Source organism: Fusibacter sp. QWL-12 (assembly GCF_058683495.1).
In genome coordinates, this window is the sequence record NZ_CM178745.1 from 1,957,061 (window position 1) to 2,014,731 (window position 57,671).

The 57,671-nt window shown below is 38.2% G+C and carries 56 protein-coding genes, 1 riboswitch and 1 other annotated feature (2 of these 58 running past the window's edge); of the genes, 43 read left to right on the top strand and 13 right to left on the bottom strand.

What is annotated here, in order from left to right:
- The 13 genes from AC4PID_RS09525 to AC4PID_RS09585 form a co-directional block, all read left to right on the top strand.
- Positions 1-875, top strand: the 3' portion of a protein-coding gene (locus AC4PID_RS09525) for a hypothetical protein (protein WP_492135340.1). 454 nt of this gene lie to the left of the window's left edge; 875 of the gene's 1,329 nt are visible here — the last part of the coding sequence; its start codon lies off the left edge, out of view; its stop codon occupies positions 873-875.
- A gap of 10 nt (positions 876-885) precedes the next feature.
- Entirely contained in the window at positions 886-1,254 is a 369-nt protein-coding gene (locus AC4PID_RS09530; protein WP_492135341.1) for a VOC family protein, read from the top strand.
- 142 nt (positions 1,255-1,396) lie between these two features.
- Positions 1,397-1,903, top strand: coding sequence for an HD domain-containing protein (locus tag AC4PID_RS09535; RefSeq protein WP_492135342.1), 507 nt, complete (start codon positions 1,397-1,399; stop codon positions 1,901-1,903).
- A gap of 119 nt (positions 1,904-2,022) precedes the next feature.
- Positions 2,023-3,276, top strand: a complete 1,254-nt coding sequence (locus AC4PID_RS09540; protein WP_492135343.1) for an MFS transporter — start codon at positions 2,023-2,025, stop codon at positions 3,274-3,276.
- Between the two features lie 573 nt (positions 3,277-3,849).
- Complete coding sequence (gene sufC, locus AC4PID_RS09545; protein WP_492131780.1) at positions 3,850-4,611, top strand: Fe-S cluster assembly ATPase SufC; 762 nt, start codon at positions 3,850-3,852, stop codon at positions 4,609-4,611.
- A gap of 9 nt (positions 4,612-4,620) precedes the next feature.
- Positions 4,621-6,024: a Fe-S cluster assembly protein SufB gene (gene sufB / locus AC4PID_RS09550; RefSeq protein WP_492131781.1), complete on the top strand. Its 1,404-nt coding sequence runs from the start codon at positions 4,621-4,623 to the stop codon at positions 6,022-6,024.
- A 9-nt stretch (positions 6,025-6,033) separates the two neighbouring features.
- The gene (locus AC4PID_RS09555) at positions 6,034-7,164 is read left to right on the top strand and encodes a SufB/SufD family protein (protein ID WP_492131782.1); all 1,131 of its coding nucleotides are present in this window, start codon (positions 6,034-6,036) and stop codon (positions 7,162-7,164) included.
- Positions 7,165-8,406, top strand: coding sequence for a SufS family cysteine desulfurase (locus tag AC4PID_RS09560; RefSeq protein ID WP_492131783.1), 1,242 nt, complete (start codon positions 7,165-7,167; stop codon positions 8,404-8,406).
- Positions 8,393-8,818 (top strand): Fe-S cluster assembly sulfur transfer protein SufU, encoded by a 426-nt coding sequence (gene sufU, locus AC4PID_RS09565; RefSeq protein WP_492131784.1) that lies wholly within the window; start codon positions 8,393-8,395, stop codon positions 8,816-8,818. The genes AC4PID_RS09560 and sufU overlap by 14 nt, the downstream gene beginning before the upstream one ends.
- 114 nt (positions 8,819-8,932) lie before the next feature.
- Positions 8,933-9,391 (top strand): hypothetical protein, encoded by a 459-nt coding sequence (locus tag AC4PID_RS09570; RefSeq protein ID WP_492131785.1) that lies wholly within the window; start codon positions 8,933-8,935, stop codon positions 9,389-9,391.
- A gap of 139 nt (positions 9,392-9,530) precedes the next feature.
- Positions 9,531-10,196, top strand: coding sequence for a hypothetical protein (locus AC4PID_RS09575; RefSeq protein WP_492131786.1), 666 nt, complete (start codon positions 9,531-9,533; stop codon positions 10,194-10,196).
- Between the two features lie 133 nt (positions 10,197-10,329).
- Positions 10,330-10,911 (top strand): hypothetical protein, encoded by a 582-nt coding sequence (locus tag AC4PID_RS09580; RefSeq protein WP_492131787.1) that lies wholly within the window; start codon positions 10,330-10,332, stop codon positions 10,909-10,911.
- A 97-nt stretch (positions 10,912-11,008) separates the two neighbouring features.
- Entirely contained in the window at positions 11,009-11,884 is an 876-nt protein-coding gene (locus AC4PID_RS09585; RefSeq protein ID WP_492131788.1) for a helix-turn-helix domain-containing protein, read from the top strand.
- 82 nt (positions 11,885-11,966) lie between these two features.
- Here AC4PID_RS09585 and hydE read toward each other — a convergent pair whose 3' ends face one another.
- The gene (gene hydE / locus AC4PID_RS09590) at positions 11,967-13,064 is read right to left on the bottom strand and encodes a [FeFe] hydrogenase H-cluster radical SAM maturase HydE (RefSeq protein ID WP_492135374.1); all 1,098 of its coding nucleotides are present in this window, start codon (positions 13,062-13,064) and stop codon (positions 11,967-11,969) included.
- 287 nt (positions 13,065-13,351) lie between these two features.
- Between hydE and AC4PID_RS09595 the strand changes: the two genes are divergently transcribed.
- From AC4PID_RS09595 to AC4PID_RS09605, 3 genes are all read left to right on the top strand, one after another.
- Positions 13,352-14,143 (top strand): inositol monophosphatase family protein, encoded by a 792-nt coding sequence (locus tag AC4PID_RS09595; protein ID WP_492131789.1) that lies wholly within the window; start codon positions 13,352-13,354, stop codon positions 14,141-14,143.
- 61 nt (positions 14,144-14,204) lie between these two features.
- On the top strand, positions 14,205-16,151 hold the full coding sequence (locus tag AC4PID_RS09600; RefSeq protein ID WP_492131790.1) for an amylo-alpha-1,6-glucosidase: 1,947 nt from the start codon (positions 14,205-14,207) through the stop codon (positions 16,149-16,151).
- A gap of 104 nt (positions 16,152-16,255) precedes the next feature.
- The gene (locus tag AC4PID_RS09605; protein WP_492131791.1) at positions 16,256-17,065 is read left to right on the top strand and encodes a sensor domain-containing diguanylate cyclase; all 810 of its coding nucleotides are present in this window, start codon (positions 16,256-16,258) and stop codon (positions 17,063-17,065) included.
- Positions 17,066-17,168: 103 nt separating this feature from the next.
- Here the strand turns inward: AC4PID_RS09605 and AC4PID_RS09610 are convergent, their stop codons facing one another.
- Positions 17,169-18,698: an alpha-amylase family glycosyl hydrolase gene (locus AC4PID_RS09610; RefSeq protein WP_492131792.1), complete on the bottom strand. Its 1,530-nt coding sequence runs from the start codon at positions 18,696-18,698 to the stop codon at positions 17,169-17,171.
- A gap of 263 nt (positions 18,699-18,961) precedes the next feature.
- Between AC4PID_RS09610 and malQ the strand changes: the two genes are divergently transcribed.
- Positions 18,962-20,443: a 4-alpha-glucanotransferase gene (malQ, locus tag AC4PID_RS09615; RefSeq protein ID WP_492131793.1), complete on the top strand. Its 1,482-nt coding sequence runs from the start codon at positions 18,962-18,964 to the stop codon at positions 20,441-20,443.
- A gap of 215 nt (positions 20,444-20,658) precedes the next feature.
- The gene (locus tag AC4PID_RS09620; RefSeq protein ID WP_492131794.1) at positions 20,659-21,870 is read left to right on the top strand and encodes a helix-turn-helix domain-containing protein; all 1,212 of its coding nucleotides are present in this window, start codon (positions 20,659-20,661) and stop codon (positions 21,868-21,870) included.
- On the opposite strand, the gene AC4PID_RS09625 is transcribed toward AC4PID_RS09620, so the two are convergent.
- Together AC4PID_RS09625 and AC4PID_RS09630 are read right to left on the bottom strand one after the other, a co-directional pair.
- Entirely contained in the window at positions 21,871-22,311 is a 441-nt protein-coding gene (locus AC4PID_RS09625) for a hypothetical protein (RefSeq protein WP_492131795.1), read from the bottom strand.
- A 2-nt stretch (positions 22,312-22,313) separates the two neighbouring features.
- Complete coding sequence (locus AC4PID_RS09630; protein WP_492135375.1) at positions 22,314-22,517, bottom strand: helix-turn-helix transcriptional regulator; 204 nt, start codon at positions 22,515-22,517, stop codon at positions 22,314-22,316.
- Positions 22,518-22,914: 397 nt separating this feature from the next.
- Here AC4PID_RS09630 and AC4PID_RS09635 point away from each other — a divergent pair, with 397 nt between their 5' ends.
- The 4 genes from AC4PID_RS09635 (at position 22,915) to AC4PID_RS09650 (ending at position 27,845) form a co-directional block, all read left to right on the top strand.
- Positions 22,915-24,762, top strand: a complete 1,848-nt coding sequence (locus tag AC4PID_RS09635) for a glycoside hydrolase family 13 protein (RefSeq protein ID WP_492131796.1) — start codon at positions 22,915-22,917, stop codon at positions 24,760-24,762.
- 109 nt (positions 24,763-24,871) lie between these two features.
- Positions 24,872-26,323, top strand: a complete 1,452-nt coding sequence (locus AC4PID_RS09640; RefSeq protein WP_492131797.1) for an aminoacyl-histidine dipeptidase — start codon at positions 24,872-24,874, stop codon at positions 26,321-26,323.
- Between the two features lie 249 nt (positions 26,324-26,572).
- Positions 26,573-27,016 carry a helix-turn-helix domain-containing protein gene (locus AC4PID_RS09645; protein WP_492131798.1) on the top strand — a complete coding sequence of 148 codons (444 nt, stop codon included), beginning with the start codon at positions 26,573-26,575 and terminating at the stop codon, positions 27,014-27,016.
- 4 nt (positions 27,017-27,020) lie between these two features.
- Positions 27,021-27,845 (top strand): alpha/beta fold hydrolase, encoded by an 825-nt coding sequence (locus tag AC4PID_RS09650; protein ID WP_492131799.1) that lies wholly within the window; start codon positions 27,021-27,023, stop codon positions 27,843-27,845.
- A 255-nt stretch (positions 27,846-28,100) separates the two neighbouring features.
- On the opposite strand, the gene thrC is transcribed toward AC4PID_RS09650, so the two are convergent.
- Positions 28,101-29,576: a threonine synthase gene (gene thrC / locus AC4PID_RS09655; RefSeq protein WP_492135376.1), complete on the bottom strand. Its 1,476-nt coding sequence runs from the start codon at positions 29,574-29,576 to the stop codon at positions 28,101-28,103.
- 193 nt (positions 29,577-29,769) lie between these two features.
- Here thrC and AC4PID_RS09660 point away from each other — a divergent pair, with 193 nt between their 5' ends.
- The 5 genes from AC4PID_RS09660 (at position 29,770) to AC4PID_RS09680 (ending at position 33,223) form a co-directional block, all read left to right on the top strand.
- Positions 29,770-30,282, top strand: coding sequence for a hypothetical protein (locus tag AC4PID_RS09660; protein WP_492131800.1), 513 nt, complete (start codon positions 29,770-29,772; stop codon positions 30,280-30,282).
- 16 nt (positions 30,283-30,298) lie between these two features.
- Positions 30,299-30,898 carry an accessory gene regulator B family protein gene (locus tag AC4PID_RS09665; RefSeq protein ID WP_492131801.1) on the top strand — a complete coding sequence of 200 codons (600 nt, stop codon included), beginning with the start codon at positions 30,299-30,301 and terminating at the stop codon, positions 30,896-30,898.
- A complete protein-coding gene (locus tag AC4PID_RS09670) occupies positions 30,873-31,031 on the top strand; it encodes a hypothetical protein (RefSeq protein ID WP_492131802.1) in 159 nt (52 codons plus the stop codon). The genes AC4PID_RS09665 and AC4PID_RS09670 overlap by 26 nt, the downstream gene beginning before the upstream one ends.
- 113 nt (positions 31,032-31,144) lie before the next feature.
- Positions 31,145-32,461, top strand: a complete 1,317-nt coding sequence (locus AC4PID_RS09675; protein WP_492131803.1) for a sensor histidine kinase — start codon at positions 31,145-31,147, stop codon at positions 32,459-32,461.
- A 9-nt stretch (positions 32,462-32,470) separates the two neighbouring features.
- Entirely contained in the window at positions 32,471-33,223 is a 753-nt protein-coding gene (locus AC4PID_RS09680; protein WP_492131804.1) for a LytR/AlgR family response regulator transcription factor, read from the top strand.
- Here AC4PID_RS09680 and AC4PID_RS09685 read toward each other — a convergent pair.
- Positions 33,198-34,397, bottom strand: coding sequence for a cation:proton antiporter (locus tag AC4PID_RS09685; RefSeq protein WP_492131805.1), 1,200 nt, complete (start codon positions 34,395-34,397; stop codon positions 33,198-33,200). The two genes, AC4PID_RS09680 and AC4PID_RS09685, sit on opposite strands and share 26 nt — an antisense overlap.
- Before the next feature lie 96 nt (positions 34,398-34,493).
- Positions 34,494-34,569, bottom strand: a riboswitch (Fluoride riboswitch).
- 65 nt (positions 34,570-34,634) lie between these two features.
- Positions 34,635-34,833 (top strand) — a binding site (T-box leader).
- A gap of 102 nt (positions 34,834-34,935) precedes the next feature.
- Here AC4PID_RS09685 and proS point away from each other — a divergent pair.
- Positions 34,936-36,384 carry a proline--tRNA ligase gene (gene proS / locus AC4PID_RS09690; protein ID WP_492131806.1) on the top strand — a complete coding sequence of 483 codons (1,449 nt, stop codon included), beginning with the start codon at positions 34,936-34,938 and terminating at the stop codon, positions 36,382-36,384.
- 116 nt (positions 36,385-36,500) lie between these two features.
- Here proS and AC4PID_RS09695 read toward each other — a convergent pair whose 3' ends face one another.
- Both AC4PID_RS09695 and AC4PID_RS09700 read right to left on the bottom strand, forming a co-directional pair.
- Complete coding sequence (locus tag AC4PID_RS09695) at positions 36,501-38,240, bottom strand: methyl-accepting chemotaxis protein (protein WP_492131807.1); 1,740 nt, start codon at positions 38,238-38,240, stop codon at positions 36,501-36,503.
- 139 nt (positions 38,241-38,379) lie between these two features.
- Positions 38,380-40,515 carry a diguanylate cyclase domain-containing protein gene (locus AC4PID_RS09700; protein WP_492131808.1) on the bottom strand — a complete coding sequence of 712 codons (2,136 nt, stop codon included), beginning with the start codon at positions 40,513-40,515 and terminating at the stop codon, positions 38,380-38,382.
- 192 nt (positions 40,516-40,707) lie between these two features.
- Here AC4PID_RS09700 and AC4PID_RS09705 point away from each other — a divergent pair, with 192 nt between their 5' ends.
- Positions 40,708-41,487 (top strand): response regulator transcription factor, encoded by a 780-nt coding sequence (locus AC4PID_RS09705; protein WP_492131809.1) that lies wholly within the window; start codon positions 40,708-40,710, stop codon positions 41,485-41,487.
- On the opposite strand, the gene mnmA is transcribed toward AC4PID_RS09705, so the two are convergent.
- The 3 genes from mnmA to pgsA are packed head-to-tail and all read right to left on the bottom strand — an operon-like array spanning position 41,464 to position 43,922.
- Positions 41,464-42,549: a tRNA 2-thiouridine(34) synthase MnmA gene (gene mnmA / locus AC4PID_RS09710; RefSeq protein WP_492131810.1), complete on the bottom strand. Its 1,086-nt coding sequence runs from the start codon at positions 42,547-42,549 to the stop codon at positions 41,464-41,466. The two genes, AC4PID_RS09705 and mnmA, sit on opposite strands and share 24 nt — an antisense overlap.
- Positions 42,549-43,352, bottom strand: coding sequence for a DegV family protein (locus AC4PID_RS09715; RefSeq protein WP_492131811.1), 804 nt, complete (start codon positions 43,350-43,352; stop codon positions 42,549-42,551). The genes mnmA and AC4PID_RS09715 overlap by 1 nt, the downstream gene beginning before the upstream one ends.
- 36 nt (positions 43,353-43,388) lie before the next feature.
- Complete coding sequence (gene pgsA / locus AC4PID_RS09720) at positions 43,389-43,922, bottom strand: CDP-diacylglycerol--glycerol-3-phosphate 3-phosphatidyltransferase (RefSeq protein ID WP_492131812.1); 534 nt, start codon at positions 43,920-43,922, stop codon at positions 43,389-43,391.
- A 156-nt stretch (positions 43,923-44,078) separates the two neighbouring features.
- On the opposite strand from pgsA, the gene AC4PID_RS09725 reads away from it, so the two are divergent.
- From AC4PID_RS09725 to pdo, 6 genes are all read left to right on the top strand, one after another.
- The gene (locus AC4PID_RS09725) at positions 44,079-44,864 is read left to right on the top strand and encodes a transporter substrate-binding domain-containing protein (protein WP_492131813.1); all 786 of its coding nucleotides are present in this window, start codon (positions 44,079-44,081) and stop codon (positions 44,862-44,864) included.
- A 218-nt stretch (positions 44,865-45,082) separates the two neighbouring features.
- A complete protein-coding gene (locus AC4PID_RS09730) occupies positions 45,083-45,838 on the top strand; it encodes an amino acid ABC transporter permease (RefSeq protein WP_492131814.1) in 756 nt (251 codons plus the stop codon).
- A complete protein-coding gene (locus AC4PID_RS09735) occupies positions 45,822-46,556 on the top strand; it encodes an amino acid ABC transporter ATP-binding protein (RefSeq protein ID WP_492131815.1) in 735 nt (244 codons plus the stop codon). The genes AC4PID_RS09730 and AC4PID_RS09735 overlap by 17 nt, the downstream gene beginning before the upstream one ends.
- 50 nt (positions 46,557-46,606) lie before the next feature.
- Positions 46,607-47,278 carry a transposase gene (locus AC4PID_RS09740; RefSeq protein WP_492131816.1) on the top strand — a complete coding sequence of 224 codons (672 nt, stop codon included), beginning with the start codon at positions 46,607-46,609 and terminating at the stop codon, positions 47,276-47,278.
- Between the two features lie 112 nt (positions 47,279-47,390).
- Positions 47,391-48,365, top strand: a complete 975-nt coding sequence (locus AC4PID_RS09745; RefSeq protein ID WP_492131817.1) for an FAD-dependent oxidoreductase — start codon at positions 47,391-47,393, stop codon at positions 48,363-48,365.
- A 52-nt stretch (positions 48,366-48,417) separates the two neighbouring features.
- Positions 48,418-49,068: a protein disulfide oxidoreductase gene (pdo, locus tag AC4PID_RS09750; protein ID WP_492131818.1), complete on the top strand. Its 651-nt coding sequence runs from the start codon at positions 48,418-48,420 to the stop codon at positions 49,066-49,068.
- A gap of 126 nt (positions 49,069-49,194) precedes the next feature.
- Here the strand turns inward: pdo and AC4PID_RS09755 are convergent, their stop codons facing one another.
- The gene (locus AC4PID_RS09755; RefSeq protein WP_492131819.1) at positions 49,195-49,773 is read right to left on the bottom strand and encodes a hypothetical protein; all 579 of its coding nucleotides are present in this window, start codon (positions 49,771-49,773) and stop codon (positions 49,195-49,197) included.
- 127 nt (positions 49,774-49,900) lie between these two features.
- Here AC4PID_RS09755 and AC4PID_RS09760 point away from each other — a divergent pair, with 127 nt between their 5' ends.
- From AC4PID_RS09760 to msrA, 8 genes are all read left to right on the top strand, one after another.
- Positions 49,901-50,797, top strand: coding sequence for a GGDEF domain-containing protein (locus AC4PID_RS09760; protein WP_492131820.1), 897 nt, complete (start codon positions 49,901-49,903; stop codon positions 50,795-50,797).
- Between the two features lie 9 nt (positions 50,798-50,806).
- Complete coding sequence (mutY, locus tag AC4PID_RS09765; protein ID WP_492131821.1) at positions 50,807-51,859, top strand: A/G-specific adenine glycosylase; 1,053 nt, start codon at positions 50,807-50,809, stop codon at positions 51,857-51,859.
- A gap of 37 nt (positions 51,860-51,896) precedes the next feature.
- A complete protein-coding gene (locus tag AC4PID_RS09770; RefSeq protein WP_492131822.1) occupies positions 51,897-52,679 on the top strand; it encodes a GNAT family N-acetyltransferase in 783 nt (260 codons plus the stop codon).
- Between the two features lie 11 nt (positions 52,680-52,690).
- Entirely contained in the window at positions 52,691-53,578 is an 888-nt protein-coding gene (locus AC4PID_RS09775) for a YegS/Rv2252/BmrU family lipid kinase (protein ID WP_492131823.1), read from the top strand.
- 106 nt (positions 53,579-53,684) lie between these two features.
- Positions 53,685-54,584, top strand: a complete 900-nt coding sequence (gene gnd / locus AC4PID_RS09780; RefSeq protein WP_492131824.1) for a phosphogluconate dehydrogenase (NAD(+)-dependent, decarboxylating) — start codon at positions 53,685-53,687, stop codon at positions 54,582-54,584.
- A gap of 8 nt (positions 54,585-54,592) precedes the next feature.
- Entirely contained in the window at positions 54,593-55,945 is a 1,353-nt protein-coding gene (gene zwf, locus AC4PID_RS09785; protein WP_492131825.1) for a glucose-6-phosphate dehydrogenase, read from the top strand.
- Complete coding sequence (locus AC4PID_RS09790; RefSeq protein ID WP_492131826.1) at positions 55,945-56,574, top strand: cyclase family protein; 630 nt, start codon at positions 55,945-55,947, stop codon at positions 56,572-56,574. Before zwf ends, AC4PID_RS09790 begins: the two co-directional genes overlap by 1 nt.
- A 76-nt stretch (positions 56,575-56,650) precedes the next feature.
- Positions 56,651-57,124: a peptide-methionine (S)-S-oxide reductase MsrA gene (msrA, locus tag AC4PID_RS09795; protein ID WP_492131827.1), complete on the top strand. Its 474-nt coding sequence runs from the start codon at positions 56,651-56,653 to the stop codon at positions 57,122-57,124.
- A gap of 109 nt (positions 57,125-57,233) precedes the next feature.
- On the opposite strand, the gene sdaAA is transcribed toward msrA, so the two are convergent.
- Positions 57,234-57,671 carry the 3' end of an L-serine ammonia-lyase, iron-sulfur-dependent, subunit alpha gene (gene sdaAA, locus AC4PID_RS09800; RefSeq protein ID WP_492131828.1) on the bottom strand. 438 nt of this gene lie beyond the right edge of the window, so 438 of the gene's 876 nt are visible here — the last part of the coding sequence; its start codon lies off the right edge, out of view — the gene reads right to left on this strand; its stop codon occupies positions 57,234-57,236.

Consider the following 57,671-nt stretch of genomic DNA (forward strand, 5'->3'; position numbering starts at 1 on the left):
TTAAGGACACCTATGATTTTCAATCGTTTGAACTGTTCCATAGCTGGGTGACCGAGGTTAAAAATATCTACGCCTCTTATTTAGCAAACACAGGTAAAGCATCTGATACGCCACCTTTTGTTGCGATCTTAGATTTTATCGACAAAGGCAGCCCGCTTGAGTTCGAGATGTTTAAGGATGCTTTCATTGAGGGCGGATATGAATGTGAAATAGTTGATCCAAGGGATTTGACAGAAATAGATGGAAAATTGTATATTAAGGATAGAGCGATTGATATCATTTATCGCCGTTTGGTAACGAAGGATTTAATGGATCGTTATGATGAGATTCCCGCTTTGATCAACGGCCTTTTGGCTGGGAAAACGTGCGTGATTGGCTCGATAAAAACACAAGTCATCCACACCAAACGCTTCTTTGAGGTGCTTTATGATGAGGGACTACGCGCTAAGCTTTCCAGTGATCAAATCGCATTTATCGACAAGCACGTTCCATTTACAAGACCGCTTAAAAATGATGAGCGATTTGAAGATTATCTTAAAAATAAAGATGCTTACATCATCAAGCCAGTAGATTATTACGCGTCAAAAGGCGTGTGCGCTGGAAAGGACTACACAAATGAAGCTTGGCAGTCTTTACTTAAAGAGAAAGTAAACGAAGATTTTATCATTCAAAAGTACTGTCCGCTTGCATTGACGACGAATTTATATGAAGATGCAAATGGCGACGTTCAGGTGAAATCCTACAGTACGATAACAGGTCTTTTCACCTATAACGAAAAGCTTGCAGGTATCTATGTTAGAGCAGGACTTAACGCAATCATTTCAGGTTTACACGACGGTTATACGATGTCAACGCTAAAGGTGACTAAAAAGTAGGAGGTAAGTTATGGGTTTTTTATGGACAACCATACACGTTAAAAATTTAGAAGAGTCAATCGCATTTTATCAAGCTATCGTTGGCTTGCAACTTAGAAGACGCTTCAAGCCTTATCCAGGTAGAGAACTTGCTTTCTTAGGCGTCGGCGAAACAGAGATTGAACTCATGCAAACAGATGGTGAAGATTTGCCAGGCAGAATCGAAGGGATTTCAATCGGTTTTTCTTGCGACGATGCAGAAGAACTTAGAAACGAACTGATCGAAAATCAATTCGAAGTGACAGAGATCGAATCGCCTAATCCAAACCTCAAATATTTTATCGTAAAAGATCCTGATGGTGTGAATGTACAGTTTGTGCAGGACATGCGAAAAGGTTAAGTAGATTAATATATGAAAAATGGCCCCTCCTATGGATATACTTCCAAATAACAAGCGGTTTCGGCTGCGCCTGCAAATTGTCATTTGAAAGTACATCCATAGGAGGGGCTTTAATTATAAAATACATATAGTAGGAGGGGTTATGAAAATTGTTTCTGAGGTTATGGCTAAGATGATTGCTTACACGAATGGGAACCTTCACGATATCAATCATCTTTTAAAAGTGCATGGGTATGCGAGAACAATAGGGATTTTAGAAGGGTTAGATATGAACACGCAGAAAACCCTTGAAGTGGCTGCAATTTTACATGATATCGCTTGTCCTTTATGTCGCGAAAAATATGGAAATACAAATGGTAGGTATCAGGAGATTGAGGGGGAGAAGTTGACTTTTGAATTTCTCAAGTCCTTTGAAATGGATGAGGCGTTTGTTAATCGTGTGGCTTATTTGGTTGGCCATCATCATACTTTAACGCAGATTGAAGGCTTGGATTATCAAATCTTAATAGAAGCGGACTATATTGTGAATGCTGGTGAAAGTCAGCATCCTGAGGATAAAATTAGAAACGTGATCAATCAAGTATTTAAAACGAGTAGTGGCAAAGCACTCATTGAATCGATATATTTTCCAGAAGAATCAAATTTTTGATGCACTACCTTTTGTTAAGCAGGCTAAAAATAAAGTGAGAATTATTTTCAATTAAGACGATATTGACGAATTTATAGACCCATTTGGGGTAAATATGACATTATACAATGAGGTGATTTATGGAAAATTTATCGAATACAAATGGGAACTGGAAGCGGAAAGCGGCTAGGTTTTTAATCAGTCAAAACGTCTCTTTATTTGGGACTTCATTAGTTCAGTATGCGATTATGTGGTACGTAACGTTATATACTGGATCTGGGTTCATGATGACCTTATCCATCATTTTTGGGTTCTTACCGACCTTTTTCTTATCGCCTTTTGCAGGGGTATGGGCAGACCGGTTTGATCGTAAAAAACTCATCATCTATGCGGATGGTGGGATTGCACTTGCAACTGCAGTTATGGTTGTCTTCTTTTTAATGGGCTATGAAAGTGTATGGCTCATGTTTGTCATCTCTGCTATAAGGGCGTTTGGCTCTTCGGTACAACAGCCAGCGGTCAATGCATTTATCCCGCAGTTTACGCCTGAAGATCAGTTGATGCGTGTCAATGGGATTAACGGTAGTATACAGTCCTTTATGATGCTCATATCGCCGATGGTAAGCGGCGCCTTAATGACACTTGCGCCTATCGAAACCATCTTCATGATCGATGTGGTAACTGCAATTTTTGCCATCTTAATATTAGCACCGCTTAAGGTAGAGCAGGCGCAAAAACAAATACAACAGCAAGGTGAAAAAATAGATTACTTCGCAGATTTAAAACAAGGCATCGACTATATTCGTACCCATGCCTATCTCAAGCGCTTTTACGTTTTTATAGGCGTGTTCCATTTTCTAATCACACCAGTTGCCATGCTATCACCACTACAAGTAACCCGTAATTACGGTGGCGTCATATGGCGACTGACGGCAATAGAGATCGCTTTTTCTTCAGGGATGCTAATAGGTGGACTCCTAATTTCTGCGTGGGGAGGCTTTAAAAATCGCATCCACACCATGACCCTGTCCACGATGATTACTGGACTACTCATCCTTGCATTGGGAACGCAAATTAACTTCTATGTGTATCTGTTCATCATGTTTTCTGCCGGTATCACGATACCACTTTTCAGTACGCCATCAACCGTACTCTTACAAGAAAACGTAGACAATGTCTATCTCGGTAGAGTTTTCAGCGTCATGTCCATGATCTACAGCGTCACCATGCCGATCGGCATGCTTTTATTCGGTCCACTAGCAGACGCCATCGCCATAGAATGGCTGTTACTCGTCACAGGCGCCCTCGTCTTCATCCAAGGCTTCTTCCTAATCGGCAGCAAAGTCTTAGTCGCCGCAGGGGAAAAACGCAAAGAACTGCCATCGGAAGTTTAACGGCATCAGAGCCTTGAACTGAGTTGAAGCTTTGTTACACTGACATATGAATTAAAAGCCTCGTGTAATTAACCCCAAAACGACAGGGTTTCGGCTTCGCCTGCAAATTGTCGTTTTGGAGTTAATTACACGAGGCTTTTCCATACTCATTCATGAGTAAAAGGTAAAAATCTCCTCCTTCAATTGTGCGAGGCAATTGATAGCCATTAAACCGATTTATATATCCAAAGAAAGCCAGTCATTAGAACCATCAAACGACAATTTGCAGGCTCTGCCGAAACCCTGTCGTTTGATGGTTCTAATAACTGGCTTTCTATTATCATACTCATAGTTTAATTGTATAAAATAACGAGCCACACAGCAATTTGCAGGCTCCGCCGAAACCCTGTCGTTTGGCGGTACTAATAACTGGCTTTCAATTACATCAAAGTTTGACAATTAAATCCCGAGTGCACAGGTAGGAATTGTTAAGCTTTTGTGAATGATACCGTTTCTCATTGACGAACGCCCCAAGACGCGGTATCATTATTATGAAATAAATCCGATTAAATTACTAGGATATAGGAGGCATCTATGCAAATTATTAAAATAGAGAATTTAAAATCACAGGTAGAAGGACAAGATATTCTCAAGGGAATTGATCTTACGATTAACTCAGGAGAGATTCACGTTATCATGGGCCCAAATGGCGCGGGAAAATCGACGCTTGCCAATGTATTGATGGGACACCCTGCTCACGAAGTAACCGATGGCAGCGTGTCTTTTTTGGGCAAAGATCTTTTAGACATGAAAGTAGATGAGCGCGCAAAATCAGGGCTCTTTTTATCTTTCCAATACCCTCAAGAAGTACCAGGAGTCACAGTAGAGAACTTTATCAGAACGGCAAAGAAAGAAGTGAGTGGCATCATGCCAATGATGACGCATTTTAATAAAGAGATTAAAGGTCGTCTTTCTGAACTTTCAATGGATGAAAAATACCTTGATCGTTATTTAAACGTCGGCTTTTCTGGTGGTGAGAAAAAGAAAAACGAAATTTTGCAAATGGCAGTGTTAAATCCTAAGCTCGCTATATTAGATGAAACGGATTCTGGTCTAGACATCGATGCGATTCGCGTGGTCTATGAAACGGTGCAAAAGCTTTCAAGTGAAAACAATGCCATCTTAGTGATTACGCACTATAACAAGATTCTAAATTATATCAAACCGGACTTTGTCCATGTACTCGTAGACGGCAAAATCGTAAAAAGCGGCGATTTGTCTTTAGCTGAAGAAATTGAACGCTCAGGCTATGAAGTTTTCAAAGCAGAAAAAACAAGTGAAGCAGTGCGTGCATAAGGAGGCATCATGGCAAATAAAACCTATATTGCGGACGTAGATCGTGGCATCTATGATGTTGTTAACCCTGAGAATCACCGCTTTGTAGCGGACAAAGGCTTAACTGAGGACATCATCAGAGACATTTCTAAGGAAAAAAATGAACCCGAGTGGATGTTAGAGTTCAGACTTAAATCCCTCGAAATTTATAAATCAAAGCCCATCCCAACTTGGGGGGCAGATCTCAGTGACCTCGATGTGGAAAACATCGTTCACTATGTAAGACCAAATACGGATATGAAGACCAGCTGGGACGATGTGCCAAGTGAAATTAAGGAAACCTTTGAAAGATTGGGGATACCTGAGGCGGAGCGCAAGTCGCTTGCAGGTGTTGGTGCACAGTACGACTCAGAGGTCGTCTACCACAGCATGCAGGAAGAGCTCATCGCACAGGGTGTGGTCTATACGGATATGGACACAGCTGTAAAAGAGTACGAGGACATCGTTAAAAAGTATTTTATGACGATTATCACCAACCGAGATCATAAATTTTCTGCGCTTCACGGTGCCGTTTGGTCAGGTGGGTCGTTTGTCTATGTGCCAGAAGGGGTCCATGTGGGACTGCCTTTACAGTCGTACTTTAGACTCAATGCCAAAGGGGCAGGACAGTTTGAGCATACGCTCATCGTCGTGGAAAAAAATGCGAGCCTCCACTTTATCGAAGGGTGTTCGGCGCCGAAGTACTCGGTTCAAAACCTACATGCCGGTGCAGTTGAGCTTTTCGTAAAAGAAGGCGCAAAATTGAGATACAGTACCATCGAAAACTGGTCGCGCAATATGTATAATCTTAACACCAAGCGTTCGGTCGTAGATAAAAATGGGAAAATCGAGTGGGTTTCAGGCTCGTTTGGATCGAGAGTGTCCATGCTTTATCCGATGAGTATCCTAAGGGGCGAAGGGGCAACCAGTGAGTTTACTGGGATTACTTTTGCTGCGAAAGGACAGTATCTAGATACGGGTACAAAGGTGGTACATGCTGCTCCAAATACCAGCTCCATCGTCAATTCAAAATCCATCTCTAAGGACGGCGGTCACGCTTTCTATAGAGGCCTTTTAAGAGTGACACCAAATGCAGTAAACGTCAAGTCTACTGTCAATTGTGAGTCTCTGATGCTAGACAGTGAATCAAAGTCGGACACACTTCCTATAATCGAGATCGGCAACGACAAGGTCGATATTGGGCATGAAGCGAAGATTGGTCGCATCAGCGATGAGACGATTTTCTATCTCATGAGTCGAGGCATCGATGAAGCAGAAGCAAAAGCGATGATCGTAAGAGGATTTGTTGAACCGATTACGAAGGAGTTGCCACTGGAATATGCTGTTGAGCTCAATAATCTCATCACACTAGAACTTGAAGGCACGATTGGTTAGGAGGACAGCATGATAAATGAAAATTCTATTTTAAATAATGATAAAGGATCAAGTCATAACAATGTATCACTTCATGAAAAGGCTTCCAGCTATGTGATTCCGACTTGGAAAAGACTGACTTTACCTGAAACCCTTTTTCCTGTTCGAAGTGGTGATGTCATAGAAGAACTCAGTATAGAAGGGAACGGAGTAGAAGTAACGCCTTATGAAGCCTTTCATGAAGCATGGTTTTCAGATGCAAAATACACTAAGACATTGGGCGAGCCCTTTGCATCTTATATTTTAAATGAAAAAAATCACGGGTACGTCATTCACTCTAGTTCAAGAGCGTTTGATGCACCAGTCGTGAAACTGAATTATAGACTTAGTGCGGAAAGACCACTTCTCGTGGAAAATCAACTTTTTATCGCAGAAGAGGGCAGTAAGCTAACCGTCGTGATCGACTATACCTCAGACGAAAATGGCGTAGAGCTTCAGCATTATGGAACGACGAGAGTGATCGCCAAAAGAGGGAGCACCGTAAGAGTGGTTAAGATTCAAAGATTAGGCGCAAAGGCACTTAATTTTGATCAAAACTTTTCTGAAGTGTTCGAAGGGGCAAACCTCGAGTTAATCGACATACAGCTGGGGAGTCAAATTAAGGCGGTTGCCTATGAGTCACACCTTGCTGAGCGACATGCATTTGCAGATTTGCAATCGCTTTACTTTGGCGATCAAGGTGAAGCGCTGGATCTATCTTATACGATGAAACACTTTGGACCAAAAACAGAGTCACTGATCCTTTCGAAAGGTGCACTTGGTGGCGATAGCAAGAAGGTCTTTAGAGGCAATCTCTTCTTTGAAAAAGGCGCGACACAATCCGTTGGTAGAGAGAAGGAGTTCGTCGTCCTATTAGATGAAAAAGTTAAATCGGATTCAATTCCGGCACTCATGTGTTCAGAGGATGATGTCATCGGCGAGCATGCTGCAAGTGTTGGCCAATTAGACCATGAGAAATTATTCTATTTAATGAGTAGAGGCTTATCGCTGGAAGAAGCGAAAAAGCTAGTGATAAAAGCGTCGTTTGAAGAGGTGTTGATGACACTTAAGGACGACGGGCTCAAGGATTCTATTTTAGACGCACTGGACAGGAGGCTGTAGATGGGAATAGGCAGAGAGGCACACGAACTGAATATGGTACGTGAGGAATTTCCAATTTTTAAGCAGCACCCTGCACTGATCTATCTGGATCATGCCGCTACCTCTCAAAAGCCAGACACTGTGATAGAGCGAATGAAGCTCTATCTAGAGGAAAGCAATGGTTCTCCGCATCGCGGAGCGCATCTCCTCAGTGTTGAATCTACGAGACAATACGACTATGGACGTGGACGTGTTGCAGAGTTTATCGGTGCGCAGTCGCCTAAGGAAGTGATTTTCACTAAAAATGCGACTGAAGCACTTAACCTGGTGGCACAAAGCTATGGGAGAGCCAATTTAAATGAAGGGGACGAGATAGTGCTTGCGATTACCGCACATCACTCCAATATCGTGCCTTGGCAAATCGTAGCTAAAGAGAAACGCGCTGTACTGAAGTACCTGTATATTGATGAGACAGGACACTTTTTATCAGGGGAACTGGATAAAATTACTTCAAAGACTAAAATCGTTGCTTTTCCGTGGATATCAAATGGACTCGGTTGCATTCACTCTCCTGCGCCTATCATTCAAAGAGCACATGAAGTGGGGGCAGTTGTAGTCTTAGACGCTGCACAAGCTGTGGGACACATACAAGTGGATGTCGTCGGCTTAAACGCTGACTTTCTCGTATTTTCAGGACATAAAATGTATGGTCCAACGGGGATTGGTGTCCTCTATGGCAAACAGCAATTACTTGAGAATATGCCACCCTTCTTAACCGGTGGCGATATGATCGAATATGTAGAAGAGCAAGATACAACTTATGCACCCATTCCTGAGCGGTTTGAAGCGGGGACGCAGCATGTAGAAGGTGTCGTTGGATTGGTAGCTGCCATCGATTTTATTCAAAATGTTGGTCTTGACAACATTCGATTGAAAGAGGAACGTCTGGCGAAATATGCCTATAAAAGTCTCTCAGAGCTAGATTATGTGACGGTATATGGGCCAAAGGTCGATGAACCACGCGGCGCACTGGTTACCTTTAATGTGGAAGGCATTCATCCACACGATATGGCGACGCTTCTGGACCACAAAGGCATCGCGATAAGAGCAGGACATCACTGTACACAGCCACTTATGAAGTATTTGGGCATCCAAGCCTCTTGCAGAGCGAGCTTTTCCATCTACAATCACGTAGAAGAGATAGATGCCTTAATTGAGGGTATTAAATATGCAAGGGAGGTATTTGGCTATGTCAATCGATAACCTATACACAGAACTGGTAATGATGCACAACAAAAGTGGACATAATAAGCATCTACTTGAGCATGCCAGTCACATAGAGCGCGGTCATAACCCGAATTGTGGCGATGATTTGACGCTTCAAGTAAAGCTTGAAGAGGGTGTCATCACAGATGCAGCTTTTTTAGGCAGTGGCTGTGCCATCAGTCAAGCGGCGATGTCCATCATGATTGATCTGGTTAAAGGTAAAACTGTGAGTGAGGCAAAAAATCTCGCAGAGCTCTATCTAGGTATGATCAGAGGTGAGTCAAGAACAGAGGAAGAATTAGAAGCTTTGGCCGATGCTGCATTATTTGAGAACTTATCAAAGATGCCTGCAAGGGTAAAATGTGGCACACTCGGATGGCATTGTTTAACAGTCGTTCTTGAAAAATAATGCTTATACAAGTATAATGTGTGAGGCAGTATATGTTTATAACTACCAGTAAGTGGTATTTTATAGATATATAGTGTCTCTTTATTTTGAGATAAGAAAGAGGTTTTAACATTTATGTATGACATCAGGGATATCATTGAAAAGTGCATTACACTAACAGAAAAAATAAAAAAAGAATATATCAGACTCCAAGAGGACAGTGGTGATATGCGGATGCGTATTCTAATAGGAGTGTTTATTCGTTCTGCCAACAATGATATTGCTTATTATAATAGAGTTAAAGGTACACTCACTGATGAAATCGCTGAGAAGATTGATTTTGGTGTGTTTGATAAGATATCCAATCTCGTTAATCAGTTTGCAAGAACCATTATACCGATCACAATATTTGAGAGACGACCGTTAGTCAATTATGCTTTATCTCAGCAAAAGTCACTTTATGCACTTCTTGTAGATATACAAGGTCGTATGGTTTCTGGAGATGAAGAGACTTCCATCGCATATTATGTCTTAACTGAACTGATTCAAGAAAAATTTAAATTCATCAATGAGTTGGAGCAAATGGTACAATAACTTTCAGAATATTAAGATTTTATTACTGGTACTGCTATAATCTTATTGAGAGATTAAATATGCTATAATGATGCTAATGAACTGTTTGAAATGACCGCAGATAAGGTAATAATAATATATAACACTATCGGAGGCATAAATGAGTGAAAAAAATCAAGCACCAGTAAAGAATGTGGCAAAAATCATGTATGCGCTAAGTATTCATATGAAATATGGGGAAGTTTTACATGTAGAAGGACTGTCAAAAGAAGAAAAGGATAAGTATTTTGATCTTGCAAGAAAGGAAAGCGGTACGATGCTAGTTGAAGATCGAAATAGCGTCAGACATCTTCACAGTCAAGATATCGCGAAGATTTCAGTTAAAGCTTATGATGAGAAGTACAGTAAGGTTTATCATCCTTTTGAGAAGATGCTTTTTTCAGAAAGTAGTCTTGGTAGACGTGTTTTTAGTCTGATTATAAAAGCATTTGTCGTACTTGCAATCGTCGGTATATTAGCTGTGTTTGGTCTTGCGATGATCGAAGGTGATATTATGGATGTCTTCTTCGATGGCGAAGTATTATCTGCAACGTTATCCAAAGGCTTTGACCTTGTGAATCAAATTTTTGGGTTTACAGTAATTCTTATGATCCTTCTTAATCTCATAGATTTGGTGTTGGGACTTAAAGCACACTATTACATCAACCAAGATGGTGCTTATCCTGTGGAATATTCTAGATTGAGCAATACATTAGTCACAATTGCTTTTATTATCGTTTTCACAATAGCAAAAATGATGTTAGGATTTGTAGCCAACATGATTTAATAAATTCTTAAGCAATATAACCGGTGTTCACTGTTAGTGAACACCGGTTTTTTTATATTTGGTTAATCATTTCTTAATGGATTTGGGGTAAATTATTGTTAAAGCATTAACCTAGATAGATATGGAGGATTCAATGAGTAAAATATCGAACCGCCACAACACAAAATGGATATTTTTAAGCTTTGGCCTTGTAGCGATACTGGCATTGAGTACGGTGGCTTACATAGGCTATGAAAATGCAATAGAAAGAGCAGAACAAGTCACTACCAATTTTTTTGTGAGGCTATACGAAGCCGATCCATCCACCTTGTCTGATTTATTACCTGAAGAAACACTTTTAGCAGATGAAAAAACATTTGAAACCTACATTACAAAACTTAACCAGTCCGTTGATAAAAAACTTAAGGGCAGGTTTACTGAAAAATTTAAAAAAGAGCTAATGGGCAATCGTCTTTGGATGATGGCTCCAGATATTGCTGAAGCTAAATCACTTTTGATTGAGGTAACAGAGGTTAAACTAGAACGTGTCAATATTGAGTCTGATGAGATTTACTTTAACTTTCAAATCACAGTTGAATCTAAGCTCAGTGAGACAGACGAGGTATATAAAGTTGATGTGGAAAAAGGACAGATTAGATTGGTAAGACAAGGCATCGGTTATCGCATTGATCATATTAATTACACAGCCTCACCATTTATTAAAAATAGTATTTAATGAAAAAGGACAGAAACGGTCCTTTTTTTTTATCTAAAATGGTTATAATAAGAGTAAAGGATCCTTAAATAAATTCTTGCAAGAATTGAGGGCAATGATGGAGACGATAGAAATACTTTTGAATGTCATATCTTATATTGAGGCTAATGTTGAAGAGCCAATAAGTGCCGAAACGGTTGCCGAATTTGCAGGTTATTCGACCGACTATTTCCACAGGTTATTTGGCATCTATACTGGTGAGAGTCTTGTTGCCTATATACGCAAAAGAAAGATGACATTTGCTTTGAAGGACATTCAGACCAATAAACGCCTAATCGATGTGGCAGTTAAGTATGGATATGGCTCTGAAAGAGCATTTTCGAGAGCTTTTAGTAGCTGTTTTCATATGTCACCGAAGCAGGCGAAAAAAAGTAAGATTGCAATCCAACCACCTTTGTCGATTGCACCATTAAAAATTGATGGTTTTAAAGGAGATGAAACAATGGATTATTTAAGTGATGTCATGTACAAATCGCTACCAGAGATGCGCGTAGCCAGTCATGTGGTAATTAGTGAAAATCCAGAGGATGAAGTAATTGGCTTTATGCAGGGGCTAATGAAGAAATATGATCTACCAGAATCAACAGAACAATATGGCTTTGATTATCCAGTGAGTGAAACTGAGTCTGAAAAAGGGTATCGTGGCTACGAGTATTGGGTTAAGTTAGAGGATAATTTTGACGAGACGATTTTGATGAAAGAGCCAGTAGAAATTAAGGTGGTTCCAAACTATAAATACGCTGTTATTAGAATCACAGAGCCTTTTATCAACCCTTTTGAGCGAATTCCAAAAGGCTGGCAAACACTGGTTAAGTGGATCGAAGCCAACAGACTTTATAATCGAGAATTAAGAGAAGCAAAGTGCTTAGAACAAGTCACGGTAGAAAATGATGTCACCTTCATGGATATTATGATTCCGATTCAGAGACTATAAACTAAAACACTTTAAAGAAAATATTAAAAAAGCTATGGTGCAGAGACATGACACCATAGCTTTTTTAGATTTTATTTATAAATTATATTGATAATGTTTGTGTCAGATCAAAGATTTGAACGCCCAATGCATCTTGTGGTTCACTGATGGATGCATGATCACCTCTGCCCATATCCACTCTAAAGCCAGCACTTTTAATTCTGCCCTCAATACACTGACGGCAATGAGCTGCTTCGTCACCTGTACAGATTTTATCCTTATAGAGTTCGTACTTCTCTCTAACATCTGTTGGTGAGAGGTTAGGCATAACGACGTTTGCACCAGCTTTAAGTGCTTTTTCACGCCCTTTAGGATCTAGTGTTCCCATGGCAGTAGTTGAAGGTAATAAAGCTTGAGGTAACAAAAGTCGAGCAAGTGCAACCATGATTAATGTCGCTTCAACCGTACCACCCTTTGAGCCCTTTAAAGGTGTCTCATCGTGTGGGATATATGGGCCGATCCCCACCATTTCTGGCTGTAACGTCTTAATAAATCTCAGGTCGGCAACTAAATCAGCGTTTGTCTGATTAGGTAGCCCAACCATAAAGCCTGCGCCAACTTGAAAACCTAGTTTTTTTAGGTTGAACAAGCATTCGCGTCGGTTTTCAAAGCTCATTTTAGGGTGCAATGCTTCGTAAAGTTCTTTTGAAGCCGTTTCATGTCTTAAAAGGTAACGATCAACGCCTGCTTTTTTTAAGGTCTCATAGCTTTCATAGCTTCTTTCACCGACTGACAGTGTGACGGCACAGTCGGGGTGATTGGTTTTAATTGCTGAAATTATTTCAACTAGACGCTCATCTGTATAATAAGGATCCTCACCACCCTGAAGTACAAATGTACGATAGCCCAAATGATAACCTTCTTCACAACAGTGTAGGATTGCTTCTTTACTTAAGCGATAACGATCGACGTTTTTGTTTTGACCTTGAATACCACAATAGCTACAATTTTGCTTACAGTAATTTGTAAATTCGATTAGACCTCTCATAAAAACGGTATCTTTATAAAAGAGTGACTTTTTTTCAAGTGCCTTTTCAAACAAATAAGGTGTGATTTCTGCATCGATTTCATCTATGATTCTGAGTAACAATTCATCTGATAGATCTTCATTCTCGTAAAGTTGGTCGATCAATTGTTTAATGGTTTGCACATTTACCTCCAAAAAAAAATTCTTTTACCGAGAGATAAAAGAAGGACAGCACAAAATATATGGTCTGCTTCCTTTGAGATAAGAAATCTCTACTCTCTTAGGGGGGGACGATGAAAAGACATTTACAAAGACGCATCTCGGTAAATACCTTGCTTGTTAATAATTTATCAAATATTTTGATTTCTGTCAAGACTGTTTTTGTTGTTAAATATAACACTTGTGTAACGGATGAGATGGGATATAATTAAAATTGTTACTATTTGAAGAGGAGTAAAAACATGAAGAACAAAGATTTTCCGTCAGGACATTGGTCAGAAGCAGTCGTAAGTGAAGTAGTTCAGCTTGCAGATCGCCTTCTTGGAAACGAGTATGAAGTGATGGAAAAAGGCAGGCAGGACATCGTAACGACATTAGACATTCAAATGGAGAGGGAGATAAAAGAACTCTTATTGAGTCGGTTTCCAAACGATGGTTTTGTTGGTGAGGAGGAGAATCAAACCGCGACTAATCATAAGCGGATTTGGGTTTGTGATCCAATTGATGGGACGCTTAATTTCACACAGGGGATTCCCTATTTTGGCGTTCAACTGGCGCTTTTAGAAGGGGATGCTGTGCTATTTAGTATGATTTATTTGCCAAAACTCAAAGAGCTTTATACGGCCATTTTTAGTCAAGGCGCTTTTTTAAATGGCACCTCTATTGCGACAGCTCAAACTCAGACATTAGAAAAAAGTATTGTGACTTTTGGTGATTTTTCAAAGTCAAACCCAAGCTCAAGAACCTTTCAAAATGAATTAATCGGACGATTATTGGGCAAAGCGATGCGCATAAGAATACAAGGTGCTTCTTCAGTGGATTTTGCCTTTGTTTCAAGTCATAAAAATGCGGTTCACATCTTGTTTTCTAAAAATATATGGGAAATGGCACCGGGGATATTACTTGCAAAAGAAGCTGGCTGTGTTGTTCACAAATTCAGTGGTGCCACTCATGGTTTTGAAGGTGAAGGATTGATTATCAGCGCCAATCAAAATATTCTTGATGAGATATTAACAGAAATTGAAAAAATGTAATCTTTATGAAATAGATAATAAGCAACCGTTCATATGTATTGCTTAATAGAAAGGATCAATTATGAAAAAAACAGTGCTTGATATTATGAATCACGAGTATCTTTTAACCAACGGACTAGGAGGCTATAGTTTTGGTACTGTGGATGGGACAAACTGTAGAAAATACCATGGTCTTTACTGTGTTAGCGATAATCCACCAGTGGAAAGATTTCATTTGATTTCTAAGATGGTGGTTTCTGTCGTTGTGGGAGATAGTGCCTATCCATTTGTTTATGAAAACGTTACCGGTGTTCCAAAGACAGAATCTAACTTGACAGCATTCGACCATAAGGGGATTTTACAAAGACGATTTCATGAGCCTACTATAGGAGCTGATTTAAAAGAGCAAATCGCTTTGGCTTATGGCAGCAATCACCTTGCAGCTAAATATAAAATAAGCCTACCTGAGACATTAGTTAATAGAAGTGATGTGAAAATTAAGTTTGAGCTTTTGGTCAACTTTAGAGATCATCATGAGACGATTACCCCAGAACCAGAAAAGTATACCGCAGTTTTTAACGATGAAAATCAAATGGCAGAAATTTCCGATCAGCAACACAGGGTCTATGCTCAGTTTGTAAGTGAAGAAAGTATTTCTTATCGTTGTCCGTTAAGTCTTACAGCAGAGAGTTATTATCCTATAGAAACTGAGAGAGGCTATCCAGACGTAGAGGCACATATTTTAGCCATTGAAGGCATCATATCCCCTAAGTCAAACACTTTAACCTTTGAACTTAGAGTGAACACCACATCTGATTTTAGTTCATTAAGCGAGATTCATGAATCAAGAACGAATCGATATGACCAGCTTATGAAAAATGCGGGTGCAGAATCTGAAGTTTTAAAGCAGCTGGTACAAGCTTCAGACGATTTTATTGTCTATAGAAAGACGACGGGAAAGAAAACGATCATTGCAGGATACCCTTGGTTTACTGACTGGGGTAGAGATACGATGATTTCTATCCCTGGATTAACCCTTGAAACGGGTAGATATGAAGAAGCGTTTGAAATGATTGAAGGCTTTTTGCAAATGGCATATAAGGGCATTATCCCAAATAATTTTCCGGATGAAGGTCAAGCACCAATGTACAATACTTCAGATGGAACGCTTTGGTTATTTCATGCCATGTACCAGTACATGATGAAAACCAATCACTTAAGTGCACTCGAAAAAGTGTATCCGAAATTAGTTGAAATCATTGATTTTCACGTTAATGGTACTATAAATGATATCTATATGGATCAGGATGGCCTACTCAGTACAGGAAATGAAACTACTCAACTGACTTGGATGGATGTTAAGGTAAATGGATGGGTAGTAACCCCTAGACATGGCAAAGCAGTAGAAATCAATGCACTTTGGTACAATGCGCTTCAAATCATGGCGGCGTTTTCAGCTATGCTTTCAAATAGCGATGAACATAAGTATTTAGAGTTAAGTACACGTACAAAAAAGGCATTTAATGAGCAGTTTTGGAATGAAGCTGGACAAAATTTATATGACCTGATTATTGATGGTGAAGCGTATGATATTCCTAGACCCAATATGATATTTGCAGTGAGCCTACCTTTTTCAGTTCTGAACCTTGATAAACATAAGGCGGTTGTCGATTATGTGATGAAGCATTTTAAAACCCCATATGGATTAAGAACGCTTAGAATGGAAGATGAGAATTTTCACCCTATCTATACTGGTGATCTACTTAGTCGAGATGGTGCTTATCACAGAGGAACCGTGTGGGCTTGGTTAATGGGCCCATATCTAGAGGCGCATTATAAAACGTACAAGGACCTTTCTTATTTACAAACTGCATTAAAGGAATGGATGATGCACTTGGAAAATGGGGTGATCGGCAGTCTATCAGAAGTATTTGATGCGACAGAACCGTTCAATCAAAAGGGCTGTTCAGCACAAGCATGGTCGGTTGCTGAGGCAATTAGAATTTGGAAAATGACAAATAATGATTAATGATTAATAATGTAAAAGACGGATAGAGATAGAAAAAATTTCTAATTTGGGATATATTAGTATTAGAATTGGTTATTTCACTTTATATAAAGTAGAGGTGAGAAATGAAAACTCTATTGGAGTCATGGCAGCTAGATATAAGTAACCTATTAACCGTACCTTATGATAGACGCTTTAGAAGGCTGGGGTTATCTGAGGAACCTGTTTTACCAGTCACCTATGACGTTTTTTTAGAGCGTTTGTACACTGAAGATTTGACAGAGGTCTATGATCAATTTTTAGCACTGATCAGTGGTGCTGTGGACACATGTGAATACACATATCGCATTCGGCTTACGGATGGCGGGTACGCCGTTTTTGAAGATCAGATTACAATTGTTGCGTATAATTCAAATGGGATGCCTTTGATGGCAGAGGGCGTTACCTACGACTTGTCCTTGTCTGCAAAGGATCCAGTGCTGAATAAAATACCTGAAAGAGATCCTTTGACTTTCCTTAAAACCAGTGATGCATTTGTAAATGAACTGAAGCAATCCATCGATAAGCAAAGTAAAAGCATGGTATTTTTAACAACAGCAATGATTTGTGTCGACAACTTTGCCCAAATCAACTCGATTGAAAAACGAAGTGTCGCTGATCGCGTCTTAGTTAATGTTGCACATGCTATCGAAGATGCATTGCCTGAGGAGGCTTATACTGCTCGTTTTGGTGTAAATTGCTTTATTATAGCACTTCCTAACACACCCAATATAATGGCAGAGACGATTATTAATAATATTCTAGATGACATTCAAAGTGTTGCATATGCCGTTGAACCAAAACCTATATTTTCATATGGTCTAAAGGAATATTTAGGTGAAACGCCCTATGAGCTGATACAGACGTTAAAGATTAAAATCACGCAGGCTTTTTAAGTTTAAGATCAAACCGATTATTAGTTTGAGAAAATTATGGCTATAATTATAAAAAGGTGCTTTAGCAAGCTATTTAGACTTGTTAAAGCACCTTTTTCACGTGTTATTTTGCTATGAGATAGAATTGACTCATAAGTGGCGGCAGTGTGAGCGTATTTGAACCCGTTTGAAGGGATAGACCTTCACTACTTGTCAGCTCGGTTAAAGAAACTGCTTCTGTATAATCAAAGGTAATGGTTTGTTCTGATTCGCTAGCGTTTAAAGCAACCATTAAACGCTTATTTTCTTTGCTAATCTCATAAACCATCGTAGATTTGTCTCTGTAAATCAGACGAAAGCGATCCGAATAGTCTTCTTTAACTTGCGCTAAAAATTGTAGATAAGGGATTAAGTTTGTCTCGTCATTGATTTCAGTTTTATTGAAATCCATAAAAGCTCTATTGACCGGATCATAAGCCCCATCCATTGCAATTTCAGTTCCGTAGTAGAGGACTGGTATCGCAGGGTAGGTATAGGTGAAAGCAAGTGCCAATTTAGTGTATTCTAGTCTATTTTTAGGATTCTGGCTCATAAATCTCGCATTGTCATGATTGTCTATGAACAAGGCATTTTCAGTAGGAGTAGAAAAATTCTTTTCCTTTTCAAGGGCATTGGCCAAGGATAAAATGTTCGGTTTTACATTAAACGCGTTAATAATACCATTATACAGCGAATAGTTGGTTAAACTGTCTATGCCGTCTTCATGATAGGATTCAAGGGTATTTGTGTTACCATCCCAGACTTCGCCCAGTAAAAAGAAATCGGGATATTTTTCTTTAATCGCACCTGAAAAATCTTGCCAAAATTCATGTGAAACATGGCGCATGGTGTCGAGTCTAAAGCCGTCAATGCCGGTTTGGTCAATCCACCAAAGTGCGTTTTTGATAAAATAGTCTTTTACTTCAGGATTGGATTGATCGAGATCTGGGAGACCAGCCAACCAACCAGTTTCAAGCTCGTTTGTATCCTTGAAGTTATTAAGTGGCGTATCAGGATGGAACCAGTCTGACTTGTCAGGATCGGAAAGCCACGGTGAGTTGTAGCCAGTATGATTGACGACATAATCTAGGATCACTTTAATGTCCATTTCGTGTGCTTGATTTACAAGCGTTTGAAGAGTAGCCATATCGCCAAAATGTGGATCGACGGACTCAAAGTCGTAGATCCAGTAGCCGTGATAGCCATTTGGACCATTGGTCATAACCGGGGTCAGCCAAATTACAGTTGCCCCAAGAGACTTTATATAATCAAGACGTTCGATGACGCCTTGTAGATCACCACCTTGAAAGGCTCTCATATCCTCTTTGTTGACATCTGGAAGGTTACTCTCCGGATTACTGTCTGCAAATCGATCTACCATTATGAAATAGATGATGTCATCGGAAGTGATGCGCGCTGTGATTTCTGCAGCTGGGCTCTCAGAAGTGGTTGATTCAGTTGTTTGAGTGGCTTCATTCGCATCTGAGGCTTCCAAAGTGAGCGTTGTGGTTTCAGCTGGAAGAGCATTTTTACTTTGACAACCCATTAATAAAACAAAGGTGAAAATAATGAGTAAACTAAATTGAAAGTGTTTCTTGTGTAATTGAAATGTCATTTTTCCTCCTAATTCATGCAAGCGGTTGCACCTAAAGGGATAAAAAATCACCCATTTGAGATGCGTTTATTTCTAATTTTAGGGTATTTATGTGCTAAATTCAATACAAATTATCTTTCTACTATTATTGACAAGCATTAAGAAACAAAATATAATGAGATTGTGCAAACGGTTGCAGAAATAGACTCAAACAAATTCTAGCAATTAACATATATGGATTTTATGGTGAGTAAATTAGTAGGTTGGATGGAGAGAGGTTTTATATGAGACAGAGAAGCAGTGGTGTACTATTGCATATTTCGTCATTACCGGGCGAGTATGGCATCGGTGACCTTGGAAAAGGCGCTTATGCGTTTTTAGATTTTTTAGAGAAATCAGGACAACATAACTGGCAGATACTGCCGATCGGGATAACTGGCTATGGGGATTCGCCTTACCAGTCTTTTTCTGCGTTTGCAGGAAATCCTTATTTCATCGATTTGGCGGAGCTGATCGATATGGGTTATCTAGATAAAAAGACCGTCGACAAAGCCGATCTTGGCAAAAGCAAGCATAAAGTCGATTATGAAAAGCTATATTTTAATAAAATGCCACTTCTCAGAATGGCATATGAAAACTCAAAAGTGAAATTAAGCCATGAGCTCAATAAGTTTTATGAAGCTGAAAAGACTTGGCTTGAGGATTTTGCACTTTACATGGCCATCAAAGCGCATAATGGCAATCGCTCTTGGATCGAATGGGATAAGGGCTATGAAAATGCAAAAACGGAAAAGGTTGCTAAATTTAAAGAAACACATAAAGATGAAATTTTCTTCTGGGTATTCACGCAGTATTTCTTCTTTAAGCAATGGTTTGCTTTAAAAGCCGTTGCAGCGGATAAGGGCATCACCATTATCGGAGATTTACCGATTTACGTAGCTGAGGATAGCTCTGATGTTTGGGCGAATCCTGAACTCTTTAAACTCGATAAAACCTCAAAACCAATCAGTGTCGCTGGTTGTCCACCAGATGCCTTTTCAGCTACAGGACAGCTTTGGGGCAATCCAATTTACAATTGGGAACACATGGACAAACAAAATTACGCTTGGTGGATCAAGCGCATTGATTATAGCTTAAAAATGTTCGATGTGATTAGAATCGATCACTTTAGAGGCTTTGAAGCCTATTGGGAGATACCGTATGGTGACCCAACCGCTGAAAGAGGCGTATGGACAAATGGTCCAGGTAAAAAGCTTTTCATCGCAATTAGAGAAGCACTTGGCGATGTGAACATCATCGCAGAAGACCTAGGGTATTTAACAGAGGGCGTTATTGAGCTCAGAGAATTTACAGGCTTCCCAGGGATGAAAATCCTTCAGTTTGCATTTGATGCGAGAGAGGAAAGCGATTATCTCCCTCATAACTATTCTGAAAACTTCGTTGCTTACACTGGCACACATGATAATGAAACCATCGTCGGTTGGATGGACAATGTGGCTAAAGCGGATAGAGACTTTGCTATGGACTACTTAAAACTCGATCGCAGCGAAGGCTACCATTGGGGATTCATCAGAGGCGTTTGGTCATCAACAGCCTATCTTGCCATCGCTCAGATGCAGGATTTCTTAGGGCTGGACAACAAAGCGAGAATGAATTTCCCATCGACTTTAGGTGGCAACTGGATTTGGAGAATCACTCAAAAGGATCTTTCAGATCACCTAGCAGATAAAATGAAAAAGATCACCAAATTATACGGAAGATTATAATCCTTCTCATTCATAAATCTGGTATTCTGTCGTATAACGATAGGCTGCCAGATTTTTTTATCTCAATCCAGCGTCATAGGTTATTGAAATCGAATAGGATACAAAAAAATGAAACACGTAAAGCAAATGAAACACATAAAGCTAACAGGACACAGAGAACGTGTCTGCTAGATCCAATCTGATTTTAAAATTCGGAGGGGGGAACCAAGAAAGAAATGAAGAAAGAAATTAACAAGACCAACGTCAAAATACTGGGCTCTATCATTAAAATGAACCGTATTTGCCAAAACATGAGTCAAAAAGCGCTTTCAGAGGGCATCTGTGTCAGCTCCTACCTCAGCCGTATCGAGAATGCTGAAATCATCCCCTCAGAGCAGGTGATTTCAGATTTGTTTGACGCCCTAGCCATTCACTATAATGATTCAGAAGGGTTTATTCAGTCAGGTAAGGGCCTATTTCAAAGATTTCTAGATGAGCTTAACTTCAATGAGTTTTCCAACTCTAGGTTGATTTTTGAACAGATTAGTGCAGACTCAGAAAAGTACATGCATTCACCTTTGATTATCGATTACTACATCGTACAGTTGGCCTTTTATTGCACACGAAAAGAACGTGAAATCTTTGAAGAGACGCGACATTTGCTAGAATCGGTCGAGCAGTTGATGAATGCCGAACAAAAATTTAGGTATTATCTCTATTGGGGCATCGATACGGCAAAGGTAGCCAAAGATTATCCAGCGGTGCTCGAAATATTAGATAAAGCCAGTACTTATGGTGAAAATGGTCACCTTTATTACTGGATGGGGTTTGCTTATCTTTCACTTCGAAAGGATCTCAGTGCGTTGATTCAGTTTCAAAAAGCATTGAGTACTTACTTAGATGAGGCAAATCTGCTGAGTATTATCGGCAGCTATGAAATGCTGGGACTTACTTTTTATGCATCTGATGACTATGAAGGTGGTAAACCCTATTTTGAAAAGGGACTTAAGTTAGCCAACAAACTGGGGTCTTCCTCGCATGAAAGTACGTTTAGAGACAACCTTTTGTGGGGTGCTTTTAGATTGGGTCAGTTGAATCCGGAAGATAGCTTTAACCGTGACTGGGAAAGTGAAAGTGAATGTGTCACAGAAAGAAGTATCCCTAACCAGCTGACACACTTATTACAAGCGATAGAACAGTCTAACACCATGTTTGTCTCCACACTTAAGCCTTTAAAAAAGGAACGTTTTGTAGAGCTGATGATCAAGCATTTGGACAAGTTAGATTGGCAAGGGCATATGATTGACGATGAAAAGCTACTATTAAAGCTGATTCAAATGAGTAAAGGACTTAATTACGAGCTTGAAAAATACTATTCAAAAATGTATCAAAGCTTCCTTATACAGCATAGGCGGTATAAAGAAGCTCTAGAAATTCAAAATGTTTGATTAAAGGTTTCTGGTGAAATAAGCTTTTAGAACGAGTTTGACAAATGCCATACCAATCATGACACAAAACAAAGTTAAGAAAACGACATCGTTTACGAAAAAAGAGACGACACATGCGATGCCTAAAACGACACTGTAGACGACCATCGAATAGCGACTTGTCTTTTCTCTAATTAAGATACCGCGTTCATCAGCTTCTTTGATAAACAGCTGTTTGAGGGCGGTTTCATTTCGCATTGCAATGACCAGCTTTGTGAGCAATACAAGGTCAAGTCCAAGAAGACCGATGGAAAAGCCCAATATAAAGCCGCTGCCAGCGTCATCTGTCACTTTCGACGATACGAGTAAGTAGCCAATAACGATAACGAATGCAAGAGCGATGTGCATCACCATTCTTTTGGTTGCTTTTGATTTAAGTGTGCTTGTTTGTGTGTTTGTCATGATTATTCCTCCATTTCTGTAAAATCGAAAACCTCTTCTATGGTGAGGTTAAAGTGTTTGGCAATTTTATAAGCCAAAGGTAATGAGGCGGTGTACTTACCAACTTCTATTGATGTAATGGTCTGTCTTGTGACGCCAACCGCCAAGGCAAGCTCTTCCTGTGAGAGCTTATTCAGTTTTCTGAGTTCGGAAATCTTATTTTTAATGGCAATCACGCTCCTTTTGTCGCATAGTTAACTTTGCAATTTTAGTATAGCACACTTTGCAAAACATGCAAAGTAAACTTTACAAATTTAACATTTATTTTTTTCAAAATGTGAAATATTTTTTGTGAGAGTAGCGTTAGCGGTTGATTTTGCTTAGATATTCTCACTGTGGTTAGGTGTTTTTATGTAGCGGCTTTAAGTATAATTAATCTAAAGGTTTATAGGACGATGCGCCTTATTTCAGTGAAACAACCTTATGACGGACATTTATTAAATTATTAAACTATGAAAATTGAAAATTAAGAATTGAAGCTATTGGCATTTAAGTTATGGCTAAGATGAAAAATAATATTACCAAACACTTATGGCACGATAAAAATTTATTTAGGAGCTGACTATGAATTTACACGCGATTTATCATGAAGCAAAAAGTAAATACGCTTATGCACTAGATGCGGATACTCTAAATCTGCGCATTAGAACCGCAAAAGGAGATGTTTCAAGTATCAGCCTTATTTCAGGTGATCCATTTAATTGGGTGCGTACTGAAATGGCTTCTGAAGGTGATTTTACACAGACGCATAGTTGGGTCAATACATCTGTAGATATGGCGCAAGATTATAGCGACAGCTTATACGATTATTGGCTGGTGAGTATCAAACCTGATTTTAAACGGACACGATATGCATTTGTGCTTGTTTCAAGTGAAGAAACCGTGTTCTACGGGGCACATGGTGCTGTTTCTATGAAAAAGCATCCGGAGATCGTATCGAGTTTAAACGATTATTTCAACTTTCCTTACTTGAATCACGAAGATATTTTTACAGCACCGACTTGGGTGAAGGACACCGTATGGTATCAAATTTTCCCAGAGCGTTTCGCAAATGGTGATCAGAGTTTAGATAAACCTACTGTATTACCATGGGGAAGTGAAAAACTGGTTACAAATGAGATGCATTTTGGCGGCGATTTAAAGGGAATCATCGAGCACCTAGATTATATCGCTGAACTTGGTGCGACGGGGATCTATTTTACACCGATCTTTGAAGCGCCTACAACGCACAAGTACGATACCATCGATTATTTTAAAATTGATCCTGAGTTTGGTACCAATGCGGATTTCAAAAGGTTAGTCGAGGAGGCACATAAACGCGGGATTCGCGTCATGCTAGATGCGGTGTTTAATCACTGTGGTTTTAAGCATCCTTATTTTCAAGATGTTGTTCAAAAAGGCTATGCGTCAGAATACGCAGAGTGTTTCCATCTCAAGGCTGAGCCTGTACTTAACTTTGAGCTCAATAAAGAGGGTTTTCCTGCACCTAAAAAGCCTTTAAAAGCAGGGGATCTCAATTATGAGACTTTTGCCTTTACACCCAATATGCCCAAATGGCGTGCGACCAATCCAAAAGCACAGGAATATCTAATTTCTGTGGCGGAGTACTGGATTAGAGAGTTTGATATCGACGGCTGGCGTCTGGATGTCTCTAATGAGGTATCACATGCCTTCTGGAGAACCTTTAAGGAGCGCGTTAGAGCGTTGAAACCAGATGTTTTTATCTTAGGCGAGAATTGGGACGATGCAACCCCTTGGCTACGCGGTGATCAGTTTGACTCGGTGATGAATTATGAGTTTACTTATCCGGTATGGCATTTGCTTAGCTGTGAGCCACAGTATTCAGACTTTGATGCGTTTGCATATAAGGATGCCATGAGTCGTTTGATTGTGAGTTATCCTCCGAATGTAGGGGAAAACCTATTCAATCTACTCGATAGCCATGACACTTCGAGAATCCACACCTTACTGGATGAAGATGTGAGAAGCGTTAAGCTTGCATTTTTACTACAGATGACCTTTGGTGGAACGCCGAGTGTTTATTACGGCAGTGAAATTGGATTGTTTGGCGTTCACGATGGTAATAGACAGTGTATGATATGGGATGAAGCTGAGCAGAATTTGGATTTGAAAGCGCATGTAAAACAGTTGATTGCACTTAGAAAAGCGCATCCAGAGTTTAAGTCGATGAATGTGCAATGGGATGAAGCGAGAATGACTTCTGATCTTCTCATCTTTGACAAGGTAGAAGGGACTTCACGTACGAAGGTGTTGGTAAATCTATCAGATGCACCGGTTACGATTAATTTGAGTGGAATGGTTCAACTAGATCTCTTTACAGGTGAAGCGTTGGCGGATTCAGATTTAACTGAGTTAAGCATTGCGCCAATTTCCTTTCGAATACTGAAATAATATGTTAAAATGAAGCTGTGTTGATGGTGTGGCATCGACACAGCTTTTGTTTGCAGTTTAGCTGTGAACAGGGCAAATCAAGTGACGAATAACTGAAAGGGGAAAGCCAATGGCAGATTTACTAAAAGATTTAAAACCTGAAAGTGTTTTTCGCAATTTTGAGGCTTTGACGCGTATTCCAAGAGAGTCAGGAAACGAAGCAGCTGTGGCAGCATTTCTTGAAGCATTTGCAAAGGAACATGGACTTGAGGTCGTAAGAGAAGCATCCAATAATATTATTATCACAAAACCGGCGACTGCTGGATATGAGCAAGCACCTACTGTGATCTTACAAGGGCATACTGATATGGTTTGTGTAAAGCTCGATGAACTCGAATTTGATTTCGATACGATGCCGATTCCGATAGTGGTTGAAGGCGACTATATAAAAACTCAGGGAACAACTTTAGGTGCAGATAATGGCATCGCTGTTGCGATGACCATGAGCGTACTGGAAGATAAGACGCTAGAACATCCAAAATTAATCGCTCTTTTTACGACCTCAGAAGAAACTGGGATGGATGGTGTCATCGCACTTCAGCCTGAAAATGTAAAAGGGGATATTCTCATTAACCTCGATTCTGAGGAAGAAGGCGTTATCTTGGCATCTTGTGCAGGTGGGGTTAACAACATCGCTGAGCTACCGTTAAGCTATCAACAAGCAAATAAAATGGAAGCCTTTAAACTCGTTATATCCGGCTTAGCGGGTGGACACTCAGGTGCTGAAATCGATAAAAATAGAGCCAATGCCATCAAATTGGCAGGTAGGGTTTTAACGACCTTCAAAAATCACTTTGATTATGATTTAATCGCTATCCGCGGTGGTGAGAAAATGAATGCCATTGCAAAGCGCTGCGAGTTTGAATTTATGATCAACTCAAGAGACGTTATGTTAATGGAAGAACTCGTGATGTCATTAGAGGCAACTTTCAAAGCTGAGTATGAAATTGCAGATCCAGCAATTAAGCTTGATGCGACTGAGATGGATTCACCTAAAGAAGTGCTTTCTACTGAAACGAGAGATAATATCGAGAAGCTATTAAGATTGACGCCTTTTGGGGTTTACACCATGAGTGCAGGCATTAAAGGGTTGGTTGAATCTTCTAATAACTTAGGTGTTTTAGAGATGACAAGAGAAACGCTTAAGCTGACAAATGCACTAAGAAGCTCAGTTAAATCAAAAAAACAAGAGCTAAATGAAGTTATGGCAATCATCTGTGAAACGGTAGGTGCTAAAAATACGTTAACTGCAGATTATCCAGAGTGGCAATACAGAGTGGAGTCGCCAACGAGAGAGCTTATGAAAGCAACTTATCAAGAGATGTTTGGCAAAGAGCTAAAGGTAGATGCGATTCATGCTGGGCTTGAGTGCGGCTTCTTAAAAGAAAAACTCGGCGACATCGATATGGTATCACTTGGACCAGAAATGCACGATGTGCATACGCCTTTTGAAAGACTTAGCATCTCTTCAACTGCTAGAACCTATGCGTTTTTGGTTGAGGTGCTTAGGGGCATCAAGTAGCTTATAATTTGGTTTTATTTTATACAGACGAAAGGCTCATATTTTAAGTTCTCCGAATCCGGTCAGTAAACTGAAGGATTCTCCGAACTTAAAATATGAGCCTTTCTTGCATGTGTATGAAGTAAAACATATGGAGCGCATGAAGTGCGTTCTCCGAATAAATTTTCTTCACCTTAATAAAAAAACGTTGACATATTCCTTATTGTTACTTATAATTACTTAAAAAGATATTTGGAGGAATTATAAGTCGTGAAAAATGATTTCTATACTGTAGAACATGTTTCGAAAATATTGAACATTCACCCCAAAACGATTCAACGTTATATTCGAGAAGGAAAGTTAGGAGCAATAAAAGTAGGTAAAGGCTGGCGAATTTCAGGAAACGATTTAAGTCTTTTTACTGAGCGTAATAGCTGTAAGGATGGTTCGCAAGATAAGTCCCAGAATTTAAAAGTAATCGCTTCTTCTGTGATTGACATTAAAGGGATAAGTCGCTTAAATGCAAATCGCCTAATGAATACATTAACAGCATCTTTAAATACAAAACCTGTTGAGTTCGGGAGTTCGGCTTTACAAACTCAATATATTGAAAGAGAAAGTACTATTCGGATCACACTTTGGGGGGACATTAGATTCATGTCTATTATGATGGATACTATCGCTATTTTAGTCGAAAATAATATTGAGGAGTGAAACAATGAAAAAAAGTGTTTTTAAATCAGAGTTACAAAAAAATAAATTCAAAAATCATTACAATCAAATACTTAGTCAATTTCCATTCGAACAGAAATATATTAATACAACTTTTGGGGAAACATTTATGCTCACTGCTGGAAATGAATCAAATCCATCAGTAATTTTATTGCATGGTTCTTGTAGTAATAGTGCTTTTTGGCTACCTGAAATAATTGCACTTTCACAATCATACAAAGTATATGCGATTGATATACTTGGAGAAGCAGGTAATAGTGAAGAGTATAGACCTGAAATTGAATCACTTGACTTTGCAAAATGGATGCATGAGGTACTTGACACTCTTTGCATAAATAAGGCGATTTTTGTTGGTAACTCTTTGGGAGGATGGATGACTTTAAAATTTGCTACTATATTCCCTCAACGTGTTTCTAAAATCTGTTTGTTAGCATCTGCAGGACTTGCAGAAGTTCGTCCAGAATTCATTAAATCAGTGGAAATAGCTTCAAAAACTGACGGTTCAGTTGAAGTTGATACATCAACAATTGGTGATCATTCAATTCCAAAGGAAGTTCTCGATTTTATGAATCTCATCGTTGAAAGTTATGACCCTATTCCATATCTACCAATATTTTCTGACGAACAATTAAAAAACTTAAAAATGCCTGTACTTTTTATTGACGGTGAAGACGACATGATTATTGATGCTTTAGAATCAGCGAAAAGGTTATCTACCCTTGTTCCAGATGCTGAAATCCATTTATTAAAAAATACGGGACATGTACTAACAAATGCAATTGATTTTTTTCTACCATTTATAATTAAGTAGCTTATGGGTTTATTGATTGTGATTACGTAATTTTGCTATTAATGAATAATAACATGTTGCTTTATTACTTTTTTACATTCTCGTTGGATTCATAAATTTCTCACTAGTATTCAAGCCAACATAACACAAAAATGAGCGTATAGACTAACGACGGAAGTTCCTTCAGTTTACTGATCGGAACCGGAGACGTTAGTTTATACGCTCATTTTACTTTCAAATGCAAATTTTAATCAAACTTATAAATGCCCGCCAAACTTATAAAAGCCCTGCAACTGTACTTCTAATCTCAGTCTTCTCAATCGTACCGGCATGTTTGACTTCAGCAGTTTCAAGTGCTGCGATCTCTTTTGGTATCTCGGTTCCTGTGATCTTTGAAAGTTTTCTGATACGGTCAAACGGTGTGCCTTCTGTCGCATCATGTTCAAGTGCTTCTAGAACGCTGTCTGCGAACTTATATGGGCTTGCTGTCGCTGCGATCAGAGTATGGGTGTGATCACCAGTTGCTTTAACGTAATCCTTGTAGACGCTATATGCAACGGCAGTATGTGGATCGATAAGGTAGTGATCCTGTGTATAGGTTGTTTTGATCTCTAGCTGTGTTTTAGCTTCATCGGCGTAACCGCCATAAAATGAATCCAGTTTAGCCTTGATCATAGGTGATACTTCATACCTTCCAGATGTTTTTAACCCATTCATAAGCTGCTGAATCTGCTCGGTATCACCACCTGATAGATGATAGAGTAAACGCTCAAGATTACTGGAAATCAAGATATCCATTGAAGGGGATGTGGTGGTATGAAAGGCTCTATTGGTATCGTAGATACCAGTGTTTATAAAATCCGTTAGGATGTGATTTTGGTTGGAAGCACAGATGAACTGATGCACGGGTAATCCCATGTGCATCGCATAATAGGCTGCGAGTAGATTGCCGAAATTACCCGTCGGTACGCAGATGTTAATCGGTGCGCCGAGAGCTATAGTTCCCGCCTTAACGAGCAGCTTGTAGCTGTTAAAGTAGTAGATGATTTGGGGGAGCAATCTGCCGATGTTGATCGAATTTGCAGATGAAAAGCGATAGCCGCGTTCTCCCAAGAGAGCTTTTAAATCTTCGTCGTTAAAGAGCGTTTTTACAGCGGTTTGCGCATCGTCGAAATTGCCGTTGATTCCGAAGACGTGAACGTTGTCGCCAGTTTGCGTGGTCATTTGCTTCTTTTGGATGTCGCTTACACCGTCGGTTGGATAAAAGACGGCGATGTCGATGCCACTGACGTCAGCAAACCCCTCAAGTGCAGCCTTTCCAGTATCACCAGAGGTTGCAGTTAGGATTAGAACGGAATCCTCACTTTTGGTGTGTGCAATACTGGTAAGCATAAAGTAGGGCAGAATTGAGAGTGCCATATCTTTGAAAGCTTGTGTCTTCCCGTGAAATAGCTCTATAAACGAAGCTTCACCAAGAGTCTTTAAAGGAGCGATATCGATGTTTGAAAATTTGGTGTCATAGGCGCTATTGACATTGCTTTGGATGGTAGCTGTCGCAAGCTCAGGCATGTAGGGTTTAAAAATAGATTCAGCCAATTGCTGATAGCTCATAGCTAAAAAATCAGAGCTTTGAATGTCAAATTTGGGAAACTGTGTGGGCACATAGAGACCACCATCTGGTGAAATGCCTTGTAAAACGGCTTCAGCAAAGGTTTTATTTTCAGTTTTCGAGCGAGTACTTTGGTATTTGATTTCAGACATGGTGTCCTCCTAATTGTTACGAGAATAAAATTAGTTTATTTTAACATGAGGTGTTTTTTAAGACAAGTTCATTTAGGAAAGAATCGTTAGCATTTAGGAAAAAACACGATTTAAAAGGGTTTTTATCATTATTATGAGGTTATGGAATAGGTATTGGTCACCTAATACATTAAAAGAGGTGATCATGAAGGGAAAATTAAAAATAATAGGACTCATTTTTCTAGTAACCATTAGCGTATTTTTAGTTCTTAAGGAAGGTTTCGGTGAATCGTATGTACAGTATACGATGCGCTCGTTTTTTGAATCGATTTACAATCTTAAAAGCAGTGATGACCCCAGTGATTCTGAATGGGAAGACATCTTGAATTTTATAGATGTGCAAACGGATTTATTGTGCTCTGAGGCTGTGAAAGAAACTTATTTACATAATTATCTACATATTTTAAATAAAGCTTATATGAACTTACTTGAGATAACTGTAAAGGACATTCGCTTTAATGAAGCTTCAAAGATAAAAGGAGAAACAACTTATACATTTGTAGTAACGCTCAGTGTCATCAGTAATAAGACAGACGAACAAACTACTTTATCAAATAAAGGAGAAATTCACTTAAAGCAATCCTTTCTAAACTATAGAATTATGGATTTAAAAATGGAAGTGGATCAATTAAAGGCTTATGTCCTTTCTGTGGATTAAAGATTTGAGGTAAAGGATGATAAAAAAGAGATACATGGCAATTGCGGGTAATCTGTTCGATTTAGAGTCGGAATCCATACATGCTATACGACTAAGATATGGACTTGAGATGTTCTATCTTGGTGTATCCAAGCTTTTAGTAGTAATCGTGATATCTCTGATACTCGGTATCTTTTGGCAGTCTGTTATTACTTTAGCAGCATATAACCTTTTGAGGCAAACCGCTCAAGGTCTGCATGCTAAATCTTCAGTTAAATGTATGCTATCCAGTTTAGTCTTCTTCATAATGTTGCCTTGGACGGCTGCACATGTTGCAATTAACCCCTATTTGTGCATCGCAGCCGCCATGGCGATCTCGTTTCTAGCATACCTATATGCCCCATCTGATACGGCTAAAAAACCGATTATAAACAAACGTGTGAGAGAGAGACTAAAGAAAAAATCGATATTTCGTGGGATGATACTAACTTTACTAGTGATATTAATCCCATTCCCAGAAATTAAAGTTTTGATAACTATAGGTGCTTATGTTGCCTTGTTATATGTATTACCTGTTACTTATCGAATTATGAAGGAAGAGAGGAACAATTATGAGAAATTTGAAAAGCTTAATTGAAACAAATGCTGTATCTGCAATTGAGAAGGTCATCCTTAGTTTTTCCGATCAAGAAAAAGACTGTACATTCGTGTTAATCGATGAAGTAGAATATCCGAAAGAACTTATTGCTCTTGAAATTGAAAAAGAGTAATCATCCTGATTTAATTTAAGATATCCTATTAAGGACATTTCCAATTTCCTAGCATCATCATATGGTTTCTATTCCACATTATGGTATAATGAGTGGATAAGGGGGGCATATCGATGGTGCATTTTTTTCAGTTGTTATCATCAGCCGGGTTGTTTCTAGTTCTATCTAAACTTCTATTAAAAGAAAAATTTAAGCTCGCCTTAGATCTTTCTATCACAATTGCGCTAACGCTGATTATTACATCAATCAGTTATTTTTTTAGTGTCAATGAAAGCTCGCTTGGCATCGTATATTTGGTAGGCTTGTTTGTCTATTTCTATACGATTAACAAGAAAGTTGTCATTAATATACTGAGTTTATCAGCGAGTATGATAATTGCAATCTTAGCTGATATGCTTTCAATTACATTGATTTCGATGGTAGTGGGGATATCATCTGTAGAGACAGATAAACTACGTTCAGAGCCTGTAGCCTATTTCGCTTCGTTTTTATTTATGGTAGCGATTGCGATGGCATTGGCCTATTTGATTAGAGTTCTACTCTCGAAAAGTAGAAATATGATTCAATTGTTTCAACGCAATGAACTACCAACACTACTAGGTATAATTGCAGTTGCAGCATTTTTGTTTCTTTATTGGCTGACGTTTACTGTGGTATCGTACACGACCATTTCAAGGGCAATACTATTAATTATCATGATGGTCATCGTAGGTGCAATCTTAGTCGCTTCTCTTTTCTTTATCAAATCAAAAACCAGTGTGATTGAACTCAAAAGTAAAGAGAACGAGTTAACTCAGCTTAGAATGTATACGAATGAAATTGAGAGCATGCAACAGGAAATCAGAAAGTTTAAGCACGATTATATGAATATCTTAGCTTCACTATCTGGGTACATAGAACAAGACAACATGGCTGGCTTAAAGAAGTACTTCGATGAGAAGATTATGACTTTCTCTGTTCAGAAGGACAGCATTGATAAAACTGTAGATCGATTGATCTATGTGGAGCAGGAAGAGCTAAAAGGACTTTTGGCTATGAAGGCGATTCGTGCCCAAGAGTTGGGTGTAAAAGTCGAAATTGATATGGTAGAAAAAGTAAAGTTTCATATGGATATCGTTGATTTGTGCAGAGTCGTGGGTATTTTTGTGGATAATGCCATTGAAGCAGCTGCCTTATCAACAGAGAAAACCATTGCTATCGGGATGGTCAATGTGGAAGAAAAGGCGTTGCTAATCGTTACGAATACTGTAGCTGAGATGGTGCCCATCTATAAACTTAGAGAAAAAGGATTTACGACTAAAGGCAACAGCCATGGATTGGGACTTGAAATCGTTAGAGGGATTTTAAAGTCTTATCCGAACGTCAACAATGATATGAAATTCGAAAATCAGATGTTTACACAGGTACTGGAAATTAGAGCAGAACATTAAGGAGTAAAAATGATTTCAATCTATATATGCGAAGATCAGCATCATCAACTTGAGCAGATTAGCCAGGTTATTGAGAATCACATCCTTATAGAAAACCTCGATATGAGCATCGTATTAAAAGCAAAATCACCTGTAGAGTTACTAAATGAGATTGAGGGGAACAAAACCAGTAACATTTACTTTCTGGATGTCGATCTTCAAAGTAGCATGAATGGGATAGAACTAGCTGAGGCCATTCGTAAAAATGATCCAAGGGGCTTTATCATATTTGTTACGACGCATTCTGAAATGAGTCACTTAACGTTTAAATATAAAGTGGAAGCACTAGATTTCATTATAAAAGGCGATCTTACAACCATGAAGAAGCAAATTATCAGTTGCTTAGACAACGTCACACAAAAATTAGCTCTGGCATCACCAGAGCTACAAAAGCGCTTTAATTTGAGAACCAAGGATAAGACCGTCAACGTTGCATACGATGATATTTATTTCTTCGAAACCGCATATGCCGCTCATAAGATCGTCATGCACTGTAAGTCTCAAATCATTGAGTTCAACGGCAATTTAAGTGATATAGAGGATCAATTAGACAATTACTTTGTAAGATGTCATCGATCATTTATCGTTAATTTGACATATGTGAATCAAATCGATCACACAAAGAAAACGCTACATCTTGAAAATGGTCAAACGTGTATCGCATCTACGAAAGGATTAAAGCTGTTAAAGCAAAGACTTAGTGAGATTTTTCCTGACCGCTAGGTGCGGTTAAAACGCGCTTATAGCTCAGATCAATTCCTATTGCACCCATAGGCGCAGTAATCATAATTGCAAGGACTGCAACGGTTAAAATCAGATGTCCAGATGCCACACCAGCAGAAAGTGGAATTGCACCGATAGCGGCTTGAACGGTGGCTTTTGGTAAATAAGCCACTGAGCAGAAAAGACGCTCTTTTTTAGAGAGTGACGTTTTAAGCAAGCTTAGGTTAACACCAACAACTCTGAATACAAGTGCAACTAAGATCAGTACGACCGCTAAAATACCAGCGCTCTTCAAATAACGAATATCCACCGCAGCACCGACTAAGACGAAAAGTAGGATTTCAGCCCCAACCCAGATTTTAGAGAATTTTCCCTTTAATCTTTTGGCAAGTACTTCATAGCGTTTCAGTAACGTAGCACCAAGCGCCATGACTGCAATCAGTCCAGACACTGGTACATAAGGTTTTAAAAACGCTTCAAGCGACACAAATAAAAATGAAACACTGAGTAGAATCAAGACTTTAATGGTATCTCTAATATGGAGCTTCTTAAATACAGCAACCATAATGAGACCGCTGACGATTCCTAAAAGGATGCCAAGAAGTATAGAAACTGGTACCGTTACAAGCGTCATTGGGCTAAAACGATCTCCGCCGTACATACCTAAAAATGCAGTAAACAGAACAATTACATAAATATCATCAACCGATGCCCCAGCCATAATCAGCTGAGGTATTTTTTTATCTTTACCATAGCCGGATTCCATAAGATGCAGCATCCTTGGCACGATAACGGCTGGTGAAACTGCAGCAATAACAGTTCCCATAATAGCAGCTTCTATTAAAGAAATATTGAAAAATTTAGGGGCGAGCCATACGAATGCAAGAATTTCGATGGTGGCAGGTACGAAACACATGAGGATTGCAGGTCGACCAACTTTCTTTAAATCTTCGAGATCAATTGCTAGCCCTGCACGTGTTAAGATGATAATCAATGCAATTTGTCTCAGCTCAGAAGAAATATTGAGAATATCGTCCGATATCCAGTTGAGAACAAATGGACCAAGTAGGATGCCCGTTAAGATCATCCCCATAAGTCCGGGTAATTTTAAACGGTTAAAAATACCACTAAGTGAGAAGCCGAGAATTAGAATTAAAGATAAACTTAATAACATAATGCCTCCAATTGTTTATTTTTAAGTGAACGTCACAAGAAATCAGATTTTTAGATGTACCTATTGGCTAAAAAAAAGCTGATGGTCCTGTGAAATTAAATCACAGAAGTCATCAGCGTACACGCGGTTTAAGTCCTAAAGACTAGGGGAGAACCTCATTCCCAACATTGGTAGGATACCACAACAATCACCACTTGACAAGTTTTTGAAATGCGATTATATTAAATTTAATATAAAGTATAGGCGATGAAAAGACCAGTAAGTTTGATTAAGTCATTAGAGAGTGGAATCCACCGGCTGAAAGATTCCTTGATCCATGATCAAACTGAACCTACCTTTGAGCTTGCGAAAACGCACGGCACGGACCGATATCTCCGACGTAAGTGAACAGGATTTCCTGTTAATTAGAGTGGTACCGCGACCCTTCGTCTCTATCTGAGATGAAGGGTCTTTTTGTTTAGTCACAAGCACACTTGTGTCATAATCGGAGAACTATCTGAGGACTGGATGTCTGAGGATTTTATTAAAAGGAGGCTATATGAGCAACAAACAAGAAAAGGATTTTGTAAAAGATATTACAAAAATGGAAGATGACTTTGCACAGTGGTATACAGATGTCATTAAGAAAACCGATTTGGTAGATTATTCACCTGTAAAAGGGTTTATGGTCATTAAGCCGTATGGCTATGCGCTTTGGGAAGGCATTCAAAGCTTTTTGGACAAACGTTTTAAAGAAACGGGGCATCAAAATGTTTATTTTCCACTTTTGATTCCAGAGAGCTTACTTAATAAAGAAAAAGAGCATGTGGAAGGCTTTGCACCAGAAGTGGCTTGGGTAACACATGGTGGCAGTGAAGAGTTAGCAGAAAGACTCTGTGTACGACCAACTTCTGAGACGATTATCTGCTCTATGTATTCAAAATGGTTAACCACATATAGAGAATTGCCTTATCTCTATAACCAATGGTGTTCGGTTGTAAGATGGGAAAAGGCAACGCGTCCTTTTTTAAGAACTTCAGAATTCTTATGGCAAGAAGGACACACAATTCATGAAACCGCTGAAGAAGCACAAGAAGAAACACTAAGAATGTTGAACATCTACATCGAAATGGCCGAAGAACTATTAGCGATTCCAATGGTAGCGGGTCGTAAGTCAGATCGTGAAAAGTTTGCAGGGGCTGAAGCAACCTATACGATAGAGGCGTTGATGCATGATGGTAAAGCGTTACAATCAGGAACCTCTCACAACTTGGCACAACACTTTACCAAAGCGTTTGATATCACTTTCCAAGGCAGAACAGGTGAACTAGAATACCCACACCATACTTCTTGGGGCTGTTCAACGCGCCTAATCGGCGGTGTCATCATGGTTCATGGTGATAACCGAGGACTTGTATTACCACCTAGATTGGCACCAATTCAAGTCGTGATCGTACCAATCGCACAAAAGAAGGAAGGCGTTTTAGAGCATGTCAATGCGCTCTACGATGAACTTAAAGCAGCTGGAATCAGAGTTAAATTAGACGACAGCACAGAAAATTCACCAGGTTGGAAATTTAACGAATACGAAATGAAAGGTGTCCCACTTCGATTAGAGGTTGGACCACGCGATATAGAGAATGGTGTCATGATGGCAGCAAGACGAGATACCTTAGAGAAAGTAACACTTGAGAGAGCGGATGCGGCTCAGACGGTGAAAGCACTTCTTGATACCATCCACTATGATATGCTTGAAAAGGCGAGAGTGAGTCGAGACGAAAAGACTTACGTCGTAAAATCATATGAGGAATTTAAGACGAAAATGGTAGAAACGCCTGGATTTGCTAAAGCGATGTGGTGTGGTGAAGAAGCCTGTGAAGCGGAAGTGAAAGCAGAAACCGGTGTTACCATTAGATGTATCCCATTTGAACAAGAAAACTTAGGTGATACGTGCCCATTCTGTGGCAAACCAGCTAAACAAATGGTTTATATGGCAAAGGCATACTAAAGTAATCTTAAGAAACGAAAAGGTAGCAGATCCTAATTCATATTTAGGAAATGCTACCTTTATTTGTTCATAGAAAAACCATATAACTAAAGTAATGTTTTAAATTTATCTAGAGGCTAAAGTTTAAATTTTGAAACACTTTCATGTAATGCGTTTGAGCCATGGTGGATCACAGCAGCTTGTTTTGATACTGCACTCGACTGCTCAGAGACAAGACTTGTTTTTTCTGCGATGGTCATTGTCCCTTCAGAAGATTGAGATGTTGCATTTGTGATTTCATGTATGGCTTTTGAAATCGTTTCCATTGATGCAAGTAATTGTTCTGCTGTTGCACTCAGTTCACTGGATATATCGCTGAAAACTTTTGCATCCGACTGATATTCTGAGCTGGTATTTACGAGCAAGTCATAATCGCCAATTACCTTTGACTCTACAAAACCAACGATATTTTCAGCGTTATTGACTAGCCCTTTAACGATATCCGTAATTTGATCAGCAACTGCTTGAATTTCTGTTACTGAAGCTTTTGATTGTTCTGCTAGCTTTCTGATTTCATCAGCGACAACTGCGAAGCCTCTACCAGCTTCACCTGCTCTAGCTGCCTCAATAGCGGCATTTAAAGCCAATAGGTTAGTTTGCTCTGATATTTGTAGGATTGTATTGGAAAGAACATTAATCTTATCCATTTCCTTTGAGCGTTCTAGCGACTCTTTAAGGTGTCCTTTTGACTGCTCATAGGTTGATATTGCAACTTTCTTTGATTCTAATGCAACATCGAGAAGTGATTTTGCTTTTGTACTAATTTGTAACGAGGAGTTTGCACCTTCTTGCGCCTTATCAGACACAAGATGCACCGCATTCTCAATTTCTTTAGTTGTTGCATTGATTTCTTCACTGCTTGCCGCTGACTCTTCCATACTTGCTGAAAGCTCTTCTGTAGCTGCTGACACATCTTGAATATTATCATTGAGTTGTAATAGATAATCGTTAACAATGGCAACAGATTCGTTCATGTTATCTGATTCAGTGATAACTTGTCCCATGATAGTATGAAGGTTATCTAAGAATGCATTTACAGATTGCGTCATTTTTCCAAGCTCATCACCTGATGAAACGATGAATCTCTGTGTTAAATCGCCACCACTGGTTGCAAGCTTTGATAGATCTTGATTGAGCTTTTTAACAGGCTTTAATATCATACCTGAGATAATAAGCCCAAAAAGTAAAGATAATACAATAGAGCCTACTAAAACGCCGCCAGTAACGAGATTAATCTGATTACTTAATGAAATGGCGTCGGTTACTGAAATGGTTGAATTTGCCTTGTTAAGCTCAACAAGCTCACCTAAGGCTTTATTTAACATACCATATGATCTTGCATTGGTTTTAAGAGATTGTGTCACCATATTGTTGTAATTGATTTGAGAGACTTTATTACGATAAGTAGATTCAAATGATAAATAGGTTTTGTGATCATATGCCCATTTTTCATAAAGTGGTTTTACATCTGTCCAAAGAGCAGCCTCTTCCACTGTGATAGAAAGGGACTCATAATTGGTCATATATGTACCAATTAATGAAAGTTCTTCTTCCATTTTTGCAAGATAATCGTCTCTCATCTCCTTGCTGAGTTCTGGTACGAGAAGTGCATTTTCATATCCAGCAACTAAAGCAACAGATTCGCTAATACTTAATAATGCATCGACGCTCGGTAAGTTGACTAACCCAATTTCGTCAACCTCAGATTTTAATTGTCGCGTTCCTATTATGCCTACAGCGCCGACAATTACAGTTAATAGCGTGACTAAAATAAATCCACCAAGGATCTTTTTTCTTAGTCCTAAATTTTTCAGCATGTCTCACCCCTAAAATTAATAAATGGCTAAAACGCACATTTAAATGAGCTTTTTAGCCATATTAGCATAGCATATTAAAGCAAAAATTTTAACGGTTTCTATAGAAATAGCCAAAATTTTTGCAAGTTTTTTGTGCAACTTATGTCATTTTTGTATACGGTTTCTTTAATGAGCGCGTTAAAGGGAAAAATTGTGAATCGTCTTTTAATAAATGATCCATAATAACTTCATTTAGAATAAACCTTAAAAGGTGCTCAAGGTTAATCTTTTTATTCAGATATGCATTTTTGAATCGATTTGTTTCAGCTAAAAGTAACTGATGTTCTCTTTTGTGATTGTCTAGATCAGGATACTTAATTCGATTGAGTATGTCCTCTTCATCACTAAAGTGAAACTCAAGTTCATCTAGTAAGTGCTTTACAGAGTCATGCAGTTTGACGGAATTATTAATTTGATCAGTGTGATCGAGTAACTGGTTGATTTTTACTAACAGCTGGAAGTGTTGCTCATCTATCTTTTCATTGCCTGATTCAAATGATTTGAGCCATTCCACTTTAGGTAGATCTCTAAAATGGCTCGGAGTGAGCTCAGCAACGGTTACTCTATTTCTACCTGAATTTTTTGATACATAAAGTGCTTGGTCGGTTCTCATATACCAATCATTAAAGGATTCATAAGGCATCTTTTGAGAAACACCAATGCTGATGGTCAGTTGAATATCAAGTGGAAACTCAAATCTTGAAACTTCTAGTCTTAGTTTTTCACCCATTAAATAGACAGTGTCCAAATTGATATTAGAAAGAAAAACTGCAAATTCCTCACCACCCCATCTTAATACTGTTGCATGGCTCTCAGACATAAAATCACTCAAAATTCTAGAGAGATTAATTAGAATCTCATCCCCTAGAGGATGCCCATACGTATCGTTAATCCGTTTAAAATGATCAATATCGATAATCATCATTGAGCTAACTTGATCATCTGAGGCGGACTCTAAAATTTTTTTTCGAGTATATAGGTTAAAGTAGTGGCGGTTGTATAGTCCAGTCAACGGGTCTGTATTTGCGCGATTAAGCAGTGTCTCACCGACAACCTTTTCATCGCGTACCTTTATCAATATACCCATCGTGAAAATAATTGCCTCTAGTGGTGCCGCTACGAAGAGAATAGCTTTCGTCCACAAATTACTTTCAAATATACCTGACGCTGTCAATCCATGTATAATCCCAGTAGATATGATAATCATGGTACCAATATAATAATAAATTGAAAGATTTTGATCTTTGAAATACAAGTAATTTACCAAAAACAATAAAAACGTATATGACGAAATCATAGATATTCTAATCAATACTTGTGCAATGTTTGTGTGAAGCACGGGAATAATGAGTAGAATCATGGCTAACGCGATTATGTTTGCTTTTAAAGCGATTGCAAGTTTTTTATGATTTCTAGTCAGTTTCGTATAGGATAGAGCAAAGAGATACGAACTGATAATTGTTGCAACTTGTAGATAGTGAACCGGTAGAGCGTTGTATTTACCTGAAACAAAGGAATACATATCAGAATAAAAATAAAGTGATGCAGTTATGAATACGAGATAAATCGCATGAAAAACATATGGTGTTTCTTTTGTGAAATAATACAGTGCTAGATTAACAAAAGAGAGTGCAATCGTAAATCCAAAACATAGGATTAAAAATTGTGTCCATTGGTTTTGGGATAATGTAAATACATTATAATAACTTAACACTGGATGTAAAACAGATTGTGGGTTCTCTAAAGTTAAATAGAGATAATGATCGAAGCTATAAGCCCTAGGTATAATCAGATAGGGATTGATAAAGTCCTTCTGAATTCCAAGTGATTCTGAGTTATCGTCACTGTAGTATTGTAAACCAGAAGGCGTCATGATTGGCATTAATACCTGTGTAAAGCGTAACTGATATGAATCAAAATAGAGCACCAAACGATCCTTAATTGATAGCATATCCGAATCAAGCTTAAATCGTACGGTTAAGTATTGATTCAATCGATTTTCTGTAAATTGATCGGACATTTTACTCCAATTAGGCTCATTTAATAAACTTCTAACGTCATAATTGGAAGTATCTGAATAGAGATACTCAACATCGTTATTAAGCATTTTTTCATTTTTATTAGATTTTAAGAGATCTATATTACCACTTTTTACAACTAGAATACTGACGATGAGTAAAAGTTGAATCGTAATAAGACCAATAGCAATATGCTTGTTAATTAGTTTCCTTTTCATAACTACCTCAAATAAAAAAGTGCCTTACATATGTAAGGCACTTTAGTTAGCAAAGTACGTATACTGAACCTATAAAATTGACAATTTCTCTTCGCCAGAGCATGACAAAGAGCTTAATTTACATTAACATATTCAAAAATTATTGTCAACTGCCGATAATATTAGTAAATATGTATACAAAGGAAAGAATGGATGCAGAAAAATAATATAGAACACTTGAAAATACTCTATTTAGAAGATGACCTATTGATTAGAAAAGTTGTATTAGATACATTAGGCGAACACATTCATCATCTACTGATTGGAAACGACGGTAATGAAGGCTTGGCACTATATGCCTTGAATCGACCTGATCTTATAATTACCGATTTAAAAATGCCCGTCCTTAATGGGTTGGAGTTTATAAAAAAAATAAGGGCACAAGATCCAGAGATTCCTATTATTGTGACATCGGGATTAACGGATGTGAATACCCTGATTCAAAGCATTGAACTTAGAGTGGACAAATATATACTAAAACCTTTCTCACCAGATGAAATTCTCAGTGCTGTCTACATGTTTAACTCAAGAGTGATGAATACGAAGCTCATTCGTTCAAATTTTGATTTAACCTGCATGCCCAAAGACTTTATAGATAATTTTCTTTCCACCGTCAGAAATTTTATCAGTTCGTATATTAAAGAAGTGACTGGTAGGGGGGCTTCAAAGATTGTGATTGCTTTGAAAAACAATAAAATTGAAGTTGTTTTACATGAAAGCTTCTCTGCGCTTGAACTAACGCTTGCTAACAAGGTCTATGATGCACCGTTTATCAATGCTTTAAAGAAAAAAATGTATGAGCAATTGGCAACAGAGCTTAATAAAAGATTGAGTTATGTAAGTGGTACATCTATTGAATTAGAATCTGTATCAGTATCGATAGATGACCTAAAAGAGAAGTTAATCTTTTCACTTGGAGTTTTCAAAGGCTGATATAATGCCACCACCTATAAGCACATCTTCCTTGTAACATACCATTGCTTGCCCCTTTGAAGGTGCACGGACGGGCAAATCAAAAATAACTTTTGCACCAGAATCGTTAAGGTATAGCTTACCGTGGTACTTTTCTGACCATTGGCTCAAAACTGCAGTAATTGAATAGCCTTGAGCATCCTTTAATAACTGTGTTTTTAAACTTGGTGAAATGAGATTAAATTCGGAACAATAAACTTCGTTATATAATAAATCATTTTCACTGCCAAGAACAACTTGGTTGATTTCAGGATGAATGGCTGTAACCACATATCTACCGTTTAAATACTGACCGTCTCGACCCATGCCGAGACGTCTTTTTTGTCCTAAGGTATAATGCCCATAGCCATTATGTGTGCCCAGTACTTCACCATTTTTGTTAACAAAGTCTCCTTCTACACTGCTTGAGCTGTCAAGTTCTTCAAGAAAACGTCGGTGATCCTTGTGATCGATAAAGCAAATTCCTAAACTGTCCTTTTTTTGGGACAGAGTAACATTTAGCTTGGAAAAATGAGATCTGACCTCATCCTTGCTGTTGGCTAATCCCAATGGAAAGATAAGTTTCGAAAGTATGGTTTGATCTAAATGATATAGATTATAAGACTGGTCCTTTTTCTCAAAGTCTGCCTTTTTCAGAATATACTCTCCGGAAACTGTATCAAACTCACATTTTACATAATGTCCAGTTGCAAAGAAGTCAGCACCAAGCTGGATACAATCGTTAATTAATTGGCCGTACTTAAAATGTTTATTACAATATAGGCAAGGGTTTGGCGTTTTTCCGTGTTCATAGGCCTTTATGAAAGGGAGAATGACTTTTTCATTAAAGGCACTTCTATAATCCAAAACATGATGAGGGATTCCGATAGCATCAGCAACTTTTTTTGCAGCTTCTATCTCATGCTGCTGATGATTAAAAAGCCACATTGTGACGCCAAATACCTGATAACCTTGTTCTTTTAACATAAGTGCGGTGGTACCGCTATCGATACCACCGCTAAGTCCTACTGCTACTATAGACATTATTCTTCCCTTTCATCTCCTATGAAGGCAACCGCAATCATATTGGGGCCAACATGAGATGCAATCGTCATACTGAGTTCGCTAATCATTAACGGTACCTCAGGATTGATTTCTTTTATTGCATCTGCAAGTGCAATTGCATCTTCCTCACAATTTCCATGACCGACGATAACCGCTGCAGAAGAAGATTTTTGATAATGGGTTTCAAATTTTGAAGCCAACTGAGCAATGGATTTTTTTCTGCCTCTCACATTACCAAAGGGTTTTATTCTACCGCCATTTTTTAAATAGTTAAGATCATCTACACCGAACCAGTGCTGAGTTTTCAGTTTAATTGATTCAGCCCACAGGGCGATTTCGTTTGCGTTTCTACCTTGATTAGCAAGCTTTAACGCATCAACGATGATAGCGCCTTGACCAATCGATGCCGAAAGTGTATCAACAATTTGAATCACAGCATCGGGATAATCTTCAAGAACTGCTTGTTTGGCCAACATTGCGGAATTGTATGTACCACTCATACCAGAGGTAAAACCAAGATAGATGGTCTCTTTTCCCTCTTTAACACAATCTCTAAATGCACACTCAAAACGATATGAGTTAATTTGCGATGTCGTTGGCATAATGCCTTGTCTTAATAAATCATAAAAGTCTTTATGCTTATATGTTTTACCTAAATCATCGATGACTTCTCTATTTTGGATTTGAATTGGCATACCAAGGACGTGCAATAGATCCGAATGACTTTCCACGAAGCTCAGTGGAAGGTCACAACACGAATCTGTTATGATTTTAATATTCATATTGAAGCCTCCAATTTTGTGTTAGACGTACGCCGTTTAATTGGACTGTCGTTTGTGTTTAATCATAAAAGTCACATAAGATGTTAATGCGATTAATTTGAATCCAACAGCAAGAATAACGAGATATTGTAACGATTTGGATTCAGGCATTAAAAGCAATAATACAATTGCCAGACTGAATACAACCGTCGCTAATTTCCCAAACAAGTTTGATGGAATAATCATTTTTTCCTTGCGCATATAGAGATAAATTCCAGCGCAAATCATAAAAAGTTCTTTCATTAGCATGATTGCCAAGACCCAAAGTGGTATAATATGGTCAAGGTAGAGCGAAGATAGTGCTGCGAGTAACATCAACTTGTCTGCTAGTGGATCAAATACAGTTCCAAAAGGTGAAATAACTTGGTACTTTCGAGCTAAATATCCATCTAGAAAATCTGTAAAACCGGCAAATATAAAAATTATAAGTGCTATTGTGTGTGCAGATTCCAATGCGGAAAAGTACACCATAAGAAAAACCGGTACGAGACAGAGACGGATGGCAGTTAAAAGATTGGGTATGTTTTTCAACCTGTAACACTCCTTTCGCGAAAGGCCCAAAAATTAAACGTATACACTTAAATTATAAACTATTCCGTGTCAAAAAGCGAAAAAAAGTATCATATGTTTTAAATATAGAAAATACTGGTATAAATAAGAACGACTATCATTACAAGAGGAGGCATTATGAAAAAAGTACTACTATTATTAATTGTAGCAATTTTCGTGTTATCAGGTTGCCAAAGCCAATCTACAGAAGATCCTTTAAAGGTAGGCATGGAACTAAAATACCCACCTTTTGAGACAAAGGATGCAAACGGCAATCCAGATGGTGCGTCAGTTATGCTTGCAAACAAACTTGGAGAGTATTTAGGCAGAGAAATTGAGATTGTAGAAACCGATTATGGCAGTTTAATACCTGCTCTTGAACAAGGTAAAATTGATTTGATTATTTCTTCAATGACAATTACACCAGCAAGAGAAGAAGTGGTAGATTTTTCTGAGCCATATACCAACAGTCAGCTAATGATGCTCGTCTACAAGGACTCTAAAGTGCAATCAGCATCAGACTTGAATGATCCAGATGTTATTATTGCTTCTAAAACAGGAACTATTGGTGCTTTATGGGCTGCACAAAATGCACCTAATGCACAAATTCGCAATATTGATGAAGAAGCTTCTGCAGTTTTAGAAGTTGCTCAAGGTAAAGCAGATGTATTTATTTATGATCCACTTTCAATTATTAGACACCATGAAAACTATCCAGATACCACACGCGCTATTTTGGAGCCACTTCCGAATACAAAAGGTTGGGGAATTGCGATGCGTAAGGGAGAAGATGAGTTAAAAGAAAAGATTAACGCTTTTATTGAAAAGGCAAAAACCGATGGCACATATGATAAAATCAGAGAAACCTACCTTCAAGATAAGATCAAAGAATTTGAAGATTATGGTCTAGAGTTTTTCTTCTAGAATATCTCTTTAATCTGACATACGCTTGGATGCTTTTAAATCAAGGCATTTGAATTATATCGTGCGTAATATTAAAAATTAGAAAGTCCTCTCTTGCAAAAGGGAGTGACTTTTTTGTTAAGCAGCAAGGAACTTGATGCAAAATCTGAGGACTCGATGTCCGAGGATTTTTATTAAGTAAGAAGAAGTAAGCAATGCGAATAAAATAGGAGCGACAAATGAAAAAAATACTAAACTTTCTAGCAGCTATTGCGGTATATGTTCTTTTGTTTTATTATGTATCGTCTAGAGCCCTTGAAAAAACAACAGACTACACTGTTTATCTAACTTATTGGCGCGTCATACTGGAAGGCTGGCTGACAACAATTGCAATTAGTGTTGTGTCACTCTTTTTAGCGCTCGTGATCGGTTTGATTCTATATCTAATGACCGTTTCAAGATGGCGTGTACTCAAATATCTTTCTGAAATTCATAAGACCATTATTTTCGGAACACCGCTTATCGTTATAGCAGTTATCGCATATTATTATATAGGGGATGCATTTAACATCGATTCAAAATTTTGGGTGGGCTCATTAACACTTGGATTGTATATAGGGGCTTACATTTCGGATATATATAAAGGTGCAATTGAAAGCATACATCAAAATCAGTGGCAGACGGCCAAAATGTTTGGTTTTACAAAGTATCAGACATATAGATATGTTGTTTTTCCTCAAGTGATGACTTCTATTTTACCACCTCTTGCAGGACAATTTGCGATGACTATTAAAAGCAGTGCCCTATTGGCATACATGTCAACAAACGAATTTTTGAATTCGGTACAAACCATTCAATCCATTAGCTTTAGATACCCAGAAGGTTTTTTAATCATAGCCGCAGGCTATTTAATTCTAACGATCCCACTGATTCTGATGGTAAGAAGATTAGAAAAAAGACTCAACTACAAGGTGGCTTATGAATCTAACAATTAATAATTTAATCAAAACCTATGGTGGCAAAACCATACTCGATCATATGCAAATAAAAGTAGAGGACATTCAAGTTTTAGCACTTATTGGGGCGTCTGGTAGCGGAAAATCAACCCTTTTAAGGTTGATTGCTGGTCTCGAATCATTTGAAAATGGTAGTATCAATGTGAATGGTCATATCGTAAGTGAAGTTGCAGATGTGGCGTACAGGAAAAAAGTTGGTTTTGTATTTCAAGATCATAATTTATTTCCCCATCTGACAATTTTGGACAATATACTACTTGTCTTAGAAAAAGTACATGGTCTTAATAGAGATGAAGCCATAAGTGAAGTAAATGCACTTTTAGAGCAATTTGGGTTACTGGAACATGCGTTAAAAAGACCGCATCAGATCAGTGGGGGACAAGCGCAAAGGGCGTCAATAGTAAGAGCACTTGCAATTGCACCTGAGCTCGTGCTACTGGACGAACCCACTTCATCCCTCGACCCGATTTTAACACATGAAGTATTAAATGCAGTTAAGCTATTGGCTGAACAGAAAAAGGATTTTGTTATCGTGACGCATGAAATAGGTTTTGCAAGAGAGGTAGCGGATTATATTATTTTTATGGAAGATGGAAAAATCGTCGAACATGGTACAAAAGAAATCTTATCAAAGCCTCAAACTCAATCCTTAAAGGCATTTTTGAACAAAGTTTTGACATTTGTAAATGAAATGTAAATTCGAGGGGACGGTACTTGAATTTTATTTTTTCATCTGTTATACTCTGTTTGAAGGTAGGTGATCTCGTGGCACGAAAAGCTAGACAAGTAGAACTTGAAGGTGTGTATCACATCAGACAATATGGAAGTTCATCTCGAAATCTTTTTGAAAGCGAGGCGGACAAATACAAATTTCTAGAGTTGATAAAAGCCTCTAAAAAGAAATATGGATTTAAGCTTTATGCCTACTGCCTTGAAAACGATAATGCATACCATTTAGTCGTTTATGCGAATGGAAGTGATTTATCTAAAATTATGAAGTCATTAAACATTGCCTATGCGATGTATGTAAAAGCAGATCAACCTTTATTTAAGGATCGATATAAGAGCATTTTAATTGAAGACGAATGCACTTTTGATCAAATATGTGATGAAATTCGATGTAATAAGGTAACCGGTTCTTGTTTTAATAGTGAGGTAGATATCTGTGATCATGACAATCCTTTTCACTCTACCTGTAAAACGTGCTTAAAAACCACGAAAGAAGCACTTGAAAAGCTTGATCAGATTGCTTTAAAGAAATCAGTAAGGACTCAGGATTTAATTAATGACAAAGAGCTTCGCAATCAGTTAATTGTGGATTTTAGAAAAAACTCAATTTTATCTTTAAAAGAGCTAGGCGAGTTGTTTGGCGGTTTATCTGAATCCTCAGTATGTAAGATTCTTAAGTCTGAAAAATAATCTCTTCGTTTAAAATCTTCTGTTGTGAGTATATTTATGATGTACTCTGGCAGAAGTTTAATTAGATATATAATTCAAGTAACGTCCCTTAGGACGATAAGGAGTGTATGGTATGGAACTCAATCTTAATTTAACCTCAAGTAAAAAGAAAAGTGCTGTCCTTGATAAGGGTAAATCCTATGATTTACTAATTATTGGCTCAGGTCCAGCAGGACTAAATTCAGCACTATATGCAAAAAGAAAAGGTCTAGAAGTTGGGATCATCGGTAAAAAAAGCGGTGGTCAAGTTGTGGACACGACGTCAGTAGAAAATTATTTAGGATTTGAGTTTAAGACGGGAGAAGAACTTGTTCAAGCTTTTAAATCACACGTAGATAGTTTAAAAGTTCCTGTACTAAATGATGTTGAAGTTACTGCTGTTAACAAGAGCGATAATGGTTTTGTGGTTCAATTATCAAGTGGTGAAGCACTTACATCAAAATCAGTTATTATTGCTACAGGTAGCCGTCCGAGACACTTAGGCATTCCAGGTGAAGCAGACTATTTAGGAAAAGGTGTCGCTTATTGTGCAATCTGTGATGGCCCATTGTTTGAAGGCTTAGATGTTATCGTAGCAGGTGGTGGTAACTCAGCGGTAGAAGCGGCCATTGACCTCGCTAAAATAGCAAATACGGTTAAGTTAATTCATAGAAGCCAATTTAGAGCGGATCAAATTGTAATTGACAAACTGAATACACTAGATAATGTTCAGGTTTATTTAGAAACTGAAATTCTTGAAGTTAAAGGTACACAGCTTATGTCTGGTGTCGTTGTTAAAGATAAAAAATCAGGTGAGATTAGTGAGATTGAAGCAAATGGTTTGTTTGTTGAGATTGGTTACTTGCCAAACAGCGGTTTTGCAAAAGACTTCTTAAAACTTAACGATAGAGGAGAAATCATGATCAATGCAGCTTGCGAAACCTCTGTAGAGGGTGTCTTCGCTGCAGGTGATGTAACAGACGTCCCTTATAAGCAAATCGTTATTTCAGCAGGAGAAGGTGCTAAAGCGGCACTCACAGCAAATGATTATATCAACCGTCTTAAGTAATTAATAATATGACTACATTATCATGTAGCATTAAAGTATAAAGGAGAATATTATGAGCTTATTAAATGAACAATTACAAGAACAATTAAAAGAGATTTTTGCAGATATGAAAGATGATATTACACTGGCAGTGTTTTCAAAGGAAGGCGACTGTGAGACTTGTAAGGACACTTTAAATTTTATGCAAGAAATCGAGAGCTTAAGTGACAAAATTCATCTTGAAGAACTGGATTTGGTTAAAGATGCAGATCGCGCAGCAGCTTATAATGTAGTAATGGCACCGAGCATCGTTATGCTAGATGGACAAAAAAATTATAGAGGCGTTAAATTTAACGGTATTCCAGCAGGTCATGAAATTAACTCCTTCATCCCAGCGATCCTTGAAGTTTCTGGTGCAGGGGAAGATTTACCTGAAAGCTATAAGGCAAAATTAAACGCACTTGAAAAACCAGTCAATATCAAAGTGTTTGTTACTCTTAGCTGTCCTCACTGTGCTGGCGCAGTTCAAAAAGCACATAAGTTAGCACTCGAGAGTGATTTAATCGATGGCGAAATGATTGAAGCACAAACTTTCTATGATTTATCAGAAAAGTTTAATGTTTCAAGTGTACCTAAAATTGTAATCAATGACCAATATGAGTTCGTGGGCAATCAACCACTAGAAGTTTTCTTAGAAGAAATCGAAAAAGCGCAAAGAGCATAATTAATAAACCCCCATTTGATTGTTTTCACAATAATGTGAAACCTCATTTGGGGGTTTTTTATTGTTTAATTTGTTTTGATTGATTTCAGAAATTCGAATAAAGTATAATAGTTATAATACCATGAATTAAGATTTATTCTGAGCCATTTGATTAAAAGTGTTCTTTTTTTTAGGATAATCTACGATTAATCCTTCATAAATTAATTTTTTGTTTTCAAGTGTCATTAAATCAACCGTTTGAACGAGTTCAGGTGTTTTTCCAACATCTAAGATATGATGCCTTCTAAGTAATACATAAACAAATTGAGAACAAAAATAGTGATTTTTCCTATAAATTGGACGATTAAACCATACGCCGAAAAGGCCAATAAAATTATAGCGATATTGATTTCTATGTTTATAGAAATACTCAATATCTGCCTTCAAACCTTCAAATTGCTCATGAGTAACAGGAACTCTAAATATTTGACAGGCACTTGATGGATTGTTTTTATAGACACCTTCATATAAGCTTTCTTTTACAAAGCCACCCGAAAAAGGGTTTCTAGGGCGAGTTCGACCAAATGAATACATTTCGTCAAATCGGTCGTCAAAGCCAATGGAAGTATGTACGTATTTTGCTGGCTGGAAGTATTTCAATGCTCTGGATAACCAAGTTCCAGTCTTTGAAAATACAAGATAAATATAATAAACGTCATTTTGCATAGATTTTTCCTCATACTAATAATAAATCTATTATAATATAAAGGCATGTGAAATGTTATCTTTTTTTTACAATCATATATTTTGTGAGAGATTGGGTATAAGAGAGATGTACATAAAGGAGGCTACTATGATCCCAAAAGATTATGAACTGATTCTGAATTCACTCTATGAAGGCGTGTATATCGTCGATCGACAAAGAAAGATTCTATTTTGGAATCAAGGTGCTAAGAACATAACTGGTTACTCTGCCGATGAGACCTTAGGTAAATTTTGTCATGATAACATTCTCAATCACATCGATGTCTATGGAAGACAACTTTGTCTCGATGGCTGTCCACTTCACGAGACTTTAATAGATGGTAAAGCGAGGGAGCTGGATGCTTATCTTCAGCACAAAAGAGGGCATCGCGTACCTGTACATTTAAAGTCAATTCCAATGTACGAGGACGGTAAAATTACAGCGACTATTGAGATTTTTACTGAGAGTACAGAGCCTCAAAATGAGCATTTTAGAACTGAGCTATCAAAGCATGAGCTTTTGCGAGATCCGTTGACTGGGCTTCCAAATAAAAGATTTTTCGACCACTATATTAACTCTAAAATGAATGATTTTCGAATGCTGGATATCCCTTTTGCGGTTGCTATAGTCGATATAGATAATTTCGATGGTATCAATAAAACCTACGGTGTCTCCACAAGTGATGAAATTTTAAAACTATTATCAGAAAGCTATAGAAGTTCAATAAGATTAGCGGATTTAATAGGACGCTGGACAAACGATGAGTTCGTATTCATCTTTTCTGGTGTCACAAATGAGAGCTTAAATTCACTTTGTGAAAAAATAAGGATTATGTCTGAAGCGAGCACATTACGTGCCAATACCATAAGAGAAGTTGAGATTGCAGTTTCTGTTGGCGCATCTGTCGTTAGAAAAGATGATACAGCAGACAAAATAATTAGTAGAGTAGCGGATCGTCTTAAGAAAGCAAAAATGAAAGGTGGCAACTGCTGTATTACACGATAAGGGAGATAAATGTCAAAAGAATTACTGAGTTGGTATGATGAAAATAAAAGACCTTTGCCGTGGCGAGAAACAAAAGACCCGTATAAAATATGGCTTTCAGAGATTATGCTGCAGCAGACACAGGTTGTAACTGTAATTGATTATTATCATAGATTTATTAAAGTGTTCCCTACGGTCCATGATCTGGCAAATGCCGATGAAGAAAAAGTTTTTAAGCTCTGGGAGGGACTTGGGTATTATTCTCGTGCACGTAATCTTATGCGCTGCGCAAAGCAGATATCTGAAGTGTTTGGAGGCATATTTCCACAGAATGTTTCGGAATTAGAGCGTCTACCTGGCATTGGGCCTTATACTGCCAACGCCATAGCCAGTATCGCTTTTGGCATGAAAGCACCTGCGGTTGATGGAAATGTTTTTAGAGTTGTATCACGGTTTTTTTCTCTAGAACAACCGATAGACCTTCCTCAAAATAGAGTTCTATATGAAGAGAAAACACTTGAGTTAATGACAATTAGGCACGATGATTTTACTCAGGCAATGATGGATTTAGGAGCCACGATTTGCACACCCAAAGCCCCACGTTGTGAGGCGTGTCCATTGAGAGCAAGGTGCAAGTCTTTTGAAACTTCCAAGCAGTTGGATTTTCCTGTAAAGATGAAACAGCTAAAAAAGAAAATACAAAAAGTTGCCTTGTGTGTCATTCTCTTTCAGAATGAATTTATGTTGATTAAATATCCAAGCAGTGGGCTATTGGCAAATCTATGGGGATTACCTAGAATTGCACTAGATGAAGGCATATTAACCAGTAACTTAGTTGAAGCTTATCTGAGTGAGAATTTTGATACGGTGTTGAATCAAATTGGCATAATAGAAGGAAAAAATCATATTTTTACGCACATCAAATGGGAAACGAGCCTCTACTTTTATCGTTGTGATCATAGACTTGATACAGACTTACCTAAAACCGATTGGTGTACGTTGGATCAGATTCAACTTAAAGCCTTACCTACTGCGATTAAAAAGCAGTTACCATTGATAGAAAAGTTTATGCGTTCTCTTTAAAAAGATGATAATAATATTTTGGGAAATGGAGTAACCTATGGCTGAGTTTGTTCAAGTAGACCCCCATCGTTTATATGATCTAGCAATTAAGGATTATTCAAGAAATTATTTTATTTGTCATACACTGGATAAGAATCAGCCGTATGCATCTGCATTTGGATGGTTTGAGAATCAGGAGCCAATCATAGGCATCTTTTTAAGACAGACAGGACTTATGCAAATTGCTATTGCTGATTTCGAGAAGGCATATGCTCATAAATCAGAAATTATCAGTCAAATTGAAGCAATGACTTTTGATGAAATTAGTTTTTTTGAAAGCTATGCTGCCATATTTGAACGCAATTATGGATTTGATACGATTTCAAAAGGAGCTAATATTGCTTATTGCACAAAAGACTCTTATAATGGAGTATTGGGAGAGGAATCACTTTTTTTTAAAGGGATCTGTTCTGATGAATTAGAACCAGTTGTAGCTCTTTACCAAAAGGTATTTAAATCCTTTGCAAGTGAAAAATCAATGAAAGACAAGCTATTAAAAGGACGGGGACGCGCGCTTGGTGGTTACATTGGTAACACGCTTATATCTGTTGCGCAGACAGATTACGAGGATACAAATGGCGCTTTGATTGTTGGCGTGGCAACTGATCCAGAGCATCAAGGAAAAGGCTATGGTGAACAAACCCTCAGAAAGTTAATAGAGCCACTGCTTCAAGAGGATAAAAAGCTGACTTTGCAGTATGATTCGCCAATTGCTGGACAGTTATATAAAAAATTAGGTTTTATAAATTACGATAGGGTAATTCGATTACGACGTAGATAATGAGGTGACATATGAATGTGTTATTGCTTTACAATCCAAGATCAGGAACGAGAAGTTTTCAAGCGCAATTAGATTATGTAGTAGAACAGTTCCAAAAGAAAGAGATGCAAATTATTCCATATCGTCTTGAGAACATGGATAAATTTGAAACCTATCTTAAAAAACTCGATATGAGTCAGTTTAAGAAGTTCATCATCTCTGGAGGAGATGGCACGGTACATCAGGTTGTAAATAAGATGATGAAACTAGGAATAGAGGTTCCGATAGCGATATTTCCAACAGGTACAGCCAATGATTTTTCTCAGTATTTTGGTATTCCAAAAGATATTGAAGGGATGACAAAAGTAGCACTTAGCGATCACTATTCGAGCTGTGATTTAGGAAAGATTAATGACCAGTATTTTATCAACGTGGCTAGCTTTGGTAATCTCGTCGATATTAGTCAAAGGGTGAATGAACAAACAAAGAACGTACTAGGGGTACTTGCCTATTATATAAAAGGTATAGAAGAAATTCCAAAGCTGAGAACCTTTAAAGCTAAAATTGAGTCAGATAATCTTGTGATTGAAGAGGATATTTATTTTGTTCTTATTATGAATGGTAAGTCAGCAGGTGGATTTAGAAAGCTTGCACCTTATTCGGATATTTCAGATGGGCTATTGGATGTCCTAGTGTTTAAAAAATGCCCTGTGCTAGATTTGATGCCTTTGATGATACAAGTATTAGGTGGCGAGCATCCAAAGAGTGACTATATTCACTATATTCAATCCAAACAAGTTAGAGTATCCTGTAATGAAGAGATCACTTCAGACTTAGATGGCGAACAAGGTCCAAAATTACCGCTTGAAATCGAAGTTGTTAATCATGCGATTCGCGTTAATACTTATGTTACAGAATAGTTATAACGCATTTAGAAAATACTTTTCTAAATGCGTTTTTTTTTTACTTATATTGGGTAATAGTAAAGACTAAGAGAAAAGATTAATAATAAATAAGGAGATAAATATGAAAATAGGTTTAGTCGGTTTAGGACGAATGGGTTACGCATTGGCTTTAAACATGAAAGATAGTGGCGTTGAAGTAATTGCAACGAATAGATCATTGGATAAAGTTGATGAAATTGCAAAAGAGGGCATAAGAGGTGCTTACAGTTTAAAAGAGTTGGTTGAGGCGTTCGGTGAAGAAAGACGCGTAATATGGTTGATGGTGCCATCAGGAGCAGCAGTGGATACGATGATAGAAGAATTAATACCACTGCTTAATTACAATGATATTATCATAGATGGTGGTAACTCCTATTACAAAGATACTTTGATTAGACATGAACGCTTAAAAGCGATTGGGATTCACTTTGTGGACGTAGGAACCAGTGGTGGTATCAACGGCGCACGTAATGGTGCTTGTTTAATGGCGGGTGGTGAAGCAGAACCAGTTGCTTTTGTAGAGCCCGTCTTAGAAAAGATTTCTATTGAAAATGGCTATGGCTACTTTGGCGCACCTGGAAGTGGTCACTATGTTAAAATGATCCATAATGGCATTGAATACGGTATGATGCAAGCAATTGGTGAAGGCTTTGATATACTTAAAGCATCAGAATTTGATTTGGATTTTGAATTGGTTTCTAAAGTTTGGAGCAATGGTTCTATTATTGAAGGTTTATTGATGCGTTTGATGCATGAAGCGTTTAAACAAGACGGCAATCTTGAGTCAATTATCGGTAAGGTAGATGCATCAGGTGAAGCGGATTGGACGCTTCAAGAAGCTGTAAGACTTAAAGTTTCTGCTCCTGTCATTACCCAATCGTTATTTGCTAGGTATAAATCTAAGGATGAAGAAAGGTTTAGCGAAAAAGCAGTTGCAGCTCTACGAAATCAATTTGGCGGACATAAAGTTTATAAAGCATAGGGGGCAATATGTTATTTACGATCTTTGGTGCTACAGGTGATTTAACAACTAAAAAGTTGATCCCAGCACTCTATCATCTATATGAAGAAGAACAGCTTCCCACGCCTTTTACCATAGTCTGTGTCGGAAGAAGACCATATGAAACCGAACAGTTTGTTGAACTGATTCGAAGCAAGATTGAAGGCAACTATCCACACTGGGAGGACTTTTGTAAAAAATTACATTATCTTTCCATGGATTTTTCTGCGGAAGCCAATTTTGAAATCTTTAAGAATTACGTGGATGCTATGCATCTACCAACCAGTGGACAGAAAATCTATTATTTAGCCACAGCGCCGCATTATTTTCCAATTATTGCGAGGGCATTAATTGTGACGCGCATGTTAAATCGAGGCGATATGCGTTCAAAAATAGTCTTTGAAAAGCCCTTTGGTGAAAATCTAGAAACTGCAAAAGCCTATAATCGCCTTTTACTGGAATCCATAGAGGAATCGCAAGTCTATAGGATCGATCATTATTTGGGTAAAGAAATGCTCCAAAATATTTTGACCGTACGATTTGCGAATAAAATTTTTGAAAGTATTTGGAATCACGAAAATATTGAAAGTGTTAAGATTTTGGCTCTTGAATCAGAAAGCGTTAAGCAGCGTGGTGGTTATTATGACCGTTCAGGCGCACTAAAAGATATGGTTCAAAATCACTTATTTCAAACCTTAGCTTTAGTAGCGATGGATGCGCCTATGGGGCTAAGTGATACTTTGATAAAAAATGAAAAGGTTGAAGTACTTGAGCACCTTCAAGTTAGTAACGATATTATTTTCGGTCAATATGCCGGTTATCTAGATGAGAAAGACATACCTAGTGATTCAAAAACTGAAACTTTTGTAGCGTTAAAGGCATATGTGAACTCGCAGAGATGGCGCAATACGCCGTTTTATTTAATGACTGGGAAGAAAATGTCTCGAAAGTTAGCTGAAATCGTCATTACATTTAAGGATGCCACTTGTTTTTTCGAGAGAGGTCAGCCCGAGAAAAATACACTGACGATTGAGATTTTTCCAAGAGAAGGGATCATCTTGAAGTTCAATGGTAAGGCACCTGGCTTATGGTCATATACCATGCCGATGCATCTAGATTACTGTCATTTATGCAATATCGTAGGCAACTCTCCAGAAGCATACGAAAAGCTAATACTTGATGTAATTCACGACGACGCATCACTTTTCACCCGATGGGATGAAATTGAAAATTCTTGGAAGGTAATTGATGAAATTGAACGATTAAAAGAGTTTGAACCACTACACATCTACTATTCTGAATCAGAAATGTTGGATATAGTTAATAAAAAATGGGGGCTATAATGAAGAACTGGATTGATGTGACCATGGCTATTTTTCCTGAAATGATGGTCTATAAAAATAAAGATGAAAAAAAACCAAAGTATACGGTTCGTGCGACACATGAGGCAAATGGTCACTTTGAATCGAGTATCTATATGGATTTGCACACGGGTACACATATCGACATGCCCCTTCATATGATTGAAAATGGGACAAACTCAGACCATTTTGATCTTGAGTTGGTTAATGGTATATGTACGGTGCTTGATTTTAGTAAAGAAGAACGACACGAAGTGGATGAAGCTTTTTTGAGCCAATTTGAAATCAATAAAGGTGATATTATTATTATAAAGACTAAAAATGCCTATGACACTGCATTTAATCTTGAGTATGATTATTTAGATGCCTCTGGTGCAGCATATCTTCAATCAAAAGGTATAAAAACCGTTGGTATTGATGCACTTGGGATTGAAAGAAGTCAAGCAGGTCATCCGACGCATTCTATTCTGTTAGGAAATGACATTTATATTATTGAAGGTCTTGCACTTAAAGCGATTGAAGCAGGAAGATACGAGCTTTTATGCTTACCTCTCAAAATTCTTGGGGTTGAGGGCTTGCCTGCACGAGCATTAATGCGTAAAGTGGAGTAGCGGATTAAAATTAATTGAACAAATAGAAACATATCAGTATACTAATGAATAGACAGATTATTTGTGAGGTGAATCTATGAAAGAGATAATTTTAGGTGGTGGTTGTTTTTGGGGTATGGAAGCGTACTTCAAACGTTTAAATGGCGTTCTTGAAACTGAAGTGGGCTATGCTAACGGCCAAACTAAAGAGCCATCTTATAAAGAGGTATGTACAAATACAACAGGACATGCCGAGGTACTTTGGGTAAAATATGATCCGAGTATCATTTCACTTGAAACTTTGCTAACACACCTTTGGAAGGTGATTGACCCGACATCACTCAATCGTCAAGGTGGCGATATCGGATCACAATATAGAACGGGGATTTACTATACCGACGCTTCTGATGTAGAGGTTATCACAGCATCAAAGAATGCCGAACAGCAAAAGTATGAAAAGCCAATTGTAACAGAGATTGAGCCATTAAATTACTACTATGCTGCAGAAGAATATCATCAAGATTATTTGACTAAAAACCCAGGTGGCTATTGCCATATTAAATTGGATTAGGAAACATATAAAGACCTGTAAGAAACTTGAAACGTTCTTACAGGTCTTTTTTTAATCTACAATTTTGCTAGTGGTAAAAACTGAAGGCTTGATCCCCTTTGATTAATTTTTACTTAAACAAGTCAGTTTGAATTTGAACGCCGGTTTTAGTTGTTGCAAGACCGCCCATTGAGGTCTCGCGAAGAGAAGGGGGTAATGCTCGCCCCACCCGATACATTGCGTCAACGACTTCATCAAACGGAACGATACTTTCGATACCAGCCAATGACATTTCTGCACACAAGAGTGCATTTGCTGCGCCCATTGCGTTTCTTTTTGCACATGGACTTTCTACAAGACCAGCAATTGGATCGCAGACCAATCCAAGTAGATTTTTAAAGCACATTGCAGCAGCGTTAAAAACCATTTCCGGTGTACCACCAAGCATGTGAACTACTGCGGCAGATGCCATAGCGGAAGCTGTTCCAACCTCAGCCTGACAACCGCCCTCAGCCCCTGAGATCGTGGCATTCTTTGCGACGAGGCTCCCTACGAGGTTTGCTGCAAG

Excerpts from the sequence above, each read along its gene's own strand:
- AC4PID_RS09530 (WP_492135341.1), top strand. The coding sequence starts at position 886 with ATGGGTTTTTTATGGACAACCATACACGTTAAAAATTTAGAAGAGTCA.
- AC4PID_RS09535 (WP_492135342.1), top strand. The coding sequence starts at position 1,397 with ATGAAAATTGTTTCTGAGGTTATGGCTAAGATGATTGCTTACACGAAT.
- AC4PID_RS09540 (WP_492135343.1), top strand. The coding sequence starts at position 2,023 with ATGGAAAATTTATCGAATACAAATGGGAACTGGAAGCGGAAAGCGGCT.
- sufC (WP_492131780.1), top strand. The coding sequence starts at position 3,850 with ATGCAAATTATTAAAATAGAGAATTTAAAATCACAGGTAGAAGGACAA.
- sufB (WP_492131781.1), top strand. The coding sequence starts at position 4,621 with ATGGCAAATAAAACCTATATTGCGGACGTAGATCGTGGCATCTATGAT.
- AC4PID_RS09555 (WP_492131782.1), top strand. The coding sequence starts at position 6,034 with ATGATAAATGAAAATTCTATTTTAAATAATGATAAAGGATCAAGTCAT.
- AC4PID_RS09560 (WP_492131783.1), top strand. The coding sequence starts at position 7,165 with ATGGGAATAGGCAGAGAGGCACACGAACTGAATATGGTACGTGAGGAA.
- sufU (WP_492131784.1), top strand. The coding sequence starts at position 8,393 with ATGTCAATCGATAACCTATACACAGAACTGGTAATGATGCACAACAAA.
- AC4PID_RS09570 (WP_492131785.1), top strand. The coding sequence starts at position 8,933 with ATGTATGACATCAGGGATATCATTGAAAAGTGCATTACACTAACAGAA.
- AC4PID_RS09575 (WP_492131786.1), top strand. The coding sequence starts at position 9,531 with ATGAGTGAAAAAAATCAAGCACCAGTAAAGAATGTGGCAAAAATCATG.
- AC4PID_RS09580 (WP_492131787.1), top strand. The coding sequence starts at position 10,330 with ATGAGTAAAATATCGAACCGCCACAACACAAAATGGATATTTTTAAGC.
- AC4PID_RS09585 (WP_492131788.1), top strand. The coding sequence starts at position 11,009 with ATGGAGACGATAGAAATACTTTTGAATGTCATATCTTATATTGAGGCT.
- AC4PID_RS09595 (WP_492131789.1), top strand. The coding sequence starts at position 13,352 with ATGAAGAACAAAGATTTTCCGTCAGGACATTGGTCAGAAGCAGTCGTA.
- AC4PID_RS09600 (WP_492131790.1), top strand. The coding sequence starts at position 14,205 with ATGAAAAAAACAGTGCTTGATATTATGAATCACGAGTATCTTTTAACC.
- AC4PID_RS09605 (WP_492131791.1), top strand. The coding sequence starts at position 16,256 with ATGAAAACTCTATTGGAGTCATGGCAGCTAGATATAAGTAACCTATTA.
- AC4PID_RS09610 (WP_492131792.1), bottom strand. The coding sequence starts at position 18,698 with ATGACATTTCAATTACACAAGAAACACTTTCAATTTAGTTTACTCATT.
- malQ (WP_492131793.1), top strand. The coding sequence starts at position 18,962 with ATGAGACAGAGAAGCAGTGGTGTACTATTGCATATTTCGTCATTACCG.
- AC4PID_RS09620 (WP_492131794.1), top strand. The coding sequence starts at position 20,659 with ATGAAGAAAGAAATTAACAAGACCAACGTCAAAATACTGGGCTCTATC.
- AC4PID_RS09625 (WP_492131795.1), bottom strand. The coding sequence starts at position 22,311 with ATGACAAACACACAAACAAGCACACTTAAATCAAAAGCAACCAAAAGA.
- AC4PID_RS09635 (WP_492131796.1), top strand. The coding sequence starts at position 22,915 with ATGAATTTACACGCGATTTATCATGAAGCAAAAAGTAAATACGCTTAT.
- AC4PID_RS09640 (WP_492131797.1), top strand. The coding sequence starts at position 24,872 with ATGGCAGATTTACTAAAAGATTTAAAACCTGAAAGTGTTTTTCGCAAT.
- AC4PID_RS09650 (WP_492131799.1), top strand. The coding sequence starts at position 27,021 with ATGAAAAAAAGTGTTTTTAAATCAGAGTTACAAAAAAATAAATTCAAA.
- AC4PID_RS09660 (WP_492131800.1), top strand. The coding sequence starts at position 29,770 with ATGAAGGGAAAATTAAAAATAATAGGACTCATTTTTCTAGTAACCATT.
- AC4PID_RS09665 (WP_492131801.1), top strand. The coding sequence starts at position 30,299 with ATGATAAAAAAGAGATACATGGCAATTGCGGGTAATCTGTTCGATTTA.
- AC4PID_RS09670 (WP_492131802.1), top strand. The coding sequence starts at position 30,873 with ATGAGAAATTTGAAAAGCTTAATTGAAACAAATGCTGTATCTGCAATT.
- AC4PID_RS09675 (WP_492131803.1), top strand. The coding sequence starts at position 31,145 with ATGGTGCATTTTTTTCAGTTGTTATCATCAGCCGGGTTGTTTCTAGTT.
- AC4PID_RS09680 (WP_492131804.1), top strand. The coding sequence starts at position 32,471 with ATGATTTCAATCTATATATGCGAAGATCAGCATCATCAACTTGAGCAG.
- AC4PID_RS09685 (WP_492131805.1), bottom strand. The coding sequence starts at position 34,397 with ATGTTATTAAGTTTATCTTTAATTCTAATTCTCGGCTTCTCACTTAGT.
- proS (WP_492131806.1), top strand. The coding sequence starts at position 34,936 with ATGAGCAACAAACAAGAAAAGGATTTTGTAAAAGATATTACAAAAATG.
- AC4PID_RS09695 (WP_492131807.1), bottom strand. The coding sequence starts at position 38,240 with ATGCTGAAAAATTTAGGACTAAGAAAAAAGATCCTTGGTGGATTTATT.
- AC4PID_RS09700 (WP_492131808.1), bottom strand. The coding sequence starts at position 40,515 with ATGAAAAGGAAACTAATTAACAAGCATATTGCTATTGGTCTTATTACG.
- AC4PID_RS09705 (WP_492131809.1), top strand. The coding sequence starts at position 40,708 with ATGCAGAAAAATAATATAGAACACTTGAAAATACTCTATTTAGAAGAT.
- mnmA (WP_492131810.1), bottom strand. The coding sequence starts at position 42,549 with ATGTCTATAGTAGCAGTAGGACTTAGCGGTGGTATCGATAGCGGTACC.
- AC4PID_RS09715 (WP_492131811.1), bottom strand. The coding sequence starts at position 43,352 with ATGAATATTAAAATCATAACAGATTCGTGTTGTGACCTTCCACTGAGC.
- AC4PID_RS09725 (WP_492131813.1), top strand. The coding sequence starts at position 44,079 with ATGAAAAAAGTACTACTATTATTAATTGTAGCAATTTTCGTGTTATCA.
- AC4PID_RS09730 (WP_492131814.1), top strand. The coding sequence starts at position 45,083 with ATGAAAAAAATACTAAACTTTCTAGCAGCTATTGCGGTATATGTTCTT.
- AC4PID_RS09735 (WP_492131815.1), top strand. The coding sequence starts at position 45,822 with ATGAATCTAACAATTAATAATTTAATCAAAACCTATGGTGGCAAAACC.
- AC4PID_RS09745 (WP_492131817.1), top strand. The coding sequence starts at position 47,391 with ATGGAACTCAATCTTAATTTAACCTCAAGTAAAAAGAAAAGTGCTGTC.
- pdo (WP_492131818.1), top strand. The coding sequence starts at position 48,418 with ATGAGCTTATTAAATGAACAATTACAAGAACAATTAAAAGAGATTTTT.
- AC4PID_RS09755 (WP_492131819.1), bottom strand. The coding sequence starts at position 49,773 with ATGCAAAATGACGTTTATTATATTTATCTTGTATTTTCAAAGACTGGA.
- AC4PID_RS09760 (WP_492131820.1), top strand. The coding sequence starts at position 49,901 with ATGATCCCAAAAGATTATGAACTGATTCTGAATTCACTCTATGAAGGC.
- mutY (WP_492131821.1), top strand. The coding sequence starts at position 50,807 with ATGTCAAAAGAATTACTGAGTTGGTATGATGAAAATAAAAGACCTTTG.
- AC4PID_RS09770 (WP_492131822.1), top strand. The coding sequence starts at position 51,897 with ATGGCTGAGTTTGTTCAAGTAGACCCCCATCGTTTATATGATCTAGCA.
- AC4PID_RS09775 (WP_492131823.1), top strand. The coding sequence starts at position 52,691 with ATGAATGTGTTATTGCTTTACAATCCAAGATCAGGAACGAGAAGTTTT.
- gnd (WP_492131824.1), top strand. The coding sequence starts at position 53,685 with ATGAAAATAGGTTTAGTCGGTTTAGGACGAATGGGTTACGCATTGGCT.
- zwf (WP_492131825.1), top strand. The coding sequence starts at position 54,593 with ATGTTATTTACGATCTTTGGTGCTACAGGTGATTTAACAACTAAAAAG.
- AC4PID_RS09790 (WP_492131826.1), top strand. The coding sequence starts at position 55,945 with ATGAAGAACTGGATTGATGTGACCATGGCTATTTTTCCTGAAATGATG.
- msrA (WP_492131827.1), top strand. The coding sequence starts at position 56,651 with ATGAAAGAGATAATTTTAGGTGGTGGTTGTTTTTGGGGTATGGAAGCG.